Origin of the sequence: Segetibacter koreensis DSM 18137, assembly GCF_000374045.1 — a bacterium.
In the GTDB taxonomy this organism is placed as follows: domain Bacteria; phylum Bacteroidota; class Bacteroidia; order Chitinophagales; family Chitinophagaceae; genus Segetibacter; species Segetibacter koreensis.
In genome coordinates this window covers 1-57,671 of sequence record NZ_KB893348.1, presented here as the reverse complement: position 1 = coordinate 57,671, position 57,671 = coordinate 1, and the positions used below count along the sequence as shown (strand labels likewise).

The following is a 57,671-nucleotide window of genomic DNA, read 5'->3' as shown; positions in this document are numbered from 1 at the left end:
TTATTCCTGGTAAGATTTATAACGAAGAAGAAGGTACGCTGCAAAAAATGTTGGATGTCAATCTTAATTGTGCCTATCACCTCACACGTTCTTTGCTTCCGTTAATGATTGAAAGAAAGCGGGGACATATTTTTAATATTTGCTCTATTGCTTCTTTTAAACCTATGGCAGATGTGGGGTCGTACGGCATAAGTAAATTTGCATTGTACGGATTTACCAAGCATTTAAGAGAGGAAATGAAACCCTTCGGAATTAAAGTTACCGCTGTCTTACCAGGTGCTACCTATACATCAAGCTGGGAAGAATCGGACATTGACCCCAGCCGTATCATAGAGGCAAATGATATTGCAAAAATGATTTTTGCATGTATCCAGTTGTCAGACGGCGCAGTGGTAGAAGATATAATTATAAGGCCACAGCTGGGAGATTTGTAATATTGAAGATAGAAGCAAAAGCTGCTACAATCATTAATTATCTATAAGATTAAACACTGATTTAATGTGAGGAAATAGCAGAAGAAACTTAATAATTGTACTTTTTATTCACATAAACTATAACTTTTTTAAAACCGTTTTAATTCTAACTTTGCGTTGAAATGTTTTTTATGAAAAGATGGAGTAGAATACTATTGCTTGTAATATTGATTTCTGCGGCAACTGTTACTGCTGTTAATGCGCAATGCTCTATTTGTACTAAAACTGCTGCTCAACTTGGCGAAAAATCCGCCCGTTCACTAAATTCCGGCATCATATACCTAATGCTTACTCCTTTTGCCATTGTTGGTTTTATTGGGTACAAGTGGTGGAAAAATGAGAAGGAAAACAATTCACAGGTTGAATAGGTTTCTCCTTTTTAGTAATTCCTGTAATTCTTATTCTTTCTGAATGTACTACCTGTTATACGGTTTATTATACACGTTTTCTTTACTTCCCTGGAAAGTTTTATACCTTTTAAGCGACGGAGTTTATCTGTTAGTGTATTATATAATTGGTTATCGGAGAGAGGTAGTAATGAATAACCTGTTGATAGCATTTCCTGAAAAGACGGAGCAGGAAAGGGTTGCTATTGCAAAACAATTTTATCATAGTTTTCTTGATACATTTATTGAGACCATTAAGTTTTTATCTGTTTCTGATAAAGAATTTTCAAAAAGGCTAACAGGAAATTTTGAAGTGCTTTCTGACTTATATTCGACCGGCCAAAACATACAACTGCATTCGGGACACTTTTTTAATTGGGAATACATGAATTGGGGAATAGCAAGAAATTCTCCATATCCTCTTATAGGTGTATATGCGCCTGTTTCAAATAAAGCTTTTGATAAAATAATATTGAAAATGCGAAGCCGGTACAAAGGTATATTGGTTTCAACCTATGAGTTCAAAACGAGGTTTCACCAACTGGCAAAAAATCGATATGCCCTTGCATTAATGGCAGACCAAAATCCTGGAAACTTTACTAATAGTTATTGGGTTTCATTTTTGGGTAGAAAAACTCCTTTTATTACCGGTCCTGAAAAAAGCGCCAGAATTAATAATACTGCGATTGTATTTGCAAATTTTTATAAAGTGAAAAGAGGTTATTACAACGTTCAATTTCAACTTTTCACTACTAGTCCACGTGACCTGGAACGTGGAGAAAGCACAAAAAAATATGCAGCTTATATTGAAGCGTGCATTCGTAAAAGACCCGCAAATTATTTATGGAGTCACAAGCGGTGGAAATATGAATTTAAAGAAGAATATCGTAACCGCCTTTATGAATAGGGCTAAAATTTAAAAGAATAAGATCACTTTTTCAGAATAAAACTTCATTAGTATTTTCCTTCCATTTTGCATTAAAGGCTCTTATATAACTATGTTTTATGTGCGAAAAGATGCTAATTCTTTTTCTTTTATAATTAAAAAGCAGCAGCCGGTTCTTTAGAATAAAAAGAAATAATTGCCGGTGAAATTTTTTAATGAGGCTTTCCCGTGTTAAACTGGTAAACTCCTCTAAAAATGCTTTGTGAGTAGCAGGAATATTAGGGGCTGATGCAAATTTCTGGCATTGAATAATTAAAAATTTCTTATAAGCATTGCGTTCTTCTTCTATACTAAGTTCTCTGTGAGAACTTACAGTAATATTTCTTGCATGACTTCTTTGAAAAACCAGTATTTCATCGAAGTGTTGAACTCCTCCGTTATACGCCGCTACTACAGCGATCCACCAGTCGTACATTACTCCTTCAGCAAAAGGAAATATCAGGTCAAGTAACTGTCTTTTTATGAGCATCGCATGGCCGCTTACAGTGTTCACCATAAAAATTTTTCGCGCATCGGTTCCCTCAAAATACCTGAAGTTTTTGTTTCTTTTAGGATGCAAGGGTGGCCTGTCAGTGAAAATAATGGAGTTACAATAAATTAAAGTGGATTCTTTTTTCCAAGCTTTAATCATCTTTTCAATTTTTGTATCAACCCATAAATCATCCTGGTCAGATATTGCAATAACATCTCCCTTAGCAGCCTTTATAGCCTGTTCAAAATTTTTAATAAAACCTATATTTTGATTATTTACAGATAATTTTACAGAAGGAGTTTTTAATGCTATTTCTTTTATTATCTCGACAGTATTGTCAGTAGATGCGTCATCAAATACCAATAGCTCAGTAACAGGATGTGTCTGCGCAAGTATAGAAAGTATTTGGTCTTTAATATATAAAGCGCCGTTGTAAGTGCACATTACCACTGATACTGTCATCTTCAAATAATTTTTTTTATTTTTTCGAAACTGCCTAAGTTATAGCTCCCTATCAATCTTTCCCATTTTCCTTTCTTTAAAATCGTGGTAAGCAATTATCAAGTATTTAAATATTTTTATTGTATCTCGTCCATAAAAAATGCAAGCCTTGATCTGGTCAATTACTGTAGACCGTACGCTCTTCAGCAGATCTGCTTTTTGTCCTTTAAACTTCCTTTCCAGATAAAGTAAATTTCTAAACATATAATAACATCGCAGCGGGGAGTGAATCGCTTTTTTCTTTTTATATAAAAAAAGCGTTTTAATTGATGAAGTATATACCTCTTTTCCAACTTCTTGCAACGTAAAAATGTTTGAAAATTCTATAATAGAAAAGCCATTTAATTTAGCACGAATGCAGTAATCGTGATCCACAGAATCTATAAAAAGAGCCTCATCAAAACACCCGATTTTTTCAAATGCTTCCAGGTTTACTAAAGTTCCCGACGTTATTAGTTCGTGTATTTCTGTTGCTTTACAAAGGGGCGAAGATTCATTTTTAATTCTGCTATACCTTGTTCCAAACATTGCTGTATTTTCTTTGTTCTTATAATGATAAAAACAGTTCATATAGTTGTTTATCGCATTCTCAGCAAATACGGAATCCTGGTCCATTGTAAGAATCCAATCAAATTGTTGCTCTATTGCTTTAGCTGCGCCTTTATTTAGCCTTTTGGCGATTCCTTCATTTCGGCCATTAGAATAATATTCAACCTTTGCTAACTTTAATAATTGTTCTTTAAAAATTGGTTCTGTTTCAGTATTGTCAAATACAAAAACTTTATCAACATAATTATAATAAGAATTGATATTTGAAATTACTGTTTCCGGAGGGTGATAAAGTATTACAACGGCCGCGATTTTCATTTTATAAATTCTGATCGGTATTTAATGATACAATGTAAAATACTGACTGTTATACTATTAATACAATGGAAATATATTTAATAAAGAAGCACTGAACCGATGAGTTTTAAAAAGGTTCGGGGTAAAAGTAAAACATTTACTTTTAGCTGAAAGATTTCATCATACCAATGCTGTTACTTTACAAAAATCATCTTACTAAATGCATCAATACCTCATTTTCCAGGCTTATGGAAATATAGATATTATACAAGAATGTAAATATGCTTTGATAAGATTAAAAAGCATTTATAAAAATTCTCCAGTTATCCCCGGCGTTATTATTTATACTGACATACCTTCTGCTTTTGACGTTTTTAAGCCAGTCCTCCCAATTATCATTGAAAAAATCGATGACTCCAAAATTGCTTTGTGGCGAGGTAAAATAGAGTTTGTGCACCGGGTAAAAATCGAAATAATAAAAGATGCCTTCCAAAAGTATGGAGGTAAAGGAGTTTATATGGACACCGACACTTACTGTAAGAGAATCCTAACTCCTTTAATTGAATCCGTCTCTCCATCGCAGGTTTTTTTTCATTGCAATGAAGGTACAATTGCGAAACCCGGAAATCTGCATATAAAAAAATGGAAAAAATTTCTTTCGCAGAAAAAAATACCATTCTTAACCGAACCGGATCCAATACAAATAACAATGTGGAATGCCGGTGTTATAGGTCTTGATGAGTCTCACCTGCCTCTGCTGGATATCGTACTGGAAATAACAGACAAGTTATATCCTCTTTTTCCCAGACATACGGTGGAGCAATTTGCTTTTTGCTATACATTCCAAAAGGCGGCTGTAAAAATAACGGCTGCGGCCCCTTACATTTTTCATTATTGGAACCTGAAAGAATTTAGATTATTACTGGCTGATTTCTTTGCCAATAATAGCTCTGCTGATGTAAATACGCTTATTAATCGAAGTGAACAAATATTACCAGAACAAATAGTTGAAGCAAAACTAAAGTTTCAAAAAGCCTCGGTTCTGACAAGGGTATTTAAAAAGATTTCAGGAAATGAGTGGAAAATTGGTAATTATAAGATCGATTAATAATAAGTCGGCAGCTTTTTTTGCTTTGTCACATTATTGTCTAATAATATATTTATTAGCTAAAAAATTGCAAAAGAGCAAGTTATTACCCTTCTTTTAGCGAAATTTGCATCTTCAATTTTGAAAGGATATACATGTCAACTATAACAGAAACGAAACCGGTTACATTAACAGCCAAAGACTTTGCAACAGACCAGGAGGTTAGATGGTGCCCCGGTTGTGGGGATTACTCAATTTTAGCACAAGTGCAGAAGATTATGCCGGGCATTGGAGTACCTAAAGAAAACATTGTAATCATCAGCGGTATTGGCTGTAGCAGTCGTTTTCCTTATTATATGAACACGTACGGTATGCACAGCATTCACGGCAGGGCAACAGCTATTGCAAGTGGTTTAAAAGCTAGCCGACCTGAATTGAGTGTGTGGATCGTAAGCGGTGACGGTGACAGTCTGAGCATTGGAGGTAATCACACAATACATCTTTTACGAAGAAATTTTGATGTAAACCTTCTTATGTTTAATAACCAGATTTATGGTTTAACAAAAGGCCAGTATTCACCCACCAGTGAGAAACAAAAGGTGACGAAAAGTACTCCTTTCGGCAGTATTGATCATCCTTTTAATCCGCTGGCGCTTGCTTTAGGTGCAGACGCAACCTTTATAGCCCGCAGTATGGACAGAGATCCTAAGCACCTACAGGCAATGCTTACAAGAAGTTATAAGCATAAAGGTGCTTCTTTTCTTGAAATTTACCAGAACTGCAATATATTTAATGATGGCGCTTTTGAGATTTTTACCGAAAAATCATCTAAAGCCGAAGAAGGTTTATTTCTTGAGCACCGCAAGCCTCTGATTTTTGGTGCTGGCCAGGACAAAGGCATTAAGCTGGAAGGACTTAGACCGGTGGTAGTACAGTTGGGTGATGGAATAGGATATGATGATCTTTGGATACACGATGAAAGTGATTTTTATAAAGCGCAGATATTAACAAGAATGTTTGACGATCCACAGCAGGGCGCGCATTTTCCAAGACCTTTTGGAGTATTTTATGAAACGGAACGTGCTTGCTATGAAGATGTGATGCAAATGCAGATTGAAGAAACAATTGCTACAAAAGGTTTTGGTGATTTAGACAAGCTATTACGCGGAAAAGAAGTGTGGGATATAGCAGGATAAAAAGGTGATTACCTTTTAAAATAGCCACCTCGTTTTTTGGGTGGCTATTTTATTTAGCAGAAATAAAAGATGTAAAATCTTGAAAATTTTAAATATTACCCAAACATCACTTCTGCCTTCTCAATGCTTTCAGGCTTACCTACATCTATAAATCTTGTTTCGGAATGGTCAAAAGATTTAATAGTGTGTTCCTGCATCAAATCTAAATAAGCATCTACTATCGAAAATCTTCCATGTTGTTTTATCAGAGAAAATATTCTTGCCTCAACTATATGTATTCCGCTAAAAGCTTTCTGCATTTTACTTACAGGTATGGCTGAGCTTTCTTCTTCTCTTTTAACCGATTCTGGTTTTGGTCTCTCTTCACCTGTCTTCACATTTCGCCATCCACATAAATTATTTCCTTCATCAAATAAAAAATATCTTGAAGTTTCCCGGTTTGTTGTAGCTAATGTTGCCAACGGCTTTTTTTCCTGATGGTAGCCAATCATCGCATCTAAGTTTAAATCCGTAAGTACATCAACATTGAGCAAGACTATTGGATTACAATCAGAGAATAGTGGTTTGGCTTTTAAAAGACCTCCACCCGTTTCGAGCAACACTTCTCTTTCATCGCTTATAGTTACCTGGCTTCCCCATCCCTTATTTTTTTCAATCGCTTCAATTACCTGGTCAGCAAAATGATGAACATTTACGATCACTTCCTTTATGCCATATTGTTGCAGGTATTCGATGTTTCGTTGTAAAAGACTCTTGCCTTTTACAACTGCCAAAGCTTTAGGATGAGTATCTGTCCATGGTTTCAACCGACTACCGAGGCCAGCTGCCAAAATCATTCCTTTAGCCACACTTTTTTTCTTTTTAACGGAAGTAGCCTGTTCCTGCAAATTAATATCGTTCATCTTTAACAGCTTAAACCGGAGTTGAATTTTTCATAGCAGTTGTTTCTTTAACTGCAGTGGGAGTGTTACACCAATTTTTTTCATCCTGCACCAGATGACATAATTGAACCTTTACTCCGAACTTATTCTTCAAATGCCTTGCCATAGCGTCAGCAGCATAAACACTTCTGTGCTGGCCACCTGTGCAGCCAAAACTTACCATTAAACTAGAAAAACCTCTTTTTATATAATCTTCAACAGCAATATCCACAATATCAAAAACGCTGTTCATAAAGTCAGCGATTTTTGTTCGTTGCTCCAAAAAATCTTTTACTTCCTTATCACGGCCAGTAAGACATTTATACTCTTCAAACCTCCCAGGGTTTAAAATTCCACGCATATCAAATACAAACCCACCACCATTCTCTGTATCATCAACCGGTAACTTTTTTTTATAAGAGAAGCTGGAGATTTTTACAACCAGTGGTGTACTTTCAGTAGCTCTTACATTTTCAAATCGGGAGATCATTTCGTCATTTGCAACAAACTTCAACATCCGGTCAAACTCGGGAGTAACTACGTCTATCTTTTTCTGTTCTATAAAAAACTTAAGATTACGCAAAGCCAAAGGAATGCTTGTTAAAAAATGGGCCTTGCGTTCAAACAAACCCCTAAAGCCGTAGGCGCCCAATACCTGCAGTAAACGAATCAACACATAGCCATTATATTGGCTCAAAAACATTTCCCTGTCAATCTTTTCATTCAACAACAACTCAACTTCATCTATATAATTATCGAGCAATTTATCTTTCCAATCTTCACTAAGGTTCGCCTTGGCTTGCCAAAGCAAAGACGCCACGTCATATTGCAAAGCTCCCTTCATACCCCCCTGGTAATCTATAAAATGAACCTTATCGTCGCTAACGATTACATTTCTGCTTTGAAAGTCTCTAAACAAAAAATATTTATAATTACTATTATTTAAATAGTTACTTAACGCTTCAAAATCATCAAGCATCGCCTGCTTATCGTAGGGGGTTTTAAGCGTATCTAGAAAATAATATTTAAAATATAAAAGATCGCTCAAAATTGCCTGCTTACCAAACTCCTTCGCAGTAAGGCACTGGTTGTAATCCAGTTCTTTATCGCCGGTTATTTGCAGTTTCGCTAACTCGCGCAAGGTCTGCCGGTACAAATTATAGGTATAATCATTATGCCCGTGTCTCTCAAGTTTATCCAACAGACATTCTGTTCCAAGGTCTTCCTGTAGATAAATTGTTTTTTCTTCATTTACGGCAAAAATCTGTGGCATTGGCAATCGTTTATTTGTAAAGTGATGCGAAAAATAAATAAATGTCACGTTTTCCTTTATATTCAGGTTAAACGTGGCAATATACGTTTCATCACCGGCATAAATTCTAAAGTAAATTCTGTCACTGCCCGATTGTGGAAGCTTTTCAATTCTATCCTCATTTGCCTGTTTAAATGCAAAAAACAAAGCCTTTACTTCTGCTACAATTTCTTCCATAGTTTTAAAAAAATTTGCCGGGCGGTAAAAGTAGAAAAATTGTGCGAACCAATAATAATTGATGTGGCTTTGATTTTTTGAAGGAATTTTTCGGGACGAGCATTTGAAAATATATTGGCTTTTCTTGCGTCGCACTCTTGTACTATTGGATAAAATGCGGCTTTTTGGGAAGCCCACGCTAACCAGAAGATGTAAGCTAATGGATAAAACTATGGAAAGAAGAATAATCAACAAAAGAAATAAATACTATATGCATTTTGAAGAGCTTAGGCAATATGAATTGTAGAAACGAACGAAAAATAAAATGTAGAACAAACAAAACGGCAAAAACATAAAAGACCTGCTACGTCAGCAGCAAGCCTTTCACTGAAAATAAGCAATTTTTCTTGACACAAGTTCTATTAAAAATCTTATTTGATGAGTATTTATTATTCAAATTAAATGCTAAAAATATTGTAAAGGCAATTATTCATTTCCTGTTTGTTACTTCAGATATTTTATTTCGCCGTTATTCTCCCATCACTTCTTTCACTTTCTTCCTCTGCCTTGGTGGTGTATCATCCATCTTAACAATTTTGGGGGTAAACGTTCCAATCGTATCAACCAATTGTTTTTGTGCATCCATTACAGTACGAATATCTTTATAGGCAAAAGGCGCTTCATCTAAACCTCCACCAATTAATTTCACCCCTTGTTTCTCCAGTTCTTCTTTTAATTGTTTTGCGGTAAAACTGTTTAATGCAGCAGTACGGCTCATCTTGCGGCCAGCGCCATGAGAGGCAGAATTGATAGATGCAGATTCACCTTTGCCTTTTACAATAAATCCTGGAGTTGTCATGCTTCCCGGAATAATGCCCAGCACACCTTTTCCCGCAGGTGTTGCCCCTTTCCGGTGTACAATCACCTCTTTGCCTTCATACATTTCCTTCCATGCAAAATTGTGATGATTTTCTACCATTTTTATAGGTTCCCGTCCAAGCTGCTTAGCAATTTTATCGTGTATCACATGATGGCACGCACTTGCATAATCGCCCGCCAGGCTCATTGACATAAAATATTCAATTCCTTCTTCTTCATCCAGTGTAAACCATGCAAGGTTTGCCGCATCCGCAGGCAGACGTCTTTTTTCCTTTGCAAGTTTTGTATAATGATTTGCAACATTTGCCCCAATAGCCCTGGAGCCTGAATGGGATAGCAACCCAAGATAGCTACCAGGCTCAATACCTAAAACAATGTCCTTTTCTGCAATGTCAACTATACCAAACTCTACAAAGTGGTTCCCCCCACCTGATGTTCCCAGCTGGCTTGCTGCCCTGTCTCTTAGCCCGCGCAGTATTGGTATTTCACCAAACTCTTTACGATATAGGATGTCGTGATCAGTACGTTGCTTAAATTCGCGGCCACTTCCAAACAAAGTTTCTTCGTTCAGTTCTCTTTCAAAATAACTCTCTCTAAACTCCAGTTCCTTCGGGTCAATATCAAATACAGATAAGCACATTCGGCAGCCGATATCTACCCCTACACCGTAGGGAATAACAGCATTTTCGGTGGCAAGCACTCCGCCAATTGGCAGACCGTACCCTTGATGTGCGTCGGGCATTAGTGCCCCTGCTACAGATATGGGCAGTCGAACCGCATTATTCATTTGCGCAATAGCACCTTCTTCAATAAATTCCCCTCCGAAAATATTATAAGCAACTCCTTCTGGTTTAAGACTGACCTCTGTTGCTGCTTTGGCAGCGGCTTTTTCTTCGCGTTCTATAAGTGCAACGGCTATTTTCCCCAGTACTTCATCTTCTGCATATTCACGTGGTCTTGCCAACACCGCTTTCAATAAATTTAAGGCATATTCCTTTGAGTTGCGTTTATAATTCTTCTCCATTATATCCATTGCCAGGCTTATTACCGGGCTTTCGGGGTAACCTATCGCTCTTAAATCCTTTCCTGATAATTTTAATTTTGCCATAATTTCTATTAACTTTCAAAAAAATTACTTTTTTGTAAAAATTACTTTACTTAAGGAAGTACGAGTATATTCGATTAATAATTAAATTGGTTGCCATGCATACAGTAGAAAATATATTAAGAACAAAAGACGAACCAACAAATACAATTGAACCAACTGCTTTGGTGATAGAGGCTTTGAAAAAACTGATATCAGTAAATTTGAGTTACCTGATAGTTTTTGAAAACGGAAAATTTGCGGGTATTTTTAGTGAGCGGGATTACACTCGCAAACTTGTACTGCAAAATCGTTCGAGCAGGGAAACAATAGTACGCGATGTTATGACAACTGACCTTCCTGAAGTTACGTTAAACAATACTGTTGAAGATTGTATGTACCAGATGAACAAACGGGGAGCGCGCTACCTTGCAGCATTTGATAAAGGTAATTTTGTCGGAATAATTACCATTCATGATTTGCTGAGAGAGGTATTGGCCAACAAGAATCATGTATTTGATAACTCCCTTACCAACACCCTTTTAAATAATGAAGAAAGCGGAAAATTCTTTTAAATAATTTTATACTCTTTTTTCAGCTTCCTGTTATTGATAGTAGGGAAGACAAAATATTTTACGGATAATTACAATTAACAAACTGCAAGCAAAAGATGCCTCGTTGCTAAGCGAGACAGCACTAGGAGTATACAGTGACCACTATTTGCATTTGTGGCACGATCAGGGCAAGTGGTACACGGATAAATATTTTTCTATTGAAAGATTAACTTCTGAATTAATCAATCCAAATTCAGCCTTTTATCTTGCTTTCTATAACGAGTTTGTAGCAGGCTTTCTGAAGATAAACCTACATGCCCCTTTAGATAATAATAAAAATGCACTCGAACTCGAGCGGATTTACCTGGCGAAAAATTTCGAAGGGAAGGGTATAGGAAAGACGCTAATACAATTGACTTTTGCGATTGCAAAAGAAAGCAACAAAGACCTGATTTGGCTAAAAGCAATGGATAGCAGTGTAGGCCCTATTGCTTTTTATAAAAAAATGGGTTTTGAAATTAGTGGAATCTATGAACTAAAACACGTCTTAATGAAAGAAGAATTAAGGGGAATGGTGATTATGACAAAAAAAATGTAAAACGATATAAAATAATTTCTATCAGAATTAAATATCACAAATCTTAGCTAGATAAAATGTAGTGTTTATCATAAGAAGTTATAAACCCCTCCTCATAATTCCTGAAAACGCAATATTTTCATCTGTCTCAATAACCATCCTTAGGCTTCTACATCAAGGGCCAAAAATTTCTTTAAAAGGAGAAGGAAATTTTACAAATACTAATACTTTTAGTAAAAAAATACTAATTTTATTGTCAAAAGTAAAATTTATGGAAGCAGGTTTAGTTTACCGACCCTCACCAGGTGCCTGGAGTCATCCCGAGTTTTATGAATATTTATTGGTTGCGCATCCAAACGAAGATGTGTGCAATAGGGTAATGGCAGAGAAGCAATCTTTTTATAGCCGATTTAATGAAAAAATAGCTATAAAGACGCGGCTGCATATTACCGTATCAAGTTTTTTGGCAAAGGAAGCTATGGAAGAGACGATAATTCGGTACTTGCAACGGATTTGTAATCAGCAGTCAGCATTTGACGTGATGTTGAATAATTACAGCGGCTTTCCTCCTCATACCATCTATATAAGGGTACAGAATCCACAAATGTTTAAACAGCTTACAAGGGAGTTAAAGGCAGTAAATAGTTATGTACATTCCTGTTCATGCCCTCCTGTAAAGCTGGTAACTAGTCCACATGTAAGTATTGCACGAAGCCTTTCCGAAGAAGTATATTTTAAAGCAATGATGGAATATTCACAAAGAACTTTTCATGAAACTTTTACAGTTGATGAATTAGTACTGCTTCGTAGAAGTAACCAATATGATAGTTGTAAACCAATCAATGTTTTTCGTCTCGCACAACCTGTAAATAATTTATTCAATTAATTCATTTTATGAAAACAGATTTGTCAACAAATTTATCATCTCTACCCGGTTATCGACTTTGCGAATATTTACTCGTATTGCATCCGCACGAGGAATTGTGGAATAAAATTATGGAGACTAAAAAAGAATTTGCAAGAAAGTTTGAAAGTCCTTCTGCAGAATGGGGGAAACCGCATATCACACTCCTCAAATTCACCCAATTGCAATTAATGGAAGAACGCATTGTAAATCGTTTTAAAATGATTGCTATGGCCATGCCTGCCTTTAAAGTTGAATTGAAAGATTTTGGAAGTTTTCCTTCGCATACCATTTACCTAAACGTAGATACAAAAGTAGCAATACAAACGCTTGTAAAAAGTTTAAAACCGGCTCAAAGCTTACTGAAAAGCAAAGAACAAAAGCCACATTTTATAGAAGAGTCATACATTACTATTGCCAGTAAATTACTTCCATGGCAGTACGAAAAAGGCTGGCTCGAATACAGTAACAAACACTTTGCGGGCCGCTTCATTGCGAAAGGTATGTTGTTACTGCGGAGGCGGGAAGGTATGAAATCTTATCAGCCGGTACAGAAGTTTGAGTTTCTGAATATGCCGGTTGTAACAACACAAGGTCAGTTATTTGTGTAAACAGGAATTTGGGTGTGACGCATCTTCTAGCAATATCACTAATTGAAAGTTGGATTGTATCGATTGCATCGGTTTTGACAATCCTTTACTTAAACAAGAAACTCAACAATTTATTTAATAATGTTTTAAAGCCTCTTTAGGGGTTTGGGGGGAAACACGATGGAAGAGAATAGTGAGGAGCTGGTTAACCAATATCTTAAAGGGCGTGGCGCTCAATTTAATCCAAGAAACAAATTCCTTAAAAATGAAAGGGTAAAAGAACATATAGAAGGTATTGACGACTGGACGGAAAAAAATGAAGCAACACAATACCTGTTAGACAATGCAAAGGGTATTGTAAACAAAGTTGAAAGTCCTGATTTAAGCCTGATGTACAGCATGAACCCTTACCAGGGTTGTGAGCATGGGTGCATTTATTGTTATGCACGAAATTCGTTTGAATATTGGGGCTACTCCGCGGGTCTTGACTTTGAGCGGAAGATTATTGTAAAGAAAAATGCAGCGGAGCTCCTCCGTAAATTTTTAATGCATCCCAAGTGGGAATGTGTGCCCATAAGCCTGAGCGGCAACACTGATTGCTATCAGCCGGCCGAACAAAAATTCAGGCTTACAAGAGGCCTGCTTGAAGTGTGCAACGAGTTCAATCAACCTGTAGCGATGATTACAAAAAATGCAGGTATGCTGCGAGACAAAGATATATTGCAGGAAATGGCGAAAAAAAATCTGGTATCTATTCTTGTATCAATTACTTCTTTCAATGAAGACCTGCGCCGGGTAATGGAACCACGAACTACAACAGGTAAACAACGACTGCGGCTGATTGAAGAAATGAGTAAAGAAGGTGTAAGGATGGGTGTAATGCTTGGCCCGATGATACCAGGATTAAATGAACATGAAATGCATAATATCATTAAAGCCGCAAGTGCAGCAGGTGCAACATTTTCAGCTTATACATTTATCCGTTTAAATGGAGCTATCAAGTTAATCTTTCATGATTGGCTGTATAAAAACTTTCCTGATAGGGCAGATAAAGTATGGCACCTTATAGAAGCAAGTCACGAAGGAAAAGTAAACGACAGCCGCTGGGGAGTACGCATGAGGGGTGAAGGAAATGTTGCAGAAATGGTAGCACAGCAATATAGAAAGTACACAAATAAGTATGGCTTGAACCATGAAAGGTTGGAGTTGGATTGTTCACGGTTTAAAAGACCTGGTGAGCAGATGAGGTTGTTTTAAAAGTAAAATTGACCAAAATCAGTAGTTGAAAAAAGTTCTATAATAAAACTACCTTTTCTATCATTTTTAATTTAAATGATAAAATAATTGGCATAGTTTTGCTAAAAATATTAGTAATAAAAGCATTCAACATATGGAAAGCGAAATTTTTAACAGCACTTATAAGGGTACAAAAAATTTTACTCAGCACGATGTCCATCGTGCCAATGCTACCGGCTTTAGCACGCCCGCTGATGAATACATGGAGAGAGGGATAGACCTGAACGAGCAATTAATAAGAAATAAACCAGCAACGTTTTTCTTCCGTATGAATGGAGATTCTATGAATGGTGCCGGAATATTTAGCGGAGATGTACTTATAGTTGACCGAAGCATAACTAATGTGAACGGTAAGGTGGTAATTGCTGTATTAAATGGTGAAATGATTGTGAGACGACTGGAAAAAACACTAAATAAAATAAGGCTCATTCCCGAGACGGCTAAGCTCTCCATAATAGATGTGGACCCTTTTGCAGATTTTGCGGTTTGGGGGGTAGTAACTTACGTTGTACATGCTCCGTAATCTTTTAAAATCGAAATTTCTAATAGGTGTAATAGTGTTATTAAGATTTACTATGAAAGCTATAATTGATTGTAATAACTTTTATTGTTCGTGTGAAAGGTTGTTTAAACCCTGGCTTAAAAACATTCCTGTAGTAGTATTAAGCAACAATGATGGATGTATAATATCGCGAAGCGATGAAGCAAAAAAACTTGGGCTAAAAATGGCGGCGCCATATTTCATGGTAAAACCGTTTTTAGAAAAACAGGGTGTGCAGGTCTTTTCTTCTAACTATGCTCTATACGGAGATTTAAGTAAGCGGGTGATGGAGACAATTGCAAGTATTCTCCCTGAAAATTGTATTGAGGTTTACTCTGTTGATGAAGCATTTCTCGACCTTAGTAATGTTTCCCCTATCGAGTTGAATGATGTTGTAAAAAATATAAAAGATACTGTAGAGTTATGGACAGGCATTGCAGTATCAATAGGTGTTGCGCCAACAAAGACATTATCAAAAATAGCAAATCACCTGGCAAAAACAAACAAGGAAAAAAGTAATTGCCTTCTGGTCTTAGACACACCAGATAAAATAGCGGCAGCTCTGAAACGAACACCGGTAGATGAAATCTGGGGGATAGGAAAACAATTTGCCGCAAAAATTGAAAAACTTAATGTCAAAACTGGTTACGAGCTGCAATTAATGCCTGAAGAATGGTTTCGAAAAAATTTAGGTGGCGTTGTAGGCGTTAGACTTTTACATGAGTTACAAGGTTCGCCTTCCATAGGAATAGATGAACAATTATCAACAAAAAAAATGGTTTCATGTACCAGGAGATTTGAGCGTCCTCTAACAGATTTAAAATTTATAAAAGAAGCAGTCGCCACATACGTATCAAGGGCAGCAGAAAAATTACGAAGGCAGCAAAGCGCAGTTAAAACATTGAGCGTTTTTATAATACCAAAAGAGTTTAAGAGAGGAAAAGTATACAAACCATTAGAGCCGGTAACTACCCAAATGAAACTGCCTGTAGCAACATCAAGAACGAACGAACTAATTAAGCAGGCACTTATTTTAGTAGAACAAATTTTTAAAGAGGGAGCAACTTACGAAAAAGCAGGGGTAATCTTTTCCGACTTAACTCCCGACTCATCTTTGCAGGGAAACTTTTTTTCTCCGCAAGCAGGATTTGGACAACGATATTTAATGAGCCAGGTAGATAATGTTAATTTTAGCATGCGAAACGAAAAAGTAAAGTTTGCATCGGCAGGCGTTGCAAAGCCATGGAAAATGAAGCAGGAATTTTTAAGCTCGGGATATACAACAAGGTGGAACGAATTGAGATTGATAAGCTAGCAAAAAAATATTAATGAAAGTTTTCCCACACATTTTGTAAACTAATTCACCAGCGCATTGTTATTAAAAAGTAGAGACACATTTGAATTTTTGCGGAGCCAAAGGGCATTGTTTTTGTGTCGCTACATTTAAAACATTTTTATTATGGCAGAACAATCTTTTCAATTATTACTAAATGGTGTTCCTTACGAGGTAAAAGCTAAGCCTTTTGAATTTAATGATGAGACTAGGTTCAGCGTTAGTTATAACGGTAGCGATGAATATGTTTTTACCTATGATACCAATGTAGGTCAATATGTTTCTATTGGTGATGACTCAGATACAATTCCGTCTGATCTGGAGGTTGCCATAGCTGACCGCTTATATTCCCTTGCATAAAATCACTTCAATATTAATTTATAGTAGATTTATATTTACTATCATTTAGCGTTCCTTTAAATTGGGCGCTTTTTTGTTCACATTTATTCAAGCTGCCTGGTAGGAAGCGTTCTGAAAAAGCGGAGACAAATTTTTAGAACACAATTGTACATCTTACAACTGTCAGTGTAAGCACTTATTTTTGCAGGGTATGAATGTAAGTGATGATTTGCAGACCCGTTGGTGGAGTCTGGAGGCAAAATTATTAGAGCGATTTGGGAAAAAGCCCGACATGGAGGCTGTTCTTTTCTTAATAGGCATGCAGGAAACAGGTTTTATTCAATCAAAAATTACGAAAGAACAGAAACAGGACCTAATGCATGTAGCGGTATGTACGTTATTAAGCCAAAGCGGATATTATATATTGGAAGGAAAAGATGAGGAAGGATGGCCACATTTTAAGCAATTGAAAGAAATTCCCTCGCTGCACTTAATAGAACAGGAGAATTTTTTAAAAGACCATATTTTGTTATACTTTGAAAAAAACGGGTTTTAATGCATAGAGTGTTTAATAGATTTTGGTGGTTAATAATAATAGCAGCAATTATATCAGCTCCTGTTTTCGGTCAAAAAGGAAAATCAACAAATAAAAAAGTATTACCGAAATTATCGATCGACAAGTCTAAGGTTGTTTTAGCCGATAACCAACCTGCAGAGTCAGGGGTATCAAAAGAAAGACTTGTAGAAATATCTACAGAGTACGGGGTAATGGTCGCCAAACTATATGATAGCACTCCTCGTCATCGCGACAACTTCGTAAAGCTTGTTGAGCAAAAGTTTTATGACAGCTTACTATTTCACCGCATCATCAATCAATTTATGATACAGGGCGGAGATCCCACAAGCAAGGTGGCTGCTGACAGTGTTCGCCTTGGTAGCGGAACTGGTCCGGGCAATAAAATACCAGCAGAGTTTAAACCATTTTTGTTTCATAAAAAAGGTGCATTAGCCGCGGCACGAGATGGCAACCCTGAAAAGGCCAGTAGTAATTGCCAGTTTTATATTGTGCAGGGTAAAGTATATTCTCCTGACGACCTTGATAAAATTTACAATGCCCGGGTGAAGGATGCGAATCCTTTTTTCACGTACACAAAGGCTCAGAAAGAAATATATAAGCGGATAGGAGGAACACCTTTTCTAGATCAGAATTACACGGTTTTTGGAGAAGTTATAAGTGGTTTGGACGTGTTAGATAAGATTGCCCAGTTACCGAAAGATGAAGCTGACAGACCTTTGAAAAATGTAAGGATGAAAATAAAAATGCTTAATTAGCTCTTTACAGAATTTTCTTTTAATATTTGTATCTAAAAAAACAACTCCATGAATTTTCCTGATAATCTGCGCTATACAAAAGACCACGAATGGGTAAAACTTGAAGGAAATACTGCAACAGTTGGTATCACAGAATTTGCCCAGAAAGAGCTTGGAGATATTGTGTATGTTGATATCGATACTGTCGGTAAATCTTTTGATGCAGAAGCTGTTTTCGGTACTGTAGAAGCTGTTAAAACAGTAAGTGATCTTTTTCTTCCATTATCAGGAACTATTGACAAAGTAAATCCTGCATTAGCTAATCAGCCGGAACTCGTTAATACCAATCCTTACGAAGATGGATGGATGATAAAAATGACTGTTACTGACCCGGCCGAGTATGATAATTTATTAACTGCAGAGGCTTATCAAAAACTTATTTCTTAGAAACAAAATCTAAGGCGAAGTGCTTTTCGTATATACAAATACGCTTCCGCCCATAACCATTTTCTCTAACTCTGCCATTGAATAATAGTATTGTATACCAGGAAAGCGAATTGGTGATGTTGTTGAAGCAGCATCATGAAACTGCTTTTAGCTATTTATATGATCATTATTCGGCCTCTTTATATTCTGTAATACTTAGTATTATACCTGATCGTGAGTTGTCAAATGACATTTTACAGGAAGTTTTTGTGAAAATCTTTCGTCAGATAGAAACTTATGATTCCAGTAAAGGAAGGCTCTTTACCTGGATGCTTAATATTGCGAGAAATGCAAGTATAGATGCTTTAAGGAGTAAGAATTACCAACGAAGCCAACAAAATCGTGAACTTACAGAAAACGTTTACGAGAGGGGTGGAAGCACACAAACAAATACTGACAAAATTGGTCTGAGAAAAATAGTTAATAAATTAAAAGAAGAATACCGGGTTTTAGTAGAGCTATCATACTTTGAAGGGTTTACACAAGAAGAGATATCTAAAATGCTAAATATACCATTAGGAACAGTTAAGACGAGATTACGAACAGCTCTAATTCAATTAAAACAAGTTATAAAAACGTAAGTGGATATACAGGCTTACATACAAAGTGGAATAATTGAAAGTTACGTGCTTGGCATTGCAAGTGCCGAGGAGGTGGCCGAATTAGAGATTCTCCAACTCCAATTTCCTGAAGTTGCAGAGGCGGTTTCAGAATTCTCTTCATCGATCGAGGAATATTCCCTAAAAAACGCGATCGCACCTCCACCTGTTGTTAAGAGCAACATAATGGCGGCTATTAAAAAAGAGCAAACTTTTCCTCCCGTTATTTCATTACCAACCGGTGCCCCACCTACTGCTGATATCTCTGCTAAACATTATAGTATTTTAAGGATGTTTGCAGCAGCTTCAGTGATTTTGTTTTTGGTCAGCGGTGGGTTGAATTTGTATTTGTATAAGCAGTACGCTCAAAAAAGTGGTGATTACCGGGCGTTATTAGCTGAAAGAAATTCGCTTTTAGTGAATAACCAGGTATACCAGACGCATTTGCGTCAATGGCAGTCAGCGGCAGAAATGATGGCAGATCCGGCAATGGCAATGATTAAAATGAAAGGAACTGCGGGAAGGGAACAAAACCTTGCTACCATTTTTTGGAATACCACTAATAAAGATGTATACCTCATGCCAAACAAACTGCCTCATCCATCGAAAGGCAAACAGTTTCAACTATGGGCATTAGTAAATGGCAAACCAGTAGATGCAGGTATGTTGTCACCTGATTGTGAAGGGGTCTGTAAAATGAAAAACATACCACAAGCACAGGCTTTTGCTATAACTCTTGAAAACGAGGGAGGCAGCCCAACTCCTAACATGCAGGAAATGTATGTACTTGGAAAAGTATAAATTTTTCTACAGTCGTATTGGAAGTACCTATCTTTTTAAATTTAACATTTACAAAATCCATCTCCGATTCATAGTACTGCACTTAGTAATAATCTAGTTATACTTTTGTTTTTTTATTAAATAGTTAAGAAGAGTAACAATTTATGAGAGCAATATATTTTATCCCTGCAATAATTTGGTTTATTATTTCTATTGTTCTCCTTACCCTCCCGGGGAATGATCTTCCCCACAACAGCTTTTTTGATTTGCCTTTTTTTGATAAATACGTGCACTTCGGAATGTTTTTTCTGCTTACTGTTCTTTTTTCTTTTCCCTTTTATAAACTTCCGGCTAAACCAACAGCTGTAATATCGATATTCTACAAAGTGTCTTTTTTTGTTATTTTATATGGAGTAATTATGGAATTTGTACAAAAATTTTTCACTTTCGAAAGATCTTTTGATGTTGTAGATATTTTATTTGACTCTTTAGGCAGCCTGGCAGGCTTATTTGCGATAAGACAAATTTTTTACAAAAAAATAGGCCCCAATGAAAATCGGGGCCGCAACCAAAACTAACTGCTTATGAGAAAATTTGACTACTTTATAATATGTAATCTAATAATAATTAGACAAAGTTTGTGCCAATCTAAAGTCACTTAATGCTAAAGATGAGCACAGCCCTTTTTTATAGGCGTGCTAACAATCTTTTTAACTAAACATGCCCTTAATCTTACCCAATACGCCATCTCCGTTTTTATCATTTCCGCCAAAGTTGTTAAGCATATCTCCAATACCACCTCCGGTTAGGCTGCCAAGTATATTTTTTAAATCAAAACTGTTATCACTAGGGTCATTTGTTTTATGAACAAATTTTTGTAAGACAGCCGGTATTAAACCCGCCGCTATCTGGCTGGCTTTTCCATGATCAAGACCAAACTTATTTATCAAATTCTCAATAAATCCCGACTGTATGTTTTGAGTAACTGGAGAACTTAGTGCAGCCTCGCCGCCACCATTAAAAAGATTAACAACGCTATCTGCATTTCCGTTAGCGACAGCAGTTTTTAACCCACTTACAATTGAACTTGAAGCATCAGCTACTGCTTCTTCATTTCTTTCATTGGGAATTGCAGGATTATTAATGATGGTATCACCTGCATATTGTCTCACTAAATTCTGAAGATTTTCAAGCATAATATTATTTTTTATAGCTGTATACTTAAAAAGATTAAGCCACAAAAAACTATTAAAATTCTTAGCTTACCTGGTTTGCCATCTTCTCGGCGTTTTCAGCCATTTGCAATTGTTCAATAAATTCATCGATATCCCCATTAATAACAGCATCAAGGTTGTAAGAAGTCAGTCCAATTCTATGATCGGTAACCCTTCCCTGCGGCCAGTTGTATGTTCTTATTTTAGCACTGCGATCACCTGTACTCACCAAAGTTTTTCTGTGCCTGCTTATTTCATCTTCCTGTTTGCGTACCTGCTCCTCGTATAACCTTGACCGTAGCATGTTCATTGCTTTTTCACGGTTACCCAGCTGGCTCCGCTCTGTCTGGCAAACAACAACAGTGCCTGTAGGAATATGTGTAAGCAACACTTTAGTTTCCACCTTATTTACATTTTGCCCGCCTGCACCACCGCTGCGGGCTGTCTCCATTTTTACGTCACTTTCTTTTAGTTCAAAGTCAATTTCTTCTGCTTCAGGCATTACTGCCACAGTAGCCGCTGATGTATGTACACGGCCCTGTGTTTCAGTGTTGGGCACACGCTGTACCCGATGAACGCCACTTTCAAACTTCAGTGTTCCGTACACATCATCTCCCTGTACTTCCACCATAACTTCTTTATAACCTCCAACAGTTCCTTCACTTTCGCTTACTATGGCTGTTTTCCAGCCTCGTTTGTTACAATAGCGCAAGTACATATTTAGCAGATCTCCGGCAAACAAACTTGCTTCGTCTCCTCCCGTACCTGCCCTTATTTCAAGGATCGCGTTTTTATCATCTTGTGGATCTTTCGGTATCAACAGCTTTGTTAACTCTTTTTCCAGCCTTTCTTTTTTCTCTTCAAGTTCAGGCAATTCCATTTTAGCAAGTTCACGCATGTCCTCGTCCGAACTGTTAAGCGCATCCTTACTTAAATCGTATTCTGACAAAACCTTCTTATATTCCTCAAAAGGTGTAACAATTTCCTCAAGACTGCGATATTCTTTACTTAACCGCTGAAATTCTTTTTGATTCGCAATAATTTCAGGATTGGTCAAGGCAACACTAACCTGCTCAAATCGTCCCTTTATTGCTTCAAGCTTATCTAACATCGAATTTTAATTATATTGTTGTTGTAACCCTCTTCAGTAATTTTTTCTAAATTGGAGAAGCCGATCCGATTTTTTAAATCGCTTCACTTTTACTGTACCTCTCTCTTGCGACTAAGACGCCACGTAAAAAATTAGTGTAAAGAATACCTTTCTTTATCTTCCTAATACCCTCACGCTTAGTACAAAAAAAATTGTGGCTGCAAAGTTAAGCCTTTCCAAACTGGTTGCATAATCTTACATTATCTTACTTTTGGTATACAATGAACTTTCACAAATTACAGGCGGACAGTATTTTTACAGGCACACAAATACTCTCGGCCAACCATGTTCTTATTACTGATGAAAAGGGAATTATACAAGAAATTACAGATGAAAAAGAGGCAGGGGACAATATTGAAAAATTAAATGGAATATTGACGCCGGGCTTTGTCAATTGCCATTGTCACCTCGAGCTAAGTCATATGAAGGGATTAATACCAGAAAAAACCGGGCTTATAGACTTTGTATTTTCAGTTGTTACGCAAAGACATTTTCCCACTGAAGAAATTCTGGAATCTATTGCTGTTGCTGAGAATGAAATGCTACAAAACGGCATTGTAGCTGTAGGGGACATTAGCAATAATCTTCTTACAATGCAGCAAAAAAAGAGACAGAACCTCCAATATTATAATTTTGTTGAGTCAAGTGGATGGCTCCCTGCTATTGCTTACCAAAGATTCGAGAGGAGTAAGGAATCGTATGATGTATTTTCAAAAGATTTTTCTGCATCTATAGTTCCGCATGCTCCGTACTCAGTTTCTAATGATTTATGGCATTTGATAAAACCGTATTATAAAAACAAAGTTGTAAGTATACACAACCAGGAAACAATTTTTGAAGATGAATTGTTTTTACAAAATTCAGGAGATTTTGTTAGAATGTACCAGATGATGAAGTTAGATACGTCATTTTATGAACCTAGCGGAAAAAGCAGTCTGCAAACCTATTTTAATCAATTAAAAGATGCAGCAAACATCATACTGGTGCATAATACATTTACAAAAGAGCCCGATGTAGAATTTGTAAAAAAGGCAAGGCCTGGTAATGCTGTTTCCTTTTGCCTTTGTGTTAATGCAAACCAGTATATCGAGCAACGCCTGCCCCCTATAGATCTGTTAAGAAAGTATGAATGCAACATTGTGTTAGGCACTGATAGCCTTGCCAGCAATTGGAGCCTAAGTATTTTAGATGAAATGAAAACTATTCAAAAAAGCTTCCCGCAAATTTCAATAGAAGAGTTACTTGGCTGGGCAACAATAAATGGTGCAAAAGCTCTGCAAATGAATGACAAACTTGGAAGCTTTGAAAAAGGTAAACAACCCGGAGTTGTTTTACTAGAAGGGACAGATGTAGCACGATACAAATCTTTATTAACAGCGAATGCAAAAAGATTAATATAACAACGAACATAATTCAACTAAAAATTTCTTGCAAAATCGGAAGGCTTTTTATCTCACCAAAGTCCTGTACATGTAGAGCAATGTAATTTTGATATGCCAAGATCAATTCTCGTCTTACGCCTTTAGTAAAATGAATATTTTCAAGGTCATTATAAAAATTGATAGAAAGAAGCTGTGAAGTGGCTGCCGCTAGATGGCTCTCTATAAAATAAGGATGCAAAGGCTTGCGTTCTACAAAATTTCCTTCCTGCAAATCTAAAAAAGATGTTGTACTGTTATACTTGCCCTGTATGCGAAAACCTAATTCGCCCGCAATATGTAAGCAGAAGTATAAGGGTAAGTTAGCAATCAGCGTAGAAGTGCCGTTATCGAGTTGTTTGAGAGTATCTTCAACCATATAGAAAAGCTCAGGGTTCGCTTCCGGCTGTTTAAGACTATGCTGCAATATTTCTGTTAAATACATAGCTACAGTATTTTTAGCTACATCAAACAATACCTGCTGGTACAGATAACCCCACTGGTACTCTTTTATAAAGTTGAGGTTTTTTAATTCGTTGTGGTAAACCACCATATCGAGTATGGCAGCAGGCTGAAAATAAATTGATTTAGCTGAAGATTTTTTTGTGCTTTGCCTTACACCTTTTACTATATAAGACTGTATGCCAAAAAGTTCTGTATAAACTGTAGTAATTATGCTTGTTTCACCATACTTAACCGTTCTTAATACAATACCCTTTGTTTTATGTGTCATAACCAGTTTTAAATCCCACATCTATACTTTTATATAAATCTTCTTCCTGTCTAGCAAATAGACAATGAACCAATAAAACGCGATCATACAGAAGGCATATAATAGAGAGCCATTTTTTAAATTAGAAAATAGCGGCTTGCATACGTATTGATAAAACCAGGGAAAGGGCGACGTGTACATGGCCTTGCCATACTCATCGGTATAATCTATCCATCTTACCAGCGCAAGTATTCTGGGTAATAAGCCACTTAAAAAAAAGATAAATAAAGGGTTTTTACCAAATACATCAAAAAATCTACTCCACGCACCTTTTGCTTCGCGAAATTCAATAAGATAAATTAATATTCCAAGTACAAGAAGAGCAAGGCCGGTGGTATATAACACGTAGCTGCTGGTCCATATCTTTTTGTTAATTGGAAAAACCATGTCCCAGCAGAATCCTAAAAATATCAGCAGAGATCCGGCAATAAACAAATGTGACAACATATCCCACGTTTTTCCTTTTTCACCAATATACCTTCCTGCAATATATCCAAAAATGACCTGTACAACGGCAGGAAATGTGCTGGCTATACCTTCAGGATCAAAAGCTATTCCTTCACCTTTATACATGTGATTTACTCCCAAAACAGCTTTGTCTACTCCTATGCCAAAATAGCCCTGAAGACTATAAGGATCATTTTCGCTGCCAAGTGTATAACATAGAAACCAGTAACCCAAAAGTATAAGAGCACTAATTATTAATGCTCCTCTTACTTTAAAAAAGTAAACAATAAATGAAGCAAAAAAATAGCAAACTGCAATGCGTTGCAGCACTCCAAAAATACGCACGTTTTGCCATGGTTTAACAACAAGGTGGCCATCATTCCATTGTATGAAAGGACACCAGTTTAAAAATAAACCGATAGCAAATATCAATACCGTTCTTTTAATAACTTTTCTCAAAAACGTATCGGTTCCTTTTTCGTAGAACCTTGGCATAACAAAAGACATTGCATTGCCAACAGCAAACAAAAAGAAAGGGAATACCAGGTCAGTAGGTGTACATCCATGCCAGGTTGCATGCTCCAATGGCGTATAAATATTGGCCCAGCTACCCGGATTGTTAACCAGGATCATAAGAGCTACAGTTGCCCCTCGAAATACATCCAAAGAGTAATAGCGTTGCTTCATGCAATGAAGTTAATAGATTATGTGGTAGTAAAATGTCTGAATTGTCTGGTAGATAATTATAAAAATTTATAGTAAAAACGTTATGAGTAATAAAACAAGTTCAAGGTGGTTCCGTAGTATTTATACAAATGGTTAGTTAATTGATAATGTAACAGGCACTTCGAGCGAAAAATTATTTACTTATATTTGCGGCAATTGTAAAACTTGATAAGTTACAACATTAGTCGAAGATGTATGAAATGCGAGTTGAATTGTGAGACTTTTAAGTTCAATTGCAGTAACAAATGATATTTCTTTTGGCAATAAGAAAAATACTTATTGCTTTTTTTTTAGTAGCAACTTAGCAAAATGTGACTGAGGTGGCGAAGCTTTGCGACAGCCGGATGTAAAGACGTTTTCACCCCTTAATTAAATTTAGGCAAGGAATATATTAAAAGAATGCGAACCTAGTTTGGGTTAAGCGACAATGTTGGCAACAAAAGATTAATCAGAAGTCTTGTTACGTAACATCTGCTGGTAGAAAAATTTTCAATTATTATTATAAAAGGTCTTATAAATGAGTCTTAAGAAAGAGTACGAATATTTAATTGTAGGTAGCGGTTTGTTTGGATCTGTTTTTGCGCACGAAGCCACGAAAAGAGGAAAAAAATGCCTTGTAATAGACAAGCGCAATCATGCAGGAGGCAATGTGTATTGTGAAAATGTTGAAGGCATAAACGTGCATAAATACGGCGCTCACATTTTTCATACTAACGACAAGCAGATCTGGGATTACGTGAATTCTTTTGTTGAGTTTAACCGCTACACAAACAGCCCTTTGGCTTTTTATCAAGGCAAATTGTATAACCTTCCTTTTAACATGAATACCTTCTACCAGTTGTGGGGAGTAAAAACTCCACAGGAGGCTAAGGAAAAAATACAATCACAGATCGAAGAACTTAATATACAGGAACCCTCAAATCTCGAAGAACAGGCACTTTCATTGATTGGGCCTGACATATATGAAAAGCTGATAAAAGGTTACACAGAAAAACAATGGGGCAGATCGGCTACTGAACTGCCAGCATTTATAATAAAAAGATTACCTGTAAGATTTACCTACGATAACAACTACTTCAACGATAAATACCAGGGGATACCTATCGGTGGATACAATAAATTAGTAGAAGGGTTACTTAAAGATATAGAAGTAAGGCTGGAAGTAGATTACTTTGAAGACCGTGAAAAATGGAATGCGCTTGCTGACAAAATTATATTTACAGGCAAAATTGATCAGTATTATAATTTTCAGTTCGGACAACTGGAGTATCGGAGTTTGCGGTTTGACCACGAAGTGCACGACGTGCAAAACTACCAGGGAAATGCTGTAGTAAATTATACTGAAAGAGAAGTGCCGTATACGCGAATTATAGAACATAAACATTTCGAATTCGGAACGCAGCCAAAGACAGTTATAACAAAAGAATATCCTAAGGAGTGGACTGCCGAGAAGGAACCATACTACCCCATAAATGATGAAAGAAATACCGAGATATTTAAAAAATACCAGCAACTAGCTGATGGAGAAAGTAATGTTATTTTTGGAGGACGTCTTGCAGAATACAGGTATTATGACATGCACCAGATTATTGGATCAGCACTAAAAAAGGTTTCAGTTCATTTTGGTGATGAATAATGCGGTTTTTCTTAAAAAAAGAAATGCGTTTACTGCATAATTAGCATCTCTTCGATCAACCTTGTTTGCTCAACGTTTTTTAATAAAACCTTGCTCACAGGGTTATCAATAATTTTTCCAGCTTAAGTATTTGGTTTTCCCAATTCATCAGATATTCTTGCAACTAATATTTATTTTGATATTAGATTACCCTTGAATTACAACTTATAGATAAGGTTTTAAACAAATAAACTATGGTAATAATGAAAGTGTGAAAATTTAAGTAAATTGTATGTTTTAATTGTGCCTGTTGTAGTTTCTCATTTATCAATCTCAAATTGATCACATTTGAAATACCCGTTTTACGGCAGGATTAGCAGATCTGATAATAGTAGCTTTGGGTCTGCTAAAACTGTAAACGATTGCATACGCTCATATCCTTCTTTAGCATTTAAAGATTACAATGTCTTTGAGGAAGGAGCCTCTAACCAATACATCAAAGGTTTCTTAAAAAGATCTTTTGACCTGGTAGTTTCTTCAATTACATTAATCACCGGGTTTCCTTTTTTTGCATTCTTGGTAATCATAACAAAAATCACCTCAACTGGCACTGTATTTTTTCAGCAGCAACGAATCGGGAAAAATGGGAGACCTTTCTATATTTATAAGTTTAGAAGCATGTACATCGGTGCAGAAAACTCGGGCCCTCAGCTAGCTAAAGAAAATGATCCAAGGGTGACCGGGTGGGGAAGGATCATGAGAAAGACACGATTAGATGAATTACCGCAATTTGTAAATGTTTTTTTAGGTCACATGTCTATTGTTGGTCCCAGGCCAGAACGTCCCTTTTTTATCGAGCAAATAATTGAAAAAGCTCCCGAATATAAAAGGCTTTTATCCATTAAACCCGGCATTACTTCCATAGGACAGGTAAAGTACGGGTACGCAGAAAATGTGGAGCAAATGATAGAGAGAATGAAATTAGACCTTCTTTATCTCGACGACCAAAATCTTTCTACAGATCTCGCGATTATTTTAGAAACCGTGAGAGTAATTGCGCAGGGCAAAGGCAAATAGTTAAATATCTTTTATAATTTATTTAGTAATATTTTACATCGTCATACTAAAACTATTTGTTTTTCTTAGAGGTACAGTCGTTAGAACTTGTTGTAAATACCGTAACGGGCGTGAATGCTCCAGACGTTAGAAGTATTTTTAGAATGTATTTCCCTTCTTAGTTTTAATGATAACGGTACTTTCTTTCATATCTCGAATTTCTTTCAGTTTTGTTGTTGTTTAAAAAAATCTAAATTGCGTTCCTTTTAATTTACAGAAACCCGATAATGGTGAAGTTGAAAATATTTCTTACGATAATTTTTGTTGCTGCTTGTTTTTTTTCTTTTGCCCAGTTGCCCTCTTTACCATCTAATTTAGAAAGAATAAAATCGTCGGATGTCAGCGAAGAACAGGTAAGTCAAATTAATGTTTACCTGCATCAGAATAATATAAGTTACCAGCAAGCCTACAACCTTTTAATAGCAAGGGGCATGGACCCTGATGAAGCTACAGATTTAAAAGGACGGTTACAGAGAGCAAGTGAAAGACAGGGTACCGGCAGACTGCCCCAAAATGGAAATGCTACCAACCAGGAATCAAGCGATACAAACAATGACCGGCTTAATGAAAGATATCGTCCTTTTGATACGTTAACAGAAGCAAAACCGATTCTTAATCCCAAAAAAATATTTGGGCTTGAAATCTTTAATAATGGTGTTCTTTCTTTTGAACCAAACTTAAATATAGCTACGCCCGTTGGTTACATCATTGGACCAAATGATGAAATCAATTTAAATATCTATGGGTACCAGGAAGCGAACTACCGGTTGATGGTTTCTTCAGAAGGAAACATCAATATTCCTAACGTGGGGGTTATGTATATAGCCGGACTATCTATTGAACAGGCAACAGCAAAGATTAAAAGCAAGCTAGCCTCATCAGGTTACTCTAATATCAAAACAGGGCTGACAAAAGTTAGCGTAACAATAGGAAGAATAAGAAGTATTAAAGTGACCGTGTTAGGTGAGGTGAAGAAACCGGGAACTTATACGCTTCCTTCGCTGGCATCAGCGTTTAACGCTTTGTACCTTTCGGGCGGTCCCAATGACATTGGCAGTATGCGAAACATACAAATAGTAAGAAATGGAAAAGTAATTGACAATCTTGATATTTATGATTTTCTTGTTAAAGGAGACCAAACTGGAAATATTAATCTGCATGATCAGGATATAATCAGAATACCTGCATACAAGGTGCGGGTATCTCTTGAAGGCCAGGTAAAAAGAACCGGCCTGTTTGAGATAAAGCCGGGAGAGACAGTCGAAAATTTATTAAATTTTGCAGGAGGTTTTGCTGATAGCGCATATACGGCAAGCATTACAGCCTACAAACTTACAGATATAGAAAACCGAATAATTGACATAGACCAAAAAGATTATTCAACTTATAAACCCTCACGCTCAGAATCTTTTGTAGTAAAAAAAATAATTGGTCGTTTTGTTAACAGGGTTACTATTTCAGGCGCTGTATACCTGCCTGGTGACTATGAACTAACGGAGGGAATGACAATAAAGGACCTGGTAAATAAAGCGCAGGGTTTAAGGCAGGATGCCTATAATGCAAGAGGCCTAATAGTAAGAAAGAGAGAAGATCTTACACCGGAGATTGTTTCTTTCAGTCCTGTTGATGTAATGCAAAAAGGTATAAATAATCTTTTATTAAAGGCCAATGATTCTGTAACAATTACCTCTGTTGCCGACCTGAGAGAAAATACAACTGTTTTTATTTCCGGTGAGGTGAGAAGTACGGGTAATTATCATTTTGTTGAAGATATGTCTTTAAAAGATTTGATCTTACTGGCAGGAGGTTTTACAGATGCCGCTATTCCTCAAAGAATTGAAGTAGCACGTCGCATGAAAACTGACAGTTTTAATATTAACGATGTCCAGGTTTCACAAGTATTAAATGTTTCTTCGGTAAATGACCTTGATGTATCTGCTTCAGAAATTAAACTTCGCCCTTATGATATAGTTGTAGTCAGGAAGAACCCTGGGTATCAGCCACAAATAAATGTCCGCATAGAAGGGGAGGTTGTTTTTCCCGGCATGTATGTTTTAAAAAATAAGAATGAGAAGATAAGTGATGTTATAAAAAGAGCAGGAGGCTTAACTCTTCAGGCTTATGACCAGGGAGGTTACGTGACAAGAAGTAATAAAAATACAGCTTCGGTTAACCAGATAAATTCTGAAAAGATAAATAAGATACAGGAAACATTGAAAGACACGACAGAAAGTGTAATGCACGAAATAGAAAGACCTGTAGACCGGATAGCAGTTGATTTAAGTACAATACTATCTCATCCCGGTGGGCGCCAGGATTTAACTTTGGAAGAAGGAGACGTAATTACTATACCAAAAGAAAAAATGGACGTGAGAATAAGCGGACAGGTTTTGTTTCCTACTCGGGTAGTATACCAGGAACGCCTTGATCTGAAAGATTATTTGGGACATGCTGGTGGAGTTACAGATAATGCAAGAAAAGGAAAGATCTATGTTTTATATCCGAATGGAAATGCAGCAAAAACAGGGCACTTTCTTTTCTTCAGACATTATCCTAAAATAACACCAGGGTCAGAAATCATTATTCCAAAAAAACATGAAATTGAAAGAAGGAGACTGACTACTGGTGAGATTATTGGAATATCAACAGCTATTACTTCTTTTGCCGGGGTGTTGTTGAGTTTGCTGATCAACTTGAAAAAATAGGGTAAATTTAGCATTGAATAAAAGCTTACCATCCAAAATCTTTTGTTGCTTTGGCCAAACCATTTGCTCATAATAGATCTTTAGATGTCTCACTTACACGCAATTCATCTTTTTAATATCTTCAAACTAAAAGATGAATCGCATGATAATTATTAGCTATTAAGACCTTTAGCGAAAACGTATATCAAAATAAGAAATGATAAAATTTCTAATTATAACTGTAGAATTAAAATATTAAATGAGTCAGGAGATTGAAATATCTGTAAGGGAAATTACTATTTTAATCAAAAAGTGGTACTATTATTTTCTATCCAAGTGGAAAGTTATTCTACTGTCATTGGTCTTATTTACAACAATGGGTGTTTTATATTCATGGTTTCAAAAACCGGAATATCTGGCAGAATTAACTTTTACTGCTGAAAATGATGGCGCGGGAACCATGAGCGCGTATGCCGGCATTGCATCACAATTTGGGCTTGACCTGGGTAGTAGTTCGGGCAGTGCATTTGAAGGTGATAACCTGATGCATTTAATGAGTAGCCGAAACTTAATTCAAAAAACTTTATTTACCCCTGTTGATACTGGTACAGGTAAATTTCTTCTTATCAATTATTATTTAAAAATCAGGGACGATGAAAATAAAGAAAAAAACAGCGTCGTTTTTACAAACGCAACGGAACCTTATAGCAGGCAACGAGATAGTATTGTTATGAGAATTTCTGCAGAACTTTCAAAAGCTTTAGATATTGACAGGATAGATAAAAAATCTGACATTATCTCTGTTAAGATCAAAAACAAAGATGAATTTTTTGCAAAAACCTTCGTAGAAGCGTTGGTTAATACAGTTATTCAATATTATACTGATTATAAAGTAAAAAAAATAAGACAGAACGTAGCAATTTTACAACATCAGACTGATTCTATAAGAAACCTTATTAATGGTAACATTGTTGATATTGCTGTTTCAACTGATTTAAATGTAAACCCTACCAGGGAAATCGCTCGAACCGGCATCCAGAGAAAACAGGTGGATGCACAGGTAAACGGAGCTATGTATACAGAGCTTGTAAAAAATCTTGAGTTATCTAAACTGACTTTACGTAAAGAGACGCCATTAATTCAAATTATAGATACTCCCATGTTCCCGTTAGAAAAACATAAAATGGGAACAATGAAAGCGGCAGTTATTTTTGGGTTTATTGGTTTCATCCTTACATTGGCTTTTTTAATGTTGCGTAAGATTTTTTCTTCTACAGCGTCCGATTACTCTCTTTAAAGTTTCAATTCATAAATTTCCATCAATAATTTAGCTGCGCGTAAAGTTGGTATGCAAGTAAATAAAGTTGCAGCGGGTGTTGTTGTATATCATCCCGACTCAAATGTTCTTACAAATATTAATACTTATTATAGCGGCGTTGAAAAACTGATTGTAATAGATAATTCTGAAACGCGCACTACATTTCAAAATGACTTACATAAACTTTTTCCCGATGCAATTTACTTGCATCTAAATCGGAATGCCGGCATTGCCGCTGCGCTAAACATCGCATGTGAGATTGCGATAGAAGGTGGCTATAAATGGATTCTGACTATGGATCAGGATAGTAGTTTCAATCTGGATGAACTCACGGAAATGATCGCCCGTATCCCTTTGGTAGAAATACTTTTTAAAAAAGTAGGAATAATAACTCCCTATCATGTTCTCCACACTGAAGATGTTACCAAAACAACAGAACAATATAGCGTTAAAAATATTGTTATGGCTTCTGGTAACCTCTTAAATCTTACTGCTTATACGGCTATCGGTCCTTTTGAAGAGAAACTTTTTATGGATTATGCAGATTATGAATATTGCCTTCGGCTTAGAAAAAATAAATACCAAATTATACAGGACAACTTCGTTAAGCTAAAACATTCGTTGGGAAGCTATGCTATAAAAAAAATGTTTGGTGTAAGCTTTGGAGTTAGCAACCACAATTCGGTAAGAAGGTATTATATGATACGCAACAGTTTGTATGTCAGTTTTAAATACTTCTCTTTTGATAAGCTTTTCTTTCTGCATACAGTCAAGAACACTTTTCTGTTGCATCCTTTCCTTATTCTTAGTTTTGAAAAAGATAAATGGGCAAAAATGAAATCGATTCGAAAGGGCATTCTCCATTTTCTTTTTCACAAATATGGAAAAACACTGTAGCGGAAAAGTAATTGGGAGAATAAAGAAATCACAACGAGACGATTCTGAAGCGATTTATAAATCTGGCATCCATCTAAAATATTAAATGTTTTTTTATTATTTCATATTTCTTTTTATTATTTTCTTCTTCTTTATTTCCCAATATTTTAAAATACCAGAAAAATATTTACTCGGTCTTATAGCGTTTACTTTAATATTGGTAGCTGGCCTTAGAACGCCAGGAGTAGATCCTGACTCAAAAACTTATATAGATGTTTTCAATAAATTTAGTTCGCCTGCAGACTATTTTCGAGACTATAAGCTTAACTCTTTTTTCGAACCGGCCTATTACCTTATACCAAGTATAATTCGTGTAACCTTCGGATTAAACTATTTGTGGGTGTTTTTGACTTTTGCGATTATTGGAGTCAGCTTAAAATTCCTGGCTATCTCCAAACTTACAGATTTTGCTTTTTTGTCGGTCTTGGTATATTATAGTCATTTTTTTCTTTTACACGATATGACTCAAATTCGTGCAGGTGCAGCTTCGGGCATACTGCTTTTGTGTATACCTCAAATACAAAAAAGAAATTTTTTAAGGTTTTTGCTTCTGATAGGAGTAGGTCTTTTATTTCACTATTCTATGGTCATCTTTTTGCCCTTTTATTTCTTAAGGTCAAAAAGCATCAATAAAAAGCTCTACCTGGCATTGTTGTATTTTCCTTTCATTTTACATTTTCTAAAATTCAACGTTCTATCAGTTTTTCAAATGCTTAAGCTTGGGTTTATATCAGACAAAATCCAACTTTACAATGATCTGTTGGAATTAGATGTTTTTGGTGGGATTAATATATTTAATATCCTGTTTCTGGTGCAACTGGTAACATGTACAATTTTTATTATAAAAAGTGATTTACTATTTAAAAATAATAAATATGGAATATTATTACTGAAAGTGTATTGTATTGCTGCTGCATCTTTTGTCATTTTTTCAAATATTCCTGTTATCGCTTTCAGAATAAGTGAATTACTGGGCATTGTACAAATAATTTTAATGCCCTTTTTTCTATATGTTGTTAAACCAAAGTATATGGCTCTGATCATAATTGTGGCGTTTGCGCTTACATATATTTCTAATGATCTCATTCATGTCGGTCTTGTACATCCTTATTTCGAGAAGTTTTAAAGCATAGATGTAATGTTGCCCAAGGATAAGGAAACAATCTGTATTTTGCTCGCTTCCTATAATGGAGAAAGTTTTTTGAGTGACCAGTTAGAGAGCTTGCAGTCACAGACATACTCAAACTGGAACCTTTTTATAAGGGACGACGGTTCAACCGACGGAACAGTGGCAATTATAAATAAATATGCTGCAAAAGATAAAAGAATTTCTTTTCTCGATGACGGTAGAAAGAATCTCGGAAGCTGTCAGAATTTTGCTTCACTTATCCATTTTACCCGAGAAAAATATGAATATTATATGTTTTGTGACCAGGACGACTTCTGGTTACCCGGTAAGATTAAAGACACCTTGGTTTTGATGCAAGAGGTGCAAAAGCAACAGGAAAAAGAAACGCCTATTGTGGTCTATACTAATTTTTTATACGTAGACAGAAGCCTGCAAGTAATTGAATCAAAAAAAGATTTTCAGACAACAAAGGTGTCTAATCTTAGGTTTGCTCACTTGCTGGCACAAAATCCTGCTTATGGCTGTACTATGATGATAAATAAACAGTTAGCAGCCATTATTGATCCTATACCTGCTGAGTCAGAAAACCACGATTACTGGGTAGCATTAGTAGCAACGGCTTTAGGTAAGATATCTTATCTTAACAAACAAACGCTTCTTTATAGGCAGCATAATAATAATATTTCTACAAACTACGATAGTAATTCTTTGTCAAAAAGATTAAAAAGAATTGTTCTGCAGAGAAAAAACTTTGAAGATGTACAAAAGAAAATAACTATGGCATCAATATTCAGAAATGTATATTATGACCGATTACCTGATAGCAAAAAGAGAATATTAAATGAATTTATAAGTTTGGGAACCGGAAAAAGCCTGGCTTTATTGATTAAGAATATAAAAAATGGCGTAAGGCGACAGACCTTACTGCAGACTATTTTATTTTACGTCAGTATATTGGGTTTGAGAAATAAGAAGGTTTAGACGTTCGCTGTTTTTAAAGTTTATGAATAAAAAAAGTGTTTTGATCAATGCCGGAATGGTAACAAATCAACCATCTGGTGTTGGGGTGTATTCATTAGAGTTACTAAAAGAACTGGTGCCAACTTTACAAAGAGAAGGATATAAATTCATTATCTATTGTTACGAGCCCACAATAATTGAGAAATTAAATATTGGCAATGTCAAAAGAATTTCTCTTGGATATCTACTTGATAGACTATTAAAAAATAAGGAAGTAATTCATAGACATATCTGGAATATAATTGTTTTAAATTTTATTTCCTGCAGGTACAATATTCTATATTCATTTACTTCTCACGGCACGCTCTTTCATCGTAAACAAATTATTACTATACATGATGTTATCTGCCTGAGTTTTCCTAATTCTCATAAAGGACAATATTATTACTTTAAATATTTTTTGCCCTTATTAATAAAGCAGACTAAACATATCATATCTATTTCAAATTTTACTAAAAATGAAGTTGTAGATGCCTACTCTCTCGATGATAAGAAGGTATCGGTCATTTACAACGGCATAGACCACTTAGAAAAACTGAAATGGTTTGAAAAAGATGAGGAATGGGTGGAAAAGATTACTGATAAGAAACCATTTTGTATATGTGTAGGCGCCTCTTACCCGCATAAAAATATTGAAACATTATTATCAGTTTGTGATAAAATGAAAAACCTGGATATTAAGTTTTTAATCATTAATAAACCGAATACATATTATAATTCTCTACGCGATAAAGTAGAGGAAATGGAGTTGAAGAACGTAATTTTTTTACCTTTTGTTGAGAGTTCAAGACTTGCTGTATTATATAAGATGGCGAGATTAAATATATATTTGAGTTTATATGAAGGATTCGGCTTTCCTCCTGCTGAAGCATCATTTTTTAAAACACAATCATTATTATCAAACCAGGCGGCGCTTGTAGAAGTGTACGGCGAAGGCTGCGAATACACAGAGCCGTTTGATATAGACAATATTGAAAAGATTGTTCTAAAATATGCTCTGTCAGAAAAGAAGTTAGAAACAGATACTTATTGTAAATTAAGAGAAAAATATAACTGGAAAAAAGCGGCAGAACAGACATTCCGTTTATTTAACAGCATTTAAGTTAAAAAAAGGAATCATCTTTGCTTAATTCTATTCTATTAAAAAATTAAAAATAAATCATGCATAAAAGAGAATATCTGGCTGGTTTGATACTTCCACGATTAGAGGCGGAGAAACAAAAAATGAAGGAAGAATTTACAGTAAAAGGAAGAATTAACACATGTTTCATAGATAATCTTTTACCTGAAAACATTGCCAGAGATATTTACAATGCTTTTCCGACCCCGGAAGAAATGGCAATACATAAATCTTTAAGGGAAAACAAAAGAATTGCTGCACAAATGGATTTATATAATCCACTTTTAGAAGAAATAGTGTATGCTTTTCAGGATGAGCGGATAGTTAAGATCGTTGAGGAAATTACAGGTATAAAACAAATGACACCGGACGAACATCTTTATGCAGGTGGAATAAGTTTAATGGCAAAAGGCAATTTTCTAAATCCTCATCTTGATAATTCTCACGATAACGACCGCGAAAATTATCGTGTTTTAAACTTATTATATTATGTTACTCCTGACTGGAAACTTGAAAATGGTGGTAATTTGGAGTTATGGGATCACGGGGTAAAAAATGAGCAAAGAACGATATTATCAAAATTTAATCGGTTAGTGTTGATGGTAACCAATAAGTCATCTTATCATTCTGTAAGCAAAGTGGTGGCAGATGGTAAGAGATGTTGCGTCTCTAATTATTACTTCTCAAAAATACCTGCCGAGTCAAGCGAGTATTTTCACGTCACCTCTTTTTACGGAAGACCCGAGGAACCTGTAAAAGATCTGGTACTAAGGGCAGATGCTTTATTAAGAAACTGTATTAGAAAGATTACAGGAAAAAGAATAATAGAAACGAAACATATTTATAAGAAAGATAAATAAACGTTTTTGATACTATATTTTCAATATCCTGTTGTTTAAATGTTAAGAAGCGAAGGAAAGAGTTTATCTAATTGAATTATATTTGCATCTCTTACACATTATTTAAATAATATATAAGCTTACTTAAGCTATAATCGTCTTTAAATGGATATAGTTATATCAGGATCGATCGTATTGTATAAAACTGACAAAAGAGTAAAAAGCTCAATTGAAAGTTTCTTAAATACAACTTTACCTGTTAAGCTTTTTCTTATAGATAATTCACCAACTCAGGAAATCAAAGAGCAGTTAAGAGATCTTTTACAGGACGGTAGGGTAGAATATATTTTTAGTGGAAAAAATATAGGTTTCGGTGCAGGACATAATAAAGCATTGCGAAAGGCTCCAAATCTCTCTTTGTATCATCTTGTACTTAATCCTGACGTACACTTTGATATTGATGTTTTAGGTGAACTCTATTCTTTTATGGAAGCTAATAAAGATGTAGGTCTTGTTATTCCTAAAGTTATCTATCCCGATGGAAGTTTGCAATATTTGTCTAAGTTATTGCCGTCTCCTTCAGACCTCATATTTCGTCGTTTTCTGCCTTCTTCCGTCATAAAAAAGCGGTTATTTAATTATGAAATGCAGTTCTCGGGTTATGACAAAAAAATGGAAGTCCCGTATATTTCAGGGTGTTTTATGTTTATGCGTACATCAACACTGCAGACAGTAGGTTTATTTGATGAACGCTTTTTTTTGTATCTCGAAGACACTGATTTAAGCCGGCGGTTTTTTCTCGCTGCTAAAAATATATATTATCCCGACGTTCAGATTGTTCATTATCATGAACGGGGTTCATATAAAAATCTGGGATTATTGTTCATTCATATAGCAAATGCGTTCCGCTATTTTAATAAATGGGGTTGGTGGAGAGACAAAGAAAGAAAATTAATAAACAACAAGGCAATACAAGGTGTACCAGGTAAAGCCTTACCTCAAAATTCGCTAAAAGTAAAAGTTGTGTAGTTTTTTATTTGAGTAATGCCAATTCTGTAGCAATATCAACTATTATAAAGATTGTGATAAACAGTTTAGGAGTTAAATAAAAATTTGAAAACAGGCAGCGAAAAGGAAAAAAGTAAGCCGAAATTACTAATTATCTTAAACCGCTTCGTTATAGGGGGACAGGCTGCTGATACAATACCTTTAGCCTGGCACCTTAAAAATGATTTTAAAATTCTTATTTTATATGGAGAAAAGGAAAAGGATGAAATAGAACCGTCATTCCTTTTACATATGTATCCTGGCATTCTTCTTAAAAAAATTAAGTTTCTAAAAAGAAGTCTTAATCCTTTTATTGATGTCTTAGCCTTCTTTCATATTTTATCCGTCATCCGTGGTTTTAAACCAAGTATAGTTCATACACACGGTTCAAAACCCGGTCTTTTAGGCAGGCTCGCCGCATATATTTCAGGAGTTCCTGTTATTATTCATACTTTTCACGGGCATTTTTTCCATTCTTATTTTTCTAAACGTATTTCTCGTTTCATTGCTTTTTTAGAAAGGTCAATTGGTAAAATTACTACCCGTTCCATTGCCCTAAGCGATTCTCAAAAGAATGAATTGGTCAGTGAATATAAAATATTTCCTGCTTCCAAAATTGCTGTTATTCCCCTTGGTTTTGCTTTTCCAAATCAAGAAAATTCTGAAGCACTCAGGGAGTCTTTTAGAAAAAAGTACAGCCTTAAAGAAGAAGATGTAGCAATTGGCATCGTAAGCCGAATTGTACCTGTAAAAAACCATTCTTTTTTTGTAAATATAATAGCCGAAATTTTACGTTCATTCACCGCGAGTCCTGTGGCATTTTTCATAGTTGGCGATGGTGAATTACGCAAGCGGGTTGAAGAGGAATTGAGCCAGAAAAAAGTGGCTTTTAGTAATACAGCAATTGATGTAAAAACAAGGGTGGTTTTTACGTCATGGCTGACAAACATTCCAGAAGTAATGAATGGATTAGATATAGTGGCTTTAACTTCTCTTAATGAAGGCACACCACTCTCTATTATTGAAGCACAATTTTTTAAAAAGCCAGTTATCGCTACAAATGCCGGTGGTGTAAAAGATAGCATGAAAGACGGAATTACAGGTTTTCTGATAAAGCAAAATGATATAACAACATTTTGCGAAAAACTTTGCTTATTAATTGATGATAAAGAACTGAGAAGTACAATGGGGAAAGCCGGAAACAAATTTGCTACAGTTACATTTTCAAAACATAAAGAGGTTACACTAACTAAAAACCTATACTTATCGCTACTGGAAGAAAGGGGAATTTTTTTATAAGAAATTATTTTTGCTCTCTTTTCCTGGCTGCAACAACAATACCCGTAGTGTTTTTAAAATCGCTGCCAACAATACTACCTGTTCCTTTTGCATGAAAACGAAAAGAAATCTTTTTAGGCAGATGTTGAATTTTATCAATAATCCAGGAGTAGCTCAACTTTTCAGAGCAAAAAATAATTTCAGTTGCACCATAGGGGTTAGAAATAGCAGCTAATTCGTTTTTGTTTTCGGCATTTAGATATAAATGCTCTATTGTTATTTCCCCTAATCCTCCATTAGCCAACAAAGTCTTTACTTCTTCACATTCTTCCTTAGTGCCTGCTACTAATATTTTATTTCGCTTTTTAATTGTTTTGATTTTTTTTTCAGATCTCCCTGATTTATTAAATGAATTAAATAAAAAAGAACCTTTTTGTAACCCAAATGGTGAAATTGCGGATGCGCTCGCTCTTAACCAAATGGCTAAATGTAAAAAAGAAGTAAATAGATGTGCAGACTTACCTGCATAATGTTTTTTCACAAAAATGCTCATAGCCTTGTAAAATATTTTTACATATTTTAAACTCCCCCTGCGTGTACTTTCTCCTTTAAAATGTATAATTGTGCTGCTACCAAAATAATAATTTTTATATCCCAGCTTCTGAATGCGGTAGCTAAGATCTATATCTTCTCCATACATAAAAAAAGCCTCATCAAAACCTTTTAACTCTGTTAACACATTTTTTCTAACTAACATAAAAGCCCCTGACAAAACATCTACTTCACAATTTTCGTATTCATTCAAATAAGGAAGATAATAGCGGGAAAAAATTGCAGATGTAGGAAACAGGCTGCTTAACCCAACCATTTTATAAAGCGACGTAAGTGGCGAAGGAAAAGCTCTTTTGCTTTCAGGCAAAAAAGCACCAGTTCCATCTATCATTCTAATTCCCAATGCGCCTGTATCAGTTTTTGTTTCCATAAATGTGATACAGCCCGTCAGAGAATCTTCTGGTATTAAGGTATCTGGATTTAGAAACAGGATGTATTTACCCCTGCATTCATTTAGCACCTGGTTATTTGCTTTGGCAAAACCTACATTCTTAAGATTTGCCTTAAAATTTACCCAGGGAAATTTTGCTTGCAAATAATGAATGCTATTATCAGAAGATGCATTATCTACAACCCATACTTCTGCCTCTAAATGTTCAATTGCCTTCTGCACCGAACACAAGCATTGCTCGAGAAAATATTTTACATTATAATTTACTATTATAATTGATAGTTGCAACTAAAGCGGTATTGATAACTGGATACGAATTACGAGCTTTTATGTAAGAATGTAAAACAAAATAAAGTATTGATTTGTACGTTATTTGTAAAACAGATTAGTTTTTATATGAATCAGATAATTTTTAAGGGGATAATTTTTGCGCAAATTGTATCAGTAGTTGTATCCGTCTTTTGAGCAGAAATAATAGTTGTTACAATTTCATAATCAACATCAGTTGAGTAATAAATAAATATAACCTCCAGTAAACTTTTTGCAGTTTCTTATTGTATTTGTTTTATGAACGCCTTTACCATAAAAGACATTGAAAACCTTTCCGGCGTAAAAGCTCATACCATTCGTATATGGGAACAGCGTTACGATTTTTTAAAGCCGCAACGTACCGATACCAACATTCGTTATTATTCTAACGAAGAATTGAAGATCATTCTAAATATTGCGTTGCTAAATAAATTTGGTTATAAGATTTCTCACATCAATAAAATGGATGTTGAGGAAATGCATCAAAAGCTAAATACCCTCTCTTATTACCAAGCGCAGCAGGAGCGAAGGATAAATGAATTGATTTGTCTTATGGTAGATCTTGAGATTGAGAGTTTTGAAGAATTGTTAGACAGGCAGATACGAGAAAAAGGAATTGAAAAAATAATAAGCGAAATTATTTTTCCTTTTCTTGAAAGAATAGGTATACTGTGGGTTACAAATAATATAAATCCTGCACAGGAGCATTTAGTAACAAACTTAATCAGGCAAAAAATTATTGTAGGTATAGAAACTTCGGTAAGCCAAATAAAGTCAAATAAAGTCGCCTTATTGTTTTTGCCTGAGGGCGAATACCATGAATTGGGATTACTGTATGTATATTATCTTTTGAAAAAAAATGGCGTAAAAGTTTTATATCTTGGTGCCGACGTGCCTGCTGCAGACCTTGAGTTTATTGTAAAAACAAAAAAACCGGATTATCTTTATACGCATCTCACCACAGTCGCGCATAATTTCAATAGCGAAAAATTTATGCATAATATTCATTCAAAAGTTGGCGATGTTCCTGTTATGATTTCGGGACCTCTTACCGTTGCATATAAGAAATCCATCCCACCTAACTTCCATTTTTTAAAATCGCTGCAGGAGGTAAAAGAATTTCTTTCCTGAGTTTATTTTACTTTTTTTCAAAATTTTCATCATCCAGTCTTATCGGACCGACTTCTTCAACGATTAGCTTATTACAATGTGAAAATCGTTTTTAAAGGAAATCAATACGAAAGTTTTATTAATTATAAATATCTTTGAAAAAACAATTTTATTATTTTTCGCCCATCTTTAAGTAATAACAAACAACTGACCTCTGCCTTTGTTCTTACCGTAGTCTATTGTTTATGGTGTTTCGTCTTGTTTTCATGCAATAGCGATTATACTCCCAAGCCCCGCGGATATTTTAAAATTCAGTTTCCCACAAAGCAATACCAGCTTTTTAACCAGCCCGGTTATCCTTATTCTTTTGAATATCCTGTTTATGCAAAGGTTGTAAAGGATACAAGTTTTTTTGGTCAGGCAACCGAGAACCCGTGGTGGATAAACATTGACTTCCCTGAGTTTAATGGCCGTATATATGTAAGTTATAAGGAAATAGGTAAAAATAAATTGGATAAGCTGGTAAATGATGCATTTGTCATGACCAACAAACATACGACAAAGGCTTACAGTATAGATGATTCACTTATTGCAACGCCTAACAATGTACATGGTGTATTTTTTAAAGTCGGCGGTGACGTAGCTACTGCTAACCAGTTTTTTTTAACCGATTCTACAAAAAACTTTCTAAGAGGTGCGCTTTATTTTGATGCTACTCCAAATGAAGACTCCTTAAGTGTCGTAAATCGTTTCTTAATAGAAGACGTAAGACATTTAATAAACACTTTCAAGTGGAAGTAGCAGAAACATTTTAAATAGTATTATTATTAATATTAAATTTAGATAATAATTTTAAACTTCCCTGAGGGGGATCGTGGGTTATGATAGCAATTGACAATATACTGGTAAGTGATGAGGTGGTGGAAGAAAAATTTGTTTGTGACCTTACTAAATGCAAAGGTGGTTGTTGTGAGGATGGTGATGCAGGTGCTCCGCTTGAAGTTCAAGAGCTTGCTCATCTCATTAATTTTTATGAAACGGTAAAAGAATACATGACAGCCGAAGGAATAAAAGAAGTTGAAAAAGTTGGTAAATATGTTTATGACCAGGAATTTGGATGGGTAACACCGACTGTAAAAAGCAAGATATGTGCATATGGCTACCGCGATAAACAGGGGATAATAAAGTGTGCTATTGAACAGGCTTACAACGACGGGAAAATAAATTGGAAGAAACCAATAAGTTGCCACCTTTTTCCAATTAGAATTAAAAAAAGTAGAGATGGAAAAACGGAATACGTAAACTACGAACCGAGGGAAGACCTTTGTGCAGCTGCGTGTAAGCTCGGAAAAAAGTTGAAATTGCCTGCCTATGTTTTTTTAAAAGAAGCGATTATAAGAAAGTACGGCGAAGAGTTTTATAATACACTTGAAGCAACAGCAATTCATATGGAAGAAAGCAAGTAAAGTTTTCCTTTTTCATTTATTGTTATCAGCGATTATTTTTTATTTTCATCTTTCATTTGTAACCCTCGTTTTACGTTACTCATTTGTTGCAGTTGCAGGCAAAACCGTTATTCCTTGTTAAAACTCCCGATTTCGTAACAGTGAATTCAGACTTCATTTTACTTTTGCGGATTAATACATGGGTAATTCTCACGTTAACATAGCGCTGGTTGGAAATCCTAATAGTGGTAAGTCTTCTTTATTTAATGCATTAACAGGCTTAAATCAAAAAGTAGGAAATTTTCCAGGAGTTACTGTTGATAAAAAAACAGGAAGTTGTACACTTGAACCAGGCTTTACCGCTAATATTATTGACCTTCCAGGAACGTACAGTCTTTATCCACGACGGGCAGATGAGTGGGTATCATACAAAGTTTTAATGAATGTTGATGATGGCATTCGTCCCGACATGGTAGTGCTGGTCGCTGATGCAAGTAATCTTAAACGAAATCTACTTTTTTGTTCTCAGATAATTGATCTTAAAGTTCCTGTTGTAGTCGCTTTGACTATGACTGATCTGGCAGCCAAAAAAGGTATTAAAATTGATCTGGAAGAATTAGAAAGGGAATTGGGAGTACCGGTAGTTTCTATAAACCCAAGAAAAAATAAAGGTTTACCCCAATTAAAAAAGGTACTGATACAAACGGCTCATCAACAATACAGGCCTCCTTTACGTGATTTTATTGACGTTAAAGCATTGGCAGAAAATGCTGTCGTAAGTATTCAGAAAGTTTTTCCTGCATTAAGCGATTATTCATCTATTCATTATCTTATCAATCATGAAAATTTTCCGCTTGCGGCAGACATACAGGATAAGATCGAAAATATAGAAGTGTTGAATAATTTTAACCCTACAAGGTTGCAAGCTGAAGAGATAATGCAGCGGTATAGCCGTATAAGGCAGATCATGCAACAGAGTGTAGTGGAAGAGGATCCCGTTCAACGCAAATTGTTTACAGAGAAGCTTGATAATATTTTACTTCACCGAACCTGGGGATATATTATCCTGCTATCTGTACTGTTCCTTTTATTTCAAAGCATCTTCTGGCTAGCAGCATTTCCCATGACTGCAATTGAATGGTCTTTTACTGCTGTAAGTGGCTGGTTAAATACTATACTGCCTTCTGCCTGGTGGAGTGATTTAATTATTAATGGATTTATTGCGGGTCTTAGCGGCATCTTAGTTTTTGTTCCGCAAATAATGATCCTTTTTGGCCTTGTTACGATTTTAGAAGATACAGGCTATATGGCACGCATTAGTTTTTTAAGCGATAAGCTAATGCGCAAGGTTGGCCTTAATGGGAAAAGCGTGATGCCTATGATCAGCGGTTTTGCGTGTGCAGTGCCGGCAATTATGAGTGCAAGGAGCATAGAAAACCGCAAAGAAAGATTGCTGACCATACTGGTCACCCCACTTATGAGTTGCAGCGCACGTCTTCCGGTATACACTATTCTTATTGGCTTGGTTATCCCTAACAAATTTTATTTTGGATTTTTAAGTTTACAAGGGTTGGTAATGATGGGATTGTATTTATTGGGTATCGTAATGGCTCTTATAGTTAGTTATGTCTTTAAAGTAATCATCAAATTAAAAGAAAAAAGTTTTTTCATTTTAGAGTTGCCCACTTATCGTGCCCCGCGTTGGAAAAATGTGGGTGTAACTATGGTTGAAAAGGCGAAAATATTTGTACGGGACGCAGGCAAAGTAATTATGGTTATCAGCATGCTATTATGGTTTTTGAGCAGTTATGGTCCGTCTAAACGAATGGAAAATCTTTCGGCTAAATACCAGCAATTGTATCAAAAATCCGGCAGGGATAAAGTTTCACTTGAAAGGGAGTACAGGTCTGAAAAACTTCAGAATAGTTACGCAGGTATTTTAGGCAGAAGTATAGAGCCGGCCATCACACCTTTAGGCTATGATTGGAAAATCGGAATCTCCTTAATTACTTCTATTGCGGCAAGGGAGGTATTTGTAGGAACGATGGCAACATTGTATAGCGTGGAAGAAGATAACGAAAATACTTCTTTACGTCAAAAAATGAGTAGTGCCCGACGCGCTGACGGAACTAAAGTATACACCCTTGCGACAGGTCTTAGTCTGATGGTATTTTATGTTTTAGCAATGCAGTGTATGAGTACGCTTGCCGTAGTGAAAAGAGAAACAAAAACATGGAAATGGCCACTCATTCAGCTATTTTACATGACTTTTCTTGCATACATGATGGCGCTGCTTGTATACCAGGTAATGACGTAATTATTTTTTTATTCGCCATTATGCCGGAGTGTGACGGGCAGTAGCTTTATTATCTCAAAAAAGGCAAGCTGCAGTTTTATATTTTTCTTAAGAAATATTATCAGTTATCGTCATGCCCAATATCTCTGTTATTCCAGATGCCCTATTAGCGGCATCACTTTTGTACTTGCAATCGAAATTTTTCTATGATAAGACTGCTACTCATATTTGCGCTTGTACCGACACTATTATTTTCTCAAACACGGAAACAAAGAAAAGCCTTAGAAGCACAGAGAAAAGCAGACGAAAAGGTTATCAATAATTTAAAAAATCACTTTGACTTTTTCGCAAATAATATCCAAAATTCAAAGGCTGTTGTAAAAGAAGGTGAGGCTCCTGTAGAGTATATAAGCAACCAATTTAAATCAATCGGTCTTCAGCCAAAAGGAACCAATGGATATATTCAACAATTTAAAGTAGACGAAGGAAAGCAAATTGCACCAGTTACTTCTTTAAAATTAAATGGTACTTTGCTTGCTGTTAAAAGAGACTATTTTCCACTTCCATTTTCTGCTACCAAATCGGTCACAGGTATGCCGGCAATAGCGTTAAAAGAAAAGGGAGTACCTTGGTTTACCGATATAAAAGACTGGCTCGATGATAATGACAAAAACGCTGATTTTGATATTTTGAAGGCAGCACAGAAAGAAGCAGTAAGAGCCGCTTCAAAAGGCGCAACCGCTTTATTCTTATATAATAGCAGCAACCTCGCTGATAACATTCGTTTTAACAGCAGGGATAAGACTTCTCCTTTGTCTATTCCGGTTATTTATATTACACCAAAGGGATACAGCAAATATTTAACTGACCAATCTCAGGTGTTAGATATAGAATTAAATGTAGCATTTAAAGAATCAATTAAAAATGCGAGCAATGTTGTAGGTTATATTGACAAAGGTGCTTCTACAAATATAGTAATCGCAACACCCTATAAACCTACTTATCATGAGGAAAGCGATAGCTTAGCAGACAACGAAAAAGTGAAAGAATACGCGGATATTGCAAGTGGTACATCTATGTTGATAGAGCTGGCAAGAATGTTATCTGCATCAAAAGCAAAAAACAGCAATTATACTTTCATTGCTTATACCAGTGAAGATTCTCTTTCTCAAACCTGTAAATGGTTAAACAATTCTGCAATTACTTTACCCGTTAATTATGTTGTTAATCTTCAAAAAGTTGGCCGATATGATCAAGATAAAAAACTACTGATAGAAGGTTATGGTACAACGCCAGATTGGGTACAAGCGATAAAACCTCTTGCTGACAAAAATGTAGAAGTAACTTTTGACAGCACGGGTCATCAACTTTTAGACTCATCAATTCATATGGCCGTTCCGGTATTAAACTTTTTTACAGTTTCTCCTCAAAAAGATAACTATTCATTAGTAGGCAATGGTACAATAAACTATGAAGGAGAATTACAGATTGCAAAGTTTATCTATCATTTGGTTGAAGCAACAGATGGAAAAGGAAAAGTCGCTCTTGCAGAAAAAAATATAACTGAAATGGGCCGTTGATCAGCTACAGATTTTTTAAAATTGTTGTAGAGCACTGTTTTTCATCTGCCTTATCTCCGATTAGTTATTTCATAAGTGATTGAAACATTTTTATTATGAGGTAAGAACCCATCTATTAATTTCAACCATACATCGGAATTAAAAAATCAAAAGAATGGATAATTTGACCTGGATTTTTAACTTTGCTCATAATGAAGCTGATACTGGACAATGATGCAATCGCTGATGATTTTTTTTCGGATACACGCCTTATTGGAATAATGGCCCCTGTAAAGAATTACCAGTTTTGCTGGCAGCTTAATCATTTATTGGGTTATAATTTTCGACTAAATACTGAGATTGACAAGCAATTACGAAAAAAAAACCGGCAGTATTTTTTTTCTGTATATCAACACGAAGAAAATAGCTTTCTAAAATATTATTTATTTCACAACCATTGTGATGGAGAATATCTCTTGCCAGAGTTTAGACATATGGATTTCTTATTGCTGATGAAAGGAGATTATGTGGATGATAATAAGTGTTCAAGTATAATTACAGTTATAAAATCCATCGGCTGTGTACAAATGGTAGCGGAGTTAACAAACGAAAAAATTAAAAATAAAGAACATCTAGTCTTTTAACCCTTAGTAACTTTTCTTATACCTAAAGAGAATTTGATAAGGAAAGTACAAAGACGTTTTATTGCTTTATACTTTCCTTCTATAAGTTTAAGGCTTCTTCTCGATTTTTTTAGTCTTCTGCACTTTCACATTTATTTTGTCAGCTACAGTTCCTGAGTCTTTTTTGGAATGAGGAGAAACGCTGTCTTTGGTGACACCTGTAATATTTTTGGCAGTATCTACAGTCACAGCACTTGCATTTCCCGTTTCAGTAGTAGAGCTCTGCTCTTGCGAATGGCCCTCTTTGTTATCCGAGGATTGAGAAACCTCATCGTTTTCATACTTTCCCACAGTAGATGAATTACTATTACTTTCGCATGCCGTAAATAATAATAATCCCGAAAGGCAGATAACAGAAATTTTCTTCATTTAATTTTAGTTTAATTAAAAATTAAAGGTAAGCCAGAGAGTTTAGAATCAATCGGATGATAATTAAAACTTGCATAATGGCTACAATAAAACTTAAACGCTTTCTGGTAATAAATACAAACAATTTCTTTAGATATGATCAATCATGAACTTTATTTAATACAAGGCGTAATTGATTTTTGAAATGTTAAAGTACAAATATTTTGGCTGAGCAGGTTATTGAATTATTAGTAATATTACATTCAAATTAATCCATCCACAATTCTGTTGTGACGAATAAACTTATGAAAATTTTTTGTAAAAAGCCTGCGTTAATCCTCCTGATAATTATTTCTTGTTATTCTGCATCGGCTCAAAATAACTTTTGGAAGGATATTTTAGAAACAAAAATTCCTCTAGGTAACAAACAGAGAAAAATTATTCCTCAACAGTACCGGACATTAGTTTTAGACACATCAAAACTCAGCTCTTTCTTAAAAACAATACCAAAGGAATTTAGTGAAACTGCAAAAAAAAGTAACTTAATTATTACCGTTCCTATGCCTGATGGTAGTTTTAACAGGTTTCGCCTGGTAGAGACTTCAATGATGGAGCCAGGATTAGCAGCAAAATTTCCTGAGATAAAAACGTACAACGGCCAAGGCATTGATGACCCTTATGCCACCATTAAACTTGATTGGTCAGAGCGAGGTTTTCATGCTATGATACTTTCGCAGATCAAGGGCTCAGTCTTTATTGATCCTTATGTTCAGGAAACATTAACGAACTATATCTCTTACTTTAAAAAGGATGTTCGGCAAAAAAGCCCTTTTATTGAAAATGGAACTATTGTTAGCAAAGAGATTTTAAACAAAGGAATAACGGCAGCGCGACCGCAGGGGGCCCAGTGTATTGGAGGAACGTTAAGAACCTATCGTCTTGCGGTTGCATGTACCGGCGAATATGCAAATGCTGTAGCAGGAGCAACGGCAACAATAAGCCAGACTTTGGCTGCTATGGTTACTACTATAAACCGGGTTAATGGAATATATGAAAGTGAACTAGATATCAGGTTAGTGCTGGTTACAAATAATGATAAAATAGTCTTTACAGATTCAACCAAAGATCCTTTTAAAGGAAATGATGATGCAAATGTTCTTATAAATGAAAGCCAGTCTAATATTGATAACATTATTGGTGCAGACAACTATGACATTGGCCATACATTAAGCACCCAAAGTGGGGGACTTGCAGAAGTTGGAGTAGTATGTATTAATGGATCGAAAGCAAGTGGTGTAACAGGAAATTCTCCTCCTTCAGGCGATCCGTTTGATATCGATTATGTCGCGCACGAAATGGGCCATGAGTTTGGTGCTAACCATACTTTCAACGCCACTACGGGCAATTGCAGCGGTAATGGAAATTCCACCTCGAACGCTGAACCCGGAAGTGGAAGCACGATTATGGGCTATGCGGGCATTTGTGATGCTTCAAACGATCTTCAGGCAAACAGTGACCCCCAATTTCATGCAATCAGCTTTAATGAAATAACTGATTATATTACAAATGGCAATGGCAGTGATTGCGCGGTAAAAACAGCTACTGGTAATAATCCTCCGGTTGTAAATGCCGGAGCCAGTTATACCATTCCAAGATCAACTCCGTTTGTGCTTACCGGCTCTGCCACTGACGCCGACAAGGACGCTCTTTTGTACAGCTGGGAAGAAATAAATGTAGGAGGTCCGTTTGGCGAATGGAATGCTCCTAAAGGTGATGCACCTATTTTCCGTTCCTTTCCGCCGGTTACCACTCCTGTACGTTACTTTCCAAAACTTAGTGATATTTTGAACAATACTACTACCATAGGCGAGATTCTTCCTACCTATTCCCGTTCGCTAAAATTTCGTTTGACAGCTCGTGATAATCATTCGGGAGGGGGTGGTGTATGTTTTGGAGAGACATCGGTAACAGTTAACGGGAAAGCCGGACCTTTTAAAGTAACGCAACCAGATACTGCCGCTACATGGAATAGTGGTACTTTCAAAATAATTACCTGGAGTGTTAATAACACAAATCTTGCTCCGGTGAATTGTACTAACGTTGCAATAGAACTATCTACCGATGGTGGTCAAACATTCCCTGTTACTGTGCTTGCAAGTACACCAAATGATGGGTCAGAAGAAATAGTAGTACCCGATAATGTAACTACTACGGCAAGAATAAGAATAAAAGCTATTGATAACATTTTTTTCGATATCTCCAATAAAAATTTTAAGATTGAACCTTTTGTTTTCACAGGCAAAAAAGATATAAATAATACTGTAAACCTTCAATGGCAGGCTACAAGCGAAATTGATAGTCTTAGTTATGAAATAGAAAGAAGTATAAATGGTACCGATTTCGTTTCTCTTGGTAAAATAAATGCAGTAAATAATCCTGATAGCCTCAGTAAATATCTGTTTAACGATAGCAAACCATACCAGGGTGTAAATTACTACCGGATAAAGCAGATAGATAAAGCCGGTCGATTTACTTATACAAAAATTGTAAGTGTAGCTCTCGACAAAGCCGGGGTGAAATACACTGTCTATCCAAACCCTGCCATAAACAAAAGCTCCATTCGTATACTTGCCGATTTGAAGCAGGTAACAGTGCGTTTAACTGATGCTTTAGGAAGGGAAGTTTTTCTAAAAAGTTTCGGGACACTCAACATAGGTGAAGAAATTCAAATTCCCTTGAAAGGATTGAATAGGGGAGTTTATTTTTTAACTCTCGCTTCAGATACCGGTACTACTACTAATAAAATAATGGTACAATAAAAAGTGTCAAGAACAACATTAAAAAAGCCATCCAGTAGAAGGGATGGCTTTTTTAATGTAATCAATGGAAAAAACTCTAAATTTTTGCAAGATTTTTTTTCCATACCAAAAATGGCTCTTCTACTAATAGAACCTTTTCTTTTCATGATCCTGGGCTTTAGGATGACCTGAATTAAACCTGTTCTATTCATACCCAAATCAATTCTAAATATTTGAGAGTAAACAGAGAAGCTTCATTAAGGACAAAAGAGGTAAAACAAAAAAAGCCACTTTTAAAAAGTGACTTTTTTTATATATTTTCTCCGATCTCTTATCTTCCGTTCATACTTGCAAGAAACTCAGTGTTGTCTTTTGTTCCACGCATTCTCTTTAGCAATTCATTCATTGCCTCTTCAGTGTTCATATCGTTCATGTATAAACGAAGAATGTTCATTCTTTGAAGTGTTTCTTTATCAAGCAACAAATCGTCGCGACGGGTTGAAGATGACACAAGGTCAATGGCAGGGAAAATACGTCTGTTCGCCAACCTGCGATCAAGTTGTAGTTCCATGTTTCCTGTTCCTTTAAACTCTTCAAAAATTACTTCATCCATTTTCGAACCTGTTTCAATCAATGCTGTTGCCAGAATGGTTAATGAACCGCCATGTTCTATTTTTCTGGCTGCGCCAAAAAATTGTTTTGGCTTTTGCATTGCATTTGCCTCTACACCACCACTTAATACTTTACCACTTGATGGAGCAACTGTATTATGTGCCCTTGCCAAACGTGTAATACTATCAAGTAAGATTACAACATCGTGCCCACACTCAACAAGGCGTTTCGCTTTTTGCAGTGCAATTGAGGATACCTTTACATGTTTTTCAGCCGGCTCATCAAACGTAGAGGCAATAACTTCCGCTTTAACACTACGTTCCATGTCGGTTACTTCCTCCGGGCGTTCATCTATCAACACCACCATTAAGTAACATTCAGGGTGATTAGCTGCAATTGCATTGGCAACTTCTTTAAGCAATACAGTTTTACCAACTTTTGGTTGAGCCACAATCAATCCACGCTGACCTTTTCCTATAGGTGTAAAGAGGTCGATAATGCGCGTACTGAAATTGTTTGAAGTAGTAAATAAATTAAGCTTTTCGTAAGGAAAAAGTGGTGTCAGATAATCAAATGGTACACGGTCACGAACCTCCTCTGGTCCTTTGCCATTAATAAATTCAACCTTTAACAGAGCAAAATATTTTTCGCCTTCTTTTGGAGGACGAACAAAGCCGGAAACCGTATCACCTGTTTTTAAACCAAACAACTTTATCTGTGAAGGAGAAACATAAACATCGTCGGGAGATGATAAGTAATTGTAATCAGACGAGCGAAGGAAGCCATAACCATCAGGCATCATTTCCAACACACCTTCACTTTGTATTACGCCGTCAAATTCTATATTAAAAGCTTGCTCTCTTCTTTGGCTTTGTTGGTGAAATTTATTGGTAGGCGCTTGTTGCTGTACCACTGGTATGTCATCTACAGCCTGTGTTTCTTCTAAAGCATCAGTTCCGTTTACGTTTTCACTGTCACCTTTAGTTTCCGCTACCTCAGCTACGTTATTAGATGTGTTAAACTCTAGTTGTGCCTCGTTTTTTGGTTCTTTTGGTCGCCGTCCGCGTTTTTGTCCGGCATTTTTATAATTTTCTTTTTTAAGAGTTTCTTCTGGTTCAGGCTTACTTACTTCTGGTGCTGTTGTGGGGGTTTCCTCAACAGGTGCAGAGGCTGTAGCTTTTGCAATGCGTTTGCGCCTTGGCCTTTCCGCTACAGTCGATTTATCGGACCCATCAACTGCCGCCTGACGGTCTAATATTTTATAAATTAAGTCTTTTTTATCTGTTTTTTGAGCATGGGGAATACTCAGTTGATCTGCTATATCCTTAAGTTCAGGAACAAGCATGTCATTCAATTGCGCTATGTCGTACATAAATAATTTTGATAGTTAAACTCAAACCATCCAAGGTGAAAAGGAAAATATTTGAATAAAATGAAATTGGGAAAACCTAAAAACTGATATATAAAGAGTGGTGCTTCTGATCAGCTTTGAATTTCAATGCAAGTTTACGATACATTTTTGAAAATCAATAAATTTTAAAATTATTTTACATTTTTCATGATATTATAAGAAGTTTTTAAGGTATTAGCAATGGGTAAAGTAAAATTTGCATTGTTTGCAGTAAGTTTTTCTATTTTTTGGCGATTATACAACCTGATTTTATTTTTTTGATATAGATTGGTTTTCACGAAATAATTATGACAGGAGATGTGTTATGCTGAGTTTAGTACTCTCAATTCATCAGCCTACAATTTTAAGAACTTCCTCTTTATTAAAATCCTCTTATTATAATTTCAAAAGATTTACTCACTACCACTTACTTTTTACCTCAAAAACTTCGTGCCAATCTTAAAAATGTCTCTTTTTATTTTATGTTTTAATATTTTATTTTATTAGGAACGTTTGTTTCAATAGTTTGTTTTGTACACGGCCAACTTTTTATTATATTTTTTCTGATCAAAAGAGCGCCATACGAAGGGATATTTCTTTAACTTCCATTAAAACCATACATTCATTTCTTTGAAGATAAATAGCAATTGCTAAAGATTTAAGAAGAATAATTGTGTTACTATAAATTAGGCATTTGGAGTTTAGAAATTAAATACTGCCGAACTATAACCTAAAATTGTAAGACCCGTTGTTTTGAAAAAGTAAGCTTATTTTGTTATTAACAGTACTGAAGTTTTTGCAACAAATAAGTTCTGTAAGTTACAAATTTTTTTTATTATGCAAAAGACAATTTTTTAAATGGTAAAAATATCAAAAGTGGTAAACCAAGCTGCAAAACTACAACCCCTTATCTTTGCCGTCTTATAAAATCAGACTATGTTTAATAAACGGGTAAAGATAAAACATCTGTTGGAATCAGTTGAAACAGGCAATGAAGTAACAGTAATGGGTTGGGTTCGAACATTTCGTAATAACCAGTTTATAGCTTTGAACGATGGCAGTACAAATAATAATCTTCAAGTAGTGGCAGAGCTTGGTTTATTAGACGAAACAACTATAAAAAGGATAACCACAGGATCTTCTTTAAAAATAACCGGGAAGGTAGTTCCGTCATTAGGTAAAGGACAAACTATAGAAGTAAAGGCTTCATCTATAGAAGTTTTGGGAGATAGTGATGCAGATAAATATCCGCTACAGCCAAAAAAACACAGTCTTGAATTTTTAAGAGAAATAGCACATTTGCGTTTTCGCACAAATACATTTGGTTCTGTATTTCGCATCAGGCACTCGCTCGCTTTCGCAGTTCATAAATTTTTTAATGACAAGGGTTTTGTTTACTTGCACACCCCTATCATTACGTCATCAGATGCAGAGGGCGCAGGAGAAATGTTTCGTGTAACTACTTTGCCACTTGGAAATCCTCCTACAACTGAAGACGGCAGCATTGATTTTAAAGAAGACTTTTTTGGAAAGAGCACTAATCTTACTGTAAGCGGTCAGTTGGAAGGTGAGCTTGGAGCAATGGCATTTAGTGAAATTTATACTTTTGGACCCACCTTTAGGGCAGAAAATTCTAACACAACTCGACATCTTGCCGAGTTTTGGATGATAGAACCTGAAATGGCCTTTTGCGATATAGAAGATAACATGAACCTGGCCGAGGAGTTTATGAAATATCTTATACAATATGCGATAGAAAATAACCGCGAAGACGTAGAGTTTTTAAATTCACGACTTGCAGAAGAGGAAAAACAGAAGCCGCAAAACGAGCGAAGCGAGTTTGGGCTGATAGAAAAGCTGGAATTTGTTTTAAATAATAATTTTGAAAGGATCACCTATACACAAGCGATCGATATTCTTCTTGAAAGCCCGGCATACAAAAAGAAGAAATTTAAGTATGATGTGAAATGGGGGATTGATTTACAAAGTGAGCATGAAAGATACCTGGTAGAAAAACACTTTAAAAAGCCGGTAATAGTTACTGGATATCCTAAAGAAATTAAAGCCTTCTACATGCGTCAAAACGAAGATGGCAAGACTGTCGCTGCAATGGATATTCTTGCGCCGGGAATTGGAGAAATAGTAGGTGGTTCGCAAAGAGAAGAAAGGCTCGAAAAGTTGGAGGAGAGAATGAGAGAAATGCAAATACCAATAGAAGAAATGAGTTGGTATTTAGACACCCGTCGGTTTGGTACAGTACCTCATGCAGGTTTTGGATTAGGTTTTGAGCGATTAGTACAATTTGTTACGGGTATGACAAACATAAGAGATGTGATCGCATTTGCCAGAACCCCGAAAAATTGTGAATTTTAATTTAGACAGGAAAAAAGGAAAGTATTAAAATTCGTTCTTTTTAGTATTTTCTTAATTAAAATTTTTCCTTTTTAATTATCATCCTATATTTGCAACCCGAAAGGAAAATGCTGGTGCGGTAGCTCAGTCGGTAGAGCAAAGGACTGAAAATCCTTGTGTCGGCGGTTCGATCCCGCCCCACACCACTTTGTTATTATTAAAGCTTTGATAGCCAATGGGTTATCAGAGCTTTTTTTATTTGTTGTACGGCCTGTTGTACGGTTTTTTGCAGATTCTGTTTTTTGGCTGTCCAAACCTGTAAATGAATTGTAAAAGTTCTTCAAGCATAATGCAGAGCATTTACGACAGTCGTGCTTGATTGTTTATTTTTGTAACTGTTCTGCGATTAATAGTTTCTCCCTTTCAATTTCCGCTACCAGTTCTTGCTCGGTAGGAAGATATAACCGATACTTGGTTGCAAAAAGCTGTTCATTTCCGTTAAGAATAGAATATTTAACTACCGTTTCCTCTTTTTCAGTGCACAGGATGATGCCAATGGTCGGGTTATCTCCTTCCGTTCGCTTGAGGTCGTCAAACATTCTAATGTACATGTCCATCTGTCCTGTGTCCTGGTGAGTAAGCTTACCTGTTTTTAGGTCAAACAGTACGAAGCATTTAAGGATGTAATTATAAAAAACAAGATCAATAAAGAAATGAGAGGTCTCGGTACTAATACGAAATTGCCTGCCTATAAAAGAAAAGCCCTTGCCGAGCTCCAATAAAAATTGCTGAAGGTTATTAATTAAAGCAGTTTCAATGTGTTGTTCACTTACATCATATGGTTGGGGGATATTTAGAAATTCAAAGATGTAAGGGTCTTTAATGAAATCTGCCGGTGATTGTTTCTCTAATTCGCCAGATTTTTTTAGCACTTCTTGTTTGCTCTGGGACGAAAGTAAACGTTCGTAATAGAAAGTATTGATATTTCGTTCAAGAACACGGGTGCTCCAGTTCTGGTTTGCAGCTTCATTTAAATAGTATTGTCGGCCATTAACATTTTCTACCCTCATTAGTAACCTGTAGTGAGTCCATGTTAACTCTTTTCTTAACCCAGAAGGGAGTGCAACTTTTATGTTTTCTTGAGATTCGCTACGCACTGGGTAGCGAATCTCCTCGCTAGGAAACGTTTGGTAGAATTGCCTGAAATTGCGAAGATTAGCCTGAGAAAACCCTTTCCCGATTTCACCGGACAATTGTTTTGAAAGTTCTTTTATAAGAAAGGATCCGTAATCTGCTTTTTCCTTCCCCCTTTGCTCTTCTTCAACTATCCGTTTTCCAACACTCCAATAAGTCTCAACCATTATAAAGTTGATAGCGTTATACGCCTTTTGCCTCCCAGCAGTCAGTAAGTTTCTTATCTCAGCGACAAACTTTTGTTCAATCTCCATTTCCTAGAAGTGATTTTATTATTATTATAGGTTCCAGGCACCACCAATTCACTACGCACTGCGTAGCATATCTTTATTAGTGAATGTAAGCAAGTTAAATATCAATTATCACTATTAGGTAGAGAAGTAATTGAAATCTTATTAGAAGCCTATTGTTGATTCAGAAAGGGTTGACGGAAAAAAAACCGAGCAATAAGAAGTGTAGTCCAAACATATACCACCTAAGGGCAACGGCAAATTCTCTTATGTATCTGCAATACCGTTTCGGAACGGATGGAAGCATTTATGAATTTACGATCAAAGGGAGGTTTATACTATCAGTGAAAAAAAAGGTTTTTGACCTCAATAATCTTGATGATTTTGATGCCGTTAGTATAACTTCTTCTTAATCAAAAAGATATGCGCATCAAAACTCGCATCAAGAGCGCATCAGTAAAACAGCGTTGATGCGGATTTTTAAAAGCTGATGCGGCTTTGATGCTACAATAAACAATTAAAGAACAAGCAGTTATAGAGGTTTTTATCACTGCATCAAAATTGTAGGCGTGCATGAGCCCCTATTTTTCGCCACAAGAAGCAAACAAATTAGATAGAGTACTTGGGGAAACTAGGATTCTAGTCATAGAATAAACTTGTCTGGATTTTTTTCTTTTCTTCCGAAAATTCTTAATACGTTATGCAAATACTTTTTCTTCACCAGGCCACCTTAGTAATGGATTGATGTTAAGCGAAAGGGTAAGGGTTGGAGTTTGACTAATAAAGCATCATAAGTGCGCCTGCTAAAGATTAAAAATTTTCTTCCCCGTACTATAGCTGTACAATGTTAAGTGCTTATAAGCAGGCAAAACCAATTTCACCGACGGGATTGTTTCACCAATAAGAATCGGCCTTGTACTTATGATGCCAGTTGTACTTCATAGC

General features: G+C 35.8%; 52 protein-coding genes and 1 tRNA gene (1 of these 53 running past the window's edge). 40 read left to right on the top strand and 13 right to left on the bottom strand.

Annotation, left to right across the window (positions count from 1 at the left end):
• The 3 genes from B154_RS0119675 to B154_RS0119665 all read left to right on the top strand — a co-directional run.
• Positions 1 to 434: the 3' portion of an SDR family NAD(P)-dependent oxidoreductase gene (locus tag B154_RS0119675; RefSeq protein ID WP_018616042.1), read on the top strand. The gene continues 268 nt to the left of window position 1, outside the view; 434 of the gene's 702 nt are visible here — the last part of the coding sequence; the start codon falls outside the window, past its left edge; it ends in the stop codon at positions 432 to 434.
• Between the two features lie 170 nt (positions 435 to 604).
• Positions 605 to 841 carry a hypothetical protein gene (locus B154_RS0119670; protein ID WP_245542628.1) on the top strand — a complete coding sequence of 79 codons (237 nt, stop codon included), beginning with the start codon at positions 605 to 607 and terminating at the stop codon, positions 839 to 841.
• 43 nt (positions 842 to 884) lie between these two features.
• On the top strand, positions 885 to 1,766 hold the full coding sequence (locus tag B154_RS0119665; RefSeq protein WP_018616040.1) for a lysophospholipid acyltransferase family protein: 882 nt from the start codon (positions 885 to 887) through the stop codon (positions 1,764 to 1,766).
• Between the two features lie 31 nt (positions 1,767 to 1,797).
• Here the strand turns inward: B154_RS0119665 and B154_RS29185 are convergent, their stop codons facing one another.
• Positions 1,798 to 2,739 (bottom strand): glycosyltransferase, encoded by a 942-nt coding sequence (locus tag B154_RS29185; protein ID WP_018616039.1) that lies wholly within the window; start codon positions 2,737 to 2,739, stop codon positions 1,798 to 1,800.
• A gap of 39 nt (positions 2,740 to 2,778) precedes the next feature.
• Complete coding sequence (locus B154_RS0119655) at positions 2,779 to 3,645, bottom strand: glycosyltransferase family 2 protein (RefSeq protein WP_018616038.1); 867 nt, start codon at positions 3,643 to 3,645, stop codon at positions 2,779 to 2,781.
• Positions 3,646 to 3,844: 199 nt separating this feature from the next.
• Between B154_RS0119655 and B154_RS0119650 the strand changes: the two genes are divergently transcribed.
• Positions 3,845 to 4,732 (top strand): hypothetical protein, encoded by an 888-nt coding sequence (locus tag B154_RS0119650; protein ID WP_018616037.1) that lies wholly within the window; start codon positions 3,845 to 3,847, stop codon positions 4,730 to 4,732.
• 134 nt (positions 4,733 to 4,866) lie between these two features.
• Positions 4,867 to 5,907 carry a 2-oxoacid:ferredoxin oxidoreductase subunit beta gene (locus B154_RS0119645; protein WP_018616036.1) on the top strand — a complete coding sequence of 347 codons (1,041 nt, stop codon included), beginning with the start codon at positions 4,867 to 4,869 and terminating at the stop codon, positions 5,905 to 5,907.
• A 95-nt stretch (positions 5,908 to 6,002) separates the two neighbouring features.
• Here the strand turns inward: B154_RS0119645 and B154_RS0119640 are convergent, their stop codons facing one another.
• The 3 genes from B154_RS0119640 to B154_RS0119630 all read right to left on the bottom strand — a co-directional run bounded on the left by B154_RS0119640 (position 6,003) and on the right by B154_RS0119630 (position 10,282).
• Positions 6,003 to 6,809 carry a nucleotidyltransferase family protein gene (locus B154_RS0119640; RefSeq protein ID WP_018616035.1) on the bottom strand — a complete coding sequence of 269 codons (807 nt, stop codon included), beginning with the start codon at positions 6,807 to 6,809 and terminating at the stop codon, positions 6,003 to 6,005.
• A gap of 10 nt (positions 6,810 to 6,819) precedes the next feature.
• On the bottom strand, positions 6,820 to 8,316 hold the full coding sequence (locus tag B154_RS29180) for a RapZ C-terminal domain-containing protein (RefSeq protein ID WP_018616034.1): 1,497 nt from the start codon (positions 8,314 to 8,316) through the stop codon (positions 6,820 to 6,822).
• 508 nt (positions 8,317 to 8,824) lie between these two features.
• Positions 8,825 to 10,282: an RtcB family protein gene (locus tag B154_RS0119630; RefSeq protein ID WP_018616033.1), complete on the bottom strand. Its 1,458-nt coding sequence runs from the start codon at positions 10,280 to 10,282 to the stop codon at positions 8,825 to 8,827.
• A 95-nt stretch (positions 10,283 to 10,377) separates the two neighbouring features.
• Here B154_RS0119630 and B154_RS0119625 point away from each other — a divergent pair, with 95 nt between their 5' ends.
• From B154_RS0119625 to B154_RS0119555, 14 genes are all read left to right on the top strand, one after another.
• The gene (locus B154_RS0119625; RefSeq protein WP_018616032.1) at positions 10,378 to 10,833 is read left to right on the top strand and encodes a CBS domain-containing protein; all 456 of its coding nucleotides are present in this window, start codon (positions 10,378 to 10,380) and stop codon (positions 10,831 to 10,833) included.
• Between the two features lie 103 nt (positions 10,834 to 10,936).
• Positions 10,937 to 11,410 (top strand): GNAT family N-acetyltransferase, encoded by a 474-nt coding sequence (locus tag B154_RS0119620; protein ID WP_018616031.1) that lies wholly within the window; start codon positions 10,937 to 10,939, stop codon positions 11,408 to 11,410.
• A 250-nt stretch (positions 11,411 to 11,660) separates the two neighbouring features.
• On the top strand, positions 11,661 to 12,275 hold the full coding sequence (locus B154_RS0119615; protein ID WP_157580881.1) for a 2'-5' RNA ligase family protein: 615 nt from the start codon (positions 11,661 to 11,663) through the stop codon (positions 12,273 to 12,275).
• A gap of 8 nt (positions 12,276 to 12,283) precedes the next feature.
• Positions 12,284 to 12,904 carry a 2'-5' RNA ligase family protein gene (locus tag B154_RS0119610; RefSeq protein WP_033412081.1) on the top strand — a complete coding sequence of 207 codons (621 nt, stop codon included), beginning with the start codon at positions 12,284 to 12,286 and terminating at the stop codon, positions 12,902 to 12,904.
• A gap of 159 nt (positions 12,905 to 13,063) precedes the next feature.
• Positions 13,064 to 14,140 (top strand): PA0069 family radical SAM protein, encoded by a 1,077-nt coding sequence (locus B154_RS0119605; RefSeq protein ID WP_018616028.1) that lies wholly within the window; start codon positions 13,064 to 13,066, stop codon positions 14,138 to 14,140.
• A gap of 133 nt (positions 14,141 to 14,273) precedes the next feature.
• Positions 14,274 to 14,702, top strand: coding sequence for a LexA family protein (locus B154_RS0119595; RefSeq protein WP_018616026.1), 429 nt, complete (start codon positions 14,274 to 14,276; stop codon positions 14,700 to 14,702).
• A gap of 52 nt (positions 14,703 to 14,754) precedes the next feature.
• Positions 14,755 to 16,035, top strand: a complete 1,281-nt coding sequence (locus tag B154_RS0119590; RefSeq protein WP_026260312.1) for a Y-family DNA polymerase — start codon at positions 14,755 to 14,757, stop codon at positions 16,033 to 16,035.
• 144 nt (positions 16,036 to 16,179) lie between these two features.
• Entirely contained in the window at positions 16,180 to 16,413 is a 234-nt protein-coding gene (locus tag B154_RS0119585) for a hypothetical protein (protein WP_018616023.1), read from the top strand.
• A gap of 190 nt (positions 16,414 to 16,603) precedes the next feature.
• Positions 16,604 to 16,948, top strand: coding sequence for a hypothetical protein (locus B154_RS0119580; protein WP_018616022.1), 345 nt, complete (start codon positions 16,604 to 16,606; stop codon positions 16,946 to 16,948).
• Positions 16,948 to 17,724 carry a peptidylprolyl isomerase gene (locus tag B154_RS0119575; RefSeq protein WP_018616021.1) on the top strand — a complete coding sequence of 259 codons (777 nt, stop codon included), beginning with the start codon at positions 16,948 to 16,950 and terminating at the stop codon, positions 17,722 to 17,724. Before B154_RS0119580 ends, B154_RS0119575 begins: the two co-directional genes overlap by 1 nt.
• Before the next feature lie 48 nt (positions 17,725 to 17,772).
• Entirely contained in the window at positions 17,773 to 18,150 is a 378-nt protein-coding gene (gene gcvH, locus B154_RS0119570; RefSeq protein ID WP_018616020.1) for a glycine cleavage system protein GcvH, read from the top strand.
• 77 nt (positions 18,151 to 18,227) lie between these two features.
• On the top strand, positions 18,228 to 18,770 hold the full coding sequence (locus tag B154_RS0119565) for an RNA polymerase sigma factor (protein ID WP_033412079.1): 543 nt from the start codon (positions 18,228 to 18,230) through the stop codon (positions 18,768 to 18,770).
• A complete protein-coding gene (locus B154_RS0119560; protein WP_018616018.1) occupies positions 18,771 to 19,589 on the top strand; it encodes an anti-sigma factor in 819 nt (272 codons plus the stop codon).
• Positions 19,590 to 19,732: 143 nt separating this feature from the next.
• Positions 19,733 to 20,146, top strand: a complete 414-nt coding sequence (locus tag B154_RS0119555) for a VanZ family protein (protein ID WP_018616017.1) — start codon at positions 19,733 to 19,735, stop codon at positions 20,144 to 20,146.
• 132 nt (positions 20,147 to 20,278) lie between these two features.
• Here B154_RS0119555 and B154_RS0119550 read toward each other — a convergent pair whose 3' ends face one another.
• Entirely contained in the window at positions 20,279 to 20,764 is a 486-nt protein-coding gene (locus B154_RS0119550; RefSeq protein WP_018616016.1) for a DUF937 domain-containing protein, read from the bottom strand.
• A gap of 61 nt (positions 20,765 to 20,825) precedes the next feature.
• Entirely contained in the window at positions 20,826 to 21,893 is a 1,068-nt protein-coding gene (prfA, locus tag B154_RS0119545) for a peptide chain release factor 1 (RefSeq protein ID WP_018616015.1), read from the bottom strand.
• A 260-nt stretch (positions 21,894 to 22,153) separates the two neighbouring features.
• Between prfA and B154_RS29175 the strand changes: the two genes are divergently transcribed.
• A complete protein-coding gene (locus B154_RS29175; protein WP_018616014.1) occupies positions 22,154 to 23,332 on the top strand; it encodes an amidohydrolase family protein in 1,179 nt (392 codons plus the stop codon).
• A 13-nt stretch (positions 23,333 to 23,345) separates the two neighbouring features.
• Here B154_RS29175 and recO read toward each other — a convergent pair whose 3' ends face one another.
• Together recO and B154_RS0119530 are read right to left on the bottom strand one after the other, a co-directional pair.
• Positions 23,346 to 24,083, bottom strand: a complete 738-nt coding sequence (gene recO, locus B154_RS0119535; RefSeq protein ID WP_245542627.1) for a DNA repair protein RecO — start codon at positions 24,081 to 24,083, stop codon at positions 23,346 to 23,348.
• Positions 24,084 to 24,104: 21 nt separating this feature from the next.
• Positions 24,105 to 25,256 (bottom strand): acyltransferase family protein, encoded by a 1,152-nt coding sequence (locus B154_RS0119530; protein WP_018616012.1) that lies wholly within the window; start codon positions 25,254 to 25,256, stop codon positions 24,105 to 24,107.
• Positions 25,257 to 25,812: 556 nt separating this feature from the next.
• On the opposite strand from B154_RS0119530, the gene glf reads away from it, so the two are divergent.
• The 11 genes from glf to B154_RS0119475 all read left to right on the top strand — a co-directional run bounded on the left by glf (position 25,813) and on the right by B154_RS0119475 (position 39,418).
• Positions 25,813 to 26,931 (top strand): UDP-galactopyranose mutase, encoded by a 1,119-nt coding sequence (gene glf / locus B154_RS0119525; RefSeq protein ID WP_018616011.1) that lies wholly within the window; start codon positions 25,813 to 25,815, stop codon positions 26,929 to 26,931.
• 327 nt (positions 26,932 to 27,258) lie between these two features.
• Positions 27,259 to 27,987, top strand: a complete 729-nt coding sequence (locus tag B154_RS0119520; protein ID WP_018616010.1) for a sugar transferase — start codon at positions 27,259 to 27,261, stop codon at positions 27,985 to 27,987.
• 266 nt (positions 27,988 to 28,253) lie between these two features.
• The gene (locus B154_RS0119515) at positions 28,254 to 30,731 is read left to right on the top strand and encodes an SLBB domain-containing protein (protein ID WP_018616009.1); all 2,478 of its coding nucleotides are present in this window, start codon (positions 28,254 to 28,256) and stop codon (positions 30,729 to 30,731) included.
• Between the two features lie 238 nt (positions 30,732 to 30,969).
• Positions 30,970 to 32,007: a GumC domain-containing protein gene (locus B154_RS0119510; RefSeq protein ID WP_018616008.1), complete on the top strand. Its 1,038-nt coding sequence runs from the start codon at positions 30,970 to 30,972 to the stop codon at positions 32,005 to 32,007.
• A gap of 51 nt (positions 32,008 to 32,058) precedes the next feature.
• Positions 32,059 to 32,925 carry a glycosyltransferase family 2 protein gene (locus B154_RS0119505; RefSeq protein WP_018616007.1) on the top strand — a complete coding sequence of 289 codons (867 nt, stop codon included), beginning with the start codon at positions 32,059 to 32,061 and terminating at the stop codon, positions 32,923 to 32,925.
• A gap of 85 nt (positions 32,926 to 33,010) precedes the next feature.
• A complete protein-coding gene (locus B154_RS0119500) occupies positions 33,011 to 34,090 on the top strand; it encodes an EpsG family protein (protein WP_018616006.1) in 1,080 nt (359 codons plus the stop codon).
• 12 nt (positions 34,091 to 34,102) lie between these two features.
• Positions 34,103 to 35,074 carry a glycosyltransferase family 2 protein gene (locus tag B154_RS29170; protein ID WP_018616005.1) on the top strand — a complete coding sequence of 324 codons (972 nt, stop codon included), beginning with the start codon at positions 34,103 to 34,105 and terminating at the stop codon, positions 35,072 to 35,074.
• 22 nt (positions 35,075 to 35,096) lie between these two features.
• Positions 35,097 to 36,215 carry a glycosyltransferase family 4 protein gene (locus B154_RS0119490; protein WP_018616004.1) on the top strand — a complete coding sequence of 373 codons (1,119 nt, stop codon included), beginning with the start codon at positions 35,097 to 35,099 and terminating at the stop codon, positions 36,213 to 36,215.
• Between the two features lie 59 nt (positions 36,216 to 36,274).
• On the top strand, positions 36,275 to 37,093 hold the full coding sequence (locus tag B154_RS0119485; RefSeq protein ID WP_018616003.1) for a 2OG-Fe(II) oxygenase: 819 nt from the start codon (positions 36,275 to 36,277) through the stop codon (positions 37,091 to 37,093).
• Positions 37,094 to 37,237: 144 nt separating this feature from the next.
• Positions 37,238 to 38,101 carry a glycosyltransferase family 2 protein gene (locus B154_RS0119480; RefSeq protein WP_018616002.1) on the top strand — a complete coding sequence of 288 codons (864 nt, stop codon included), beginning with the start codon at positions 37,238 to 37,240 and terminating at the stop codon, positions 38,099 to 38,101.
• A gap of 84 nt (positions 38,102 to 38,185) precedes the next feature.
• Positions 38,186 to 39,418, top strand: coding sequence for a glycosyltransferase (locus B154_RS0119475; RefSeq protein WP_018616001.1), 1,233 nt, complete (start codon positions 38,186 to 38,188; stop codon positions 39,416 to 39,418).
• A gap of 4 nt (positions 39,419 to 39,422) precedes the next feature.
• Here the strand turns inward: B154_RS0119475 and B154_RS29165 are convergent, their stop codons facing one another.
• Positions 39,423 to 40,688 carry a glycosyltransferase family 2 protein gene (locus B154_RS29165; protein ID WP_071595312.1) on the bottom strand — a complete coding sequence of 422 codons (1,266 nt, stop codon included), beginning with the start codon at positions 40,686 to 40,688 and terminating at the stop codon, positions 39,423 to 39,425.
• 279 nt (positions 40,689 to 40,967) lie between these two features.
• Here B154_RS29165 and B154_RS0119465 point away from each other — a divergent pair, with 279 nt between their 5' ends.
• The 6 genes from B154_RS0119465 to B154_RS0119440 all read left to right on the top strand — a co-directional run bounded on the left by B154_RS0119465 (position 40,968) and on the right by B154_RS0119440 (position 47,763).
• Positions 40,968 to 41,840 carry a MerR family transcriptional regulator gene (locus B154_RS0119465; protein ID WP_018615999.1) on the top strand — a complete coding sequence of 291 codons (873 nt, stop codon included), beginning with the start codon at positions 40,968 to 40,970 and terminating at the stop codon, positions 41,838 to 41,840.
• 237 nt (positions 41,841 to 42,077) lie between these two features.
• The gene (gene gldD, locus B154_RS0119460; protein ID WP_018615998.1) at positions 42,078 to 42,620 is read left to right on the top strand and encodes a gliding motility lipoprotein GldD; all 543 of its coding nucleotides are present in this window, start codon (positions 42,078 to 42,080) and stop codon (positions 42,618 to 42,620) included.
• 80 nt (positions 42,621 to 42,700) lie between these two features.
• Entirely contained in the window at positions 42,701 to 43,285 is a 585-nt protein-coding gene (locus tag B154_RS0119455) for a DUF3109 family protein (protein WP_018615997.1), read from the top strand.
• Between the two features lie 178 nt (positions 43,286 to 43,463).
• The gene (gene feoB / locus B154_RS0119450; RefSeq protein ID WP_018615996.1) at positions 43,464 to 45,581 is read left to right on the top strand and encodes a ferrous iron transport protein B; all 2,118 of its coding nucleotides are present in this window, start codon (positions 43,464 to 43,466) and stop codon (positions 45,579 to 45,581) included.
• 185 nt (positions 45,582 to 45,766) lie between these two features.
• Positions 45,767 to 47,140, top strand: a complete 1,374-nt coding sequence (locus tag B154_RS0119445; RefSeq protein ID WP_018615995.1) for a zinc-binding metallopeptidase family protein — start codon at positions 45,767 to 45,769, stop codon at positions 47,138 to 47,140.
• Between the two features lie 191 nt (positions 47,141 to 47,331).
• Positions 47,332 to 47,763, top strand: coding sequence for an IPExxxVDY family protein (locus tag B154_RS0119440; protein WP_018615994.1), 432 nt, complete (start codon positions 47,332 to 47,334; stop codon positions 47,761 to 47,763).
• An 87-nt stretch (positions 47,764 to 47,850) separates the two neighbouring features.
• On the opposite strand, the gene B154_RS0119435 is transcribed toward B154_RS0119440, so the two are convergent.
• Complete coding sequence (locus tag B154_RS0119435) at positions 47,851 to 48,171, bottom strand: hypothetical protein (RefSeq protein ID WP_018615993.1); 321 nt, start codon at positions 48,169 to 48,171, stop codon at positions 47,851 to 47,853.
• A gap of 284 nt (positions 48,172 to 48,455) precedes the next feature.
• On the opposite strand from B154_RS0119435, the gene B154_RS29160 reads away from it, so the two are divergent.
• Positions 48,456 to 50,969: a reprolysin-like metallopeptidase gene (locus B154_RS29160; RefSeq protein WP_018615992.1), complete on the top strand. Its 2,514-nt coding sequence runs from the start codon at positions 48,456 to 48,458 to the stop codon at positions 50,967 to 50,969.
• A gap of 310 nt (positions 50,970 to 51,279) precedes the next feature.
• On the opposite strand, the gene rho is transcribed toward B154_RS29160, so the two are convergent.
• A complete protein-coding gene (gene rho / locus B154_RS0119425) occupies positions 51,280 to 52,932 on the bottom strand; it encodes a transcription termination factor Rho (RefSeq protein WP_018615991.1) in 1,653 nt (550 codons plus the stop codon).
• Positions 52,933 to 53,886: 954 nt separating this feature from the next.
• On the opposite strand from rho, the gene asnS reads away from it, so the two are divergent.
• Both asnS and B154_RS0119410 read left to right on the top strand, forming a co-directional pair.
• Entirely contained in the window at positions 53,887 to 55,323 is a 1,437-nt protein-coding gene (gene asnS / locus B154_RS0119415) for an asparagine--tRNA ligase (RefSeq protein WP_018615989.1), read from the top strand.
• A gap of 112 nt (positions 55,324 to 55,435) precedes the next feature.
• Positions 55,436 to 55,508 (top strand) — tRNA-Phe (locus B154_RS0119410).
• Between the two features lie 177 nt (positions 55,509 to 55,685).
• Here the strand turns inward: B154_RS0119410 and B154_RS0119405 are convergent.
• Positions 55,686 to 56,750, bottom strand: a complete 1,065-nt coding sequence (locus B154_RS0119405) for a PDDEXK nuclease domain-containing protein (RefSeq protein ID WP_018615988.1) — start codon at positions 56,748 to 56,750, stop codon at positions 55,686 to 55,688.
• Positions 56,751 to 57,671: the final 921 nt, after the last annotated feature.

What these genes read in the sequence shown, in the direction of transcription:
- B154_RS29160 (WP_018615992.1), top strand. Translation starts at nt 48,456, where the DNA reads ATGAAAATTTTTTGTAAAAAGCCTGCGTTAATCCTCCTGATAATTATT.
- B154_RS0119550 (WP_018616016.1), bottom strand. Translation starts at nt 20,764, where the DNA reads ATGCTTGAAAATCTTCAGAATTTAGTGAGACAATATGCAGGTGATACC.
- recO (WP_245542627.1), bottom strand. Translation starts at nt 24,083, where the DNA reads ATGACACATAAAACAAAGGGTATTGTATTAAGAACGGTTAAGTATGGT.
- B154_RS29180 (WP_018616034.1), bottom strand. Translation starts at nt 8,316, where the DNA reads ATGGAAGAAATTGTAGCAGAAGTAAAGGCTTTGTTTTTTGCATTTAAA.
- B154_RS0119610 (WP_033412081.1), top strand. Translation starts at nt 12,284, where the DNA reads ATGAAAACAGATTTGTCAACAAATTTATCATCTCTACCCGGTTATCGA.
- B154_RS0119440 (WP_018615994.1), top strand. Translation starts at nt 47,332, where the DNA reads ATGAAGCTGATACTGGACAATGATGCAATCGCTGATGATTTTTTTTCG.
- B154_RS0119505 (WP_018616007.1), top strand. Translation starts at nt 32,059, where the DNA reads ATGCAAGTAAATAAAGTTGCAGCGGGTGTTGTTGTATATCATCCCGAC.
- B154_RS0119630 (WP_018616033.1), bottom strand. Translation starts at nt 10,282, where the DNA reads ATGGCAAAATTAAAATTATCAGGAAAGGATTTAAGAGCGATAGGTTAC.
- B154_RS0119575 (WP_018616021.1), top strand. Translation starts at nt 16,948, where the DNA reads ATGCATAGAGTGTTTAATAGATTTTGGTGGTTAATAATAATAGCAGCA.
- B154_RS0119590 (WP_026260312.1), top strand. Translation starts at nt 14,755, where the DNA reads ATGAAAGCTATAATTGATTGTAATAACTTTTATTGTTCGTGTGAAAGG.
- B154_RS0119530 (WP_018616012.1), bottom strand. Translation starts at nt 25,256, where the DNA reads ATGAAGCAACGCTATTACTCTTTGGATGTATTTCGAGGGGCAACTGTA.
- B154_RS0119595 (WP_018616026.1), top strand. Translation starts at nt 14,274, where the DNA reads ATGGAAAGCGAAATTTTTAACAGCACTTATAAGGGTACAAAAAATTTT.
- B154_RS0119640 (WP_018616035.1), bottom strand. Translation starts at nt 6,809, where the DNA reads ATGAACGATATTAATTTGCAGGAACAGGCTACTTCCGTTAAAAAGAAA.
- asnS (WP_018615989.1), top strand. Translation starts at nt 53,887, where the DNA reads ATGTTTAATAAACGGGTAAAGATAAAACATCTGTTGGAATCAGTTGAA.
- B154_RS29170 (WP_018616005.1), top strand. Translation starts at nt 34,103, where the DNA reads ATGTTGCCCAAGGATAAGGAAACAATCTGTATTTTGCTCGCTTCCTAT.
- B154_RS0119665 (WP_018616040.1), top strand. Translation starts at nt 885, where the DNA reads ATGTACTACCTGTTATACGGTTTATTATACACGTTTTCTTTACTTCCC.
- B154_RS0119435 (WP_018615993.1), bottom strand. Translation starts at nt 48,171, where the DNA reads ATGAAGAAAATTTCTGTTATCTGCCTTTCGGGATTATTATTATTTACG.
- B154_RS0119670 (WP_245542628.1), top strand. Translation starts at nt 605, where the DNA reads ATGAAAAGATGGAGTAGAATACTATTGCTTGTAATATTGATTTCTGCG.
- B154_RS0119405 (WP_018615988.1), bottom strand. Translation starts at nt 56,750, where the DNA reads ATGGAGATTGAACAAAAGTTTGTCGCTGAGATAAGAAACTTACTGACT.
- B154_RS0119455 (WP_018615997.1), top strand. Translation starts at nt 42,701, where the DNA reads ATGATAGCAATTGACAATATACTGGTAAGTGATGAGGTGGTGGAAGAA.
- B154_RS0119485 (WP_018616003.1), top strand. Translation starts at nt 36,275, where the DNA reads ATGCATAAAAGAGAATATCTGGCTGGTTTGATACTTCCACGATTAGAG.
- B154_RS0119655 (WP_018616038.1), bottom strand. Translation starts at nt 3,645, where the DNA reads ATGAAAATCGCGGCCGTTGTAATACTTTATCACCCTCCGGAAACAGTA.
- prfA (WP_018616015.1), bottom strand. Translation starts at nt 21,893, where the DNA reads ATGTTAGATAAGCTTGAAGCAATAAAGGGACGATTTGAGCAGGTTAGT.
- B154_RS0119490 (WP_018616004.1), top strand. Translation starts at nt 35,097, where the DNA reads ATGAATAAAAAAAGTGTTTTGATCAATGCCGGAATGGTAACAAATCAA.
- B154_RS0119465 (WP_018615999.1), top strand. Translation starts at nt 40,968, where the DNA reads ATGAACGCCTTTACCATAAAAGACATTGAAAACCTTTCCGGCGTAAAA.
- B154_RS0119555 (WP_018616017.1), top strand. Translation starts at nt 19,733, where the DNA reads ATGAGAGCAATATATTTTATCCCTGCAATAATTTGGTTTATTATTTCT.
- B154_RS29185 (WP_018616039.1), bottom strand. Translation starts at nt 2,739, where the DNA reads ATGACAGTATCAGTGGTAATGTGCACTTACAACGGCGCTTTATATATT.
- B154_RS0119445 (WP_018615995.1), top strand. Translation starts at nt 45,767, where the DNA reads ATGATAAGACTGCTACTCATATTTGCGCTTGTACCGACACTATTATTT.
- B154_RS29175 (WP_018616014.1), top strand. Translation starts at nt 22,154, where the DNA reads ATGAACTTTCACAAATTACAGGCGGACAGTATTTTTACAGGCACACAA.
- B154_RS0119585 (WP_018616023.1), top strand. Translation starts at nt 16,180, where the DNA reads ATGGCAGAACAATCTTTTCAATTATTACTAAATGGTGTTCCTTACGAG.
- rho (WP_018615991.1), bottom strand. Translation starts at nt 52,932, where the DNA reads ATGTACGACATAGCGCAATTGAATGACATGCTTGTTCCTGAACTTAAG.
- B154_RS0119615 (WP_157580881.1), top strand. Translation starts at nt 11,661, where the DNA reads ATGGAAGCAGGTTTAGTTTACCGACCCTCACCAGGTGCCTGGAGTCAT.
- B154_RS0119625 (WP_018616032.1), top strand. Translation starts at nt 10,378, where the DNA reads ATGCATACAGTAGAAAATATATTAAGAACAAAAGACGAACCAACAAAT.
- glf (WP_018616011.1), top strand. Translation starts at nt 25,813, where the DNA reads ATGAGTCTTAAGAAAGAGTACGAATATTTAATTGTAGGTAGCGGTTTG.
- gcvH (WP_018616020.1), top strand. Translation starts at nt 17,773, where the DNA reads ATGAATTTTCCTGATAATCTGCGCTATACAAAAGACCACGAATGGGTA.
- B154_RS0119480 (WP_018616002.1), top strand. Translation starts at nt 37,238, where the DNA reads ATGGATATAGTTATATCAGGATCGATCGTATTGTATAAAACTGACAAA.
- B154_RS0119605 (WP_018616028.1), top strand. Translation starts at nt 13,064, where the DNA reads ATGGAAGAGAATAGTGAGGAGCTGGTTAACCAATATCTTAAAGGGCGT.
- B154_RS0119650 (WP_018616037.1), top strand. Translation starts at nt 3,845, where the DNA reads ATGCATCAATACCTCATTTTCCAGGCTTATGGAAATATAGATATTATA.
- B154_RS0119510 (WP_018616008.1), top strand. Translation starts at nt 30,970, where the DNA reads ATGAGTCAGGAGATTGAAATATCTGTAAGGGAAATTACTATTTTAATC.
- B154_RS0119645 (WP_018616036.1), top strand. Translation starts at nt 4,867, where the DNA reads ATGTCAACTATAACAGAAACGAAACCGGTTACATTAACAGCCAAAGAC.
- B154_RS0119500 (WP_018616006.1), top strand. Translation starts at nt 33,011, where the DNA reads ATGTTTTTTTATTATTTCATATTTCTTTTTATTATTTTCTTCTTCTTT.
- B154_RS0119580 (WP_018616022.1), top strand. Translation starts at nt 16,604, where the DNA reads ATGAATGTAAGTGATGATTTGCAGACCCGTTGGTGGAGTCTGGAGGCA.
- B154_RS0119515 (WP_018616009.1), top strand. Translation starts at nt 28,254, where the DNA reads ATGGTGAAGTTGAAAATATTTCTTACGATAATTTTTGTTGCTGCTTGT.
- feoB (WP_018615996.1), top strand. Translation starts at nt 43,464, where the DNA reads ATGGGTAATTCTCACGTTAACATAGCGCTGGTTGGAAATCCTAATAGT.